At 70.4% G+C, this 56,339-nt stretch carries 53 protein-coding genes and 2 pseudogenes (1 of these 55 running past the window's edge); 33 read left to right on the top strand and 22 right to left on the bottom strand.

The window, feature by feature from the left end; translation table 11 throughout:
• The 4 genes from ACIPEK_RS25795 to ACIPEK_RS25810 form a co-directional block, all read right to left on the bottom strand.
• Positions 1-1,070: WXG100 family type VII secretion target (locus tag ACIPEK_RS25795; RefSeq protein ID WP_402000356.1), on the bottom strand; the 1,070-nt coding region annotated here is incomplete at its 3' end.
• The gene (locus tag ACIPEK_RS25800; RefSeq protein WP_402000359.1) at positions 1,070-1,717 is read right to left on the bottom strand and encodes a hypothetical protein; all 648 of its coding nucleotides are present in this window, start codon (positions 1,715-1,717) and stop codon (positions 1,070-1,072) included. The genes ACIPEK_RS25800 and ACIPEK_RS25795, both read right to left, overlap by 1 nt.
• Positions 1,714-2,223, bottom strand: coding sequence for an SseB family protein (locus ACIPEK_RS25805; RefSeq protein ID WP_402000362.1), 510 nt, complete (start codon positions 2,221-2,223; stop codon positions 1,714-1,716). Before ACIPEK_RS25805 ends, ACIPEK_RS25800 begins: the two co-directional genes overlap by 4 nt.
• 581 nt (positions 2,224-2,804) lie before the next feature.
• Positions 2,805-3,152, bottom strand: a complete 348-nt coding sequence (locus ACIPEK_RS25810; RefSeq protein ID WP_402000365.1) for a LuxR C-terminal-related transcriptional regulator — start codon at positions 3,150-3,152, stop codon at positions 2,805-2,807.
• Positions 3,153-3,386: 234 nt separating this feature from the next.
• Between ACIPEK_RS25810 and ACIPEK_RS25815 the strand changes: the two genes are divergently transcribed.
• Both ACIPEK_RS25815 and ACIPEK_RS25820 read left to right on the top strand, forming a co-directional pair.
• Positions 3,387-4,343, top strand: coding sequence for a TIGR01777 family oxidoreductase (locus tag ACIPEK_RS25815; protein ID WP_402000367.1), 957 nt, complete (start codon positions 3,387-3,389; stop codon positions 4,341-4,343).
• Positions 4,344-4,670: 327 nt separating this feature from the next.
• Positions 4,671-5,213, top strand: a complete 543-nt coding sequence (locus ACIPEK_RS25820; protein WP_402000370.1) for a DUF4232 domain-containing protein — start codon at positions 4,671-4,673, stop codon at positions 5,211-5,213.
• Positions 5,214-5,570: 357 nt separating this feature from the next.
• Here the strand turns inward: ACIPEK_RS25820 and ACIPEK_RS25825 are convergent, their stop codons facing one another.
• The gene (locus ACIPEK_RS25825) at positions 5,571-5,924 is read right to left on the bottom strand and encodes a beta/gamma crystallin domain-containing protein (RefSeq protein ID WP_402000704.1); all 354 of its coding nucleotides are present in this window, start codon (positions 5,922-5,924) and stop codon (positions 5,571-5,573) included.
• 517 nt (positions 5,925-6,441) lie between these two features.
• On the opposite strand from ACIPEK_RS25825, the gene ACIPEK_RS25830 reads away from it, so the two are divergent.
• The 5 genes from ACIPEK_RS25830 (at position 6,442) to ACIPEK_RS25850 (ending at position 10,465) form a co-directional block, all read left to right on the top strand.
• Positions 6,442-7,005 (top strand): RNA polymerase sigma factor, encoded by a 564-nt coding sequence (locus tag ACIPEK_RS25830; RefSeq protein ID WP_402000373.1) that lies wholly within the window; start codon positions 6,442-6,444, stop codon positions 7,003-7,005.
• Positions 7,002-8,150, top strand: coding sequence for a CU044_5270 family protein (locus tag ACIPEK_RS25835; protein WP_402000376.1), 1,149 nt, complete (start codon positions 7,002-7,004; stop codon positions 8,148-8,150). Before ACIPEK_RS25830 ends, ACIPEK_RS25835 begins: the two co-directional genes overlap by 4 nt.
• Complete coding sequence (locus ACIPEK_RS25840) at positions 8,131-8,271, top strand: hypothetical protein (RefSeq protein ID WP_402000379.1); 141 nt, start codon at positions 8,131-8,133, stop codon at positions 8,269-8,271. The genes ACIPEK_RS25835 and ACIPEK_RS25840 overlap by 20 nt, the downstream gene beginning before the upstream one ends.
• A gap of 171 nt (positions 8,272-8,442) precedes the next feature.
• Positions 8,443-9,228: an SAM-dependent methyltransferase gene (locus tag ACIPEK_RS25845; RefSeq protein WP_402000382.1), complete on the top strand. Its 786-nt coding sequence runs from the start codon at positions 8,443-8,445 to the stop codon at positions 9,226-9,228.
• Positions 9,229-9,313: 85 nt separating this feature from the next.
• Positions 9,314-10,465 (top strand): serine hydrolase domain-containing protein, encoded by a 1,152-nt coding sequence (locus ACIPEK_RS25850; protein WP_402000385.1) that lies wholly within the window; start codon positions 9,314-9,316, stop codon positions 10,463-10,465.
• Positions 10,466-10,486: 21 nt separating this feature from the next.
• On the opposite strand, the gene ACIPEK_RS25855 is transcribed toward ACIPEK_RS25850, so the two are convergent.
• Positions 10,487-10,966 (bottom strand): GNAT family N-acetyltransferase, encoded by a 480-nt coding sequence (locus tag ACIPEK_RS25855; protein ID WP_402000388.1) that lies wholly within the window; start codon positions 10,964-10,966, stop codon positions 10,487-10,489.
• Positions 10,967-11,016: 50 nt separating this feature from the next.
• Here ACIPEK_RS25855 and ACIPEK_RS25860 point away from each other — a divergent pair, with 50 nt between their 5' ends.
• Complete coding sequence (locus ACIPEK_RS25860; protein WP_402000391.1) at positions 11,017-11,832, top strand: exodeoxyribonuclease III; 816 nt, start codon at positions 11,017-11,019, stop codon at positions 11,830-11,832.
• Between the two features lie 194 nt (positions 11,833-12,026).
• Here the strand turns inward: ACIPEK_RS25860 and ACIPEK_RS25865 are convergent, their stop codons facing one another.
• The gene (locus ACIPEK_RS25865) at positions 12,027-12,677 is read right to left on the bottom strand and encodes a MerR family transcriptional regulator (RefSeq protein ID WP_402000707.1); all 651 of its coding nucleotides are present in this window, start codon (positions 12,675-12,677) and stop codon (positions 12,027-12,029) included.
• A 168-nt stretch (positions 12,678-12,845) separates the two neighbouring features.
• On the opposite strand from ACIPEK_RS25865, the gene ACIPEK_RS25870 reads away from it, so the two are divergent.
• The 5 genes from ACIPEK_RS25870 to ACIPEK_RS25890 all read left to right on the top strand — a co-directional run bounded on the left by ACIPEK_RS25870 (position 12,846) and on the right by ACIPEK_RS25890 (position 17,675).
• The gene (locus ACIPEK_RS25870) at positions 12,846-14,369 is read left to right on the top strand and encodes a flavin-containing monooxygenase (RefSeq protein ID WP_402000394.1); all 1,524 of its coding nucleotides are present in this window, start codon (positions 12,846-12,848) and stop codon (positions 14,367-14,369) included.
• A complete protein-coding gene (locus ACIPEK_RS25875) occupies positions 14,366-15,316 on the top strand; it encodes an alpha/beta fold hydrolase (protein WP_402000396.1) in 951 nt (316 codons plus the stop codon). Before ACIPEK_RS25870 ends, ACIPEK_RS25875 begins: the two co-directional genes overlap by 4 nt.
• Positions 15,313-16,206 (top strand): SDR family oxidoreductase, encoded by an 894-nt coding sequence (locus tag ACIPEK_RS25880; RefSeq protein WP_402000399.1) that lies wholly within the window; start codon positions 15,313-15,315, stop codon positions 16,204-16,206. The genes ACIPEK_RS25875 and ACIPEK_RS25880 overlap by 4 nt, the downstream gene beginning before the upstream one ends.
• Positions 16,207-16,291: 85 nt before the next feature.
• Positions 16,292-16,546 (top strand): hypothetical protein, encoded by a 255-nt coding sequence (locus ACIPEK_RS25885; RefSeq protein WP_402000402.1) that lies wholly within the window; start codon positions 16,292-16,294, stop codon positions 16,544-16,546.
• Positions 16,547-16,874: 328 nt separating this feature from the next.
• Positions 16,875-17,675, top strand: coding sequence for a hypothetical protein (locus ACIPEK_RS25890; protein ID WP_402000405.1), 801 nt, complete (start codon positions 16,875-16,877; stop codon positions 17,673-17,675).
• 316 nt (positions 17,676-17,991) lie between these two features.
• Here ACIPEK_RS25890 and ACIPEK_RS25895 read toward each other — a convergent pair.
• Together ACIPEK_RS25895 and ACIPEK_RS25900 are read right to left on the bottom strand one after the other, a co-directional pair.
• Positions 17,992-18,186 (bottom strand): annotated as a pseudogene (locus ACIPEK_RS25895) (DUF397 domain-containing protein); the annotation flags it as partial.
• 122 nt (positions 18,187-18,308) lie between these two features.
• Positions 18,309-19,340, bottom strand: a complete 1,032-nt coding sequence (locus ACIPEK_RS25900; protein ID WP_402000407.1) for a threonine/serine dehydratase — start codon at positions 19,338-19,340, stop codon at positions 18,309-18,311.
• Positions 19,341-19,493: 153 nt separating this feature from the next.
• Here ACIPEK_RS25900 and ACIPEK_RS25905 point away from each other — a divergent pair, with 153 nt between their 5' ends.
• Complete coding sequence (locus ACIPEK_RS25905) at positions 19,494-19,661, top strand: hypothetical protein (RefSeq protein WP_402000410.1); 168 nt, start codon at positions 19,494-19,496, stop codon at positions 19,659-19,661.
• A 134-nt stretch (positions 19,662-19,795) separates the two neighbouring features.
• On the opposite strand, the gene ACIPEK_RS25910 is transcribed toward ACIPEK_RS25905, so the two are convergent.
• From ACIPEK_RS25910 to ACIPEK_RS25920, 3 genes are all read right to left on the bottom strand, one after another.
• Positions 19,796-20,692 (bottom strand): RNA polymerase sigma-70 factor, encoded by an 897-nt coding sequence (locus ACIPEK_RS25910; RefSeq protein WP_402000412.1) that lies wholly within the window; start codon positions 20,690-20,692, stop codon positions 19,796-19,798.
• 135 nt (positions 20,693-20,827) lie between these two features.
• The gene (locus tag ACIPEK_RS25915) at positions 20,828-22,027 is read right to left on the bottom strand and encodes an NAD(P)/FAD-dependent oxidoreductase (RefSeq protein ID WP_402000414.1); all 1,200 of its coding nucleotides are present in this window, start codon (positions 22,025-22,027) and stop codon (positions 20,828-20,830) included.
• 148 nt (positions 22,028-22,175) lie between these two features.
• Complete coding sequence (locus tag ACIPEK_RS25920) at positions 22,176-25,469, bottom strand: S41 family peptidase (protein WP_402000417.1); 3,294 nt, start codon at positions 25,467-25,469, stop codon at positions 22,176-22,178.
• A gap of 183 nt (positions 25,470-25,652) precedes the next feature.
• Here ACIPEK_RS25920 and ACIPEK_RS25925 point away from each other — a divergent pair, with 183 nt between their 5' ends.
• Together ACIPEK_RS25925 and ACIPEK_RS25930 are read left to right on the top strand one after the other, a co-directional pair.
• Positions 25,653-26,228 carry a TetR/AcrR family transcriptional regulator gene (locus ACIPEK_RS25925; protein WP_383068267.1) on the top strand — a complete coding sequence of 192 codons (576 nt, stop codon included), beginning with the start codon at positions 25,653-25,655 and terminating at the stop codon, positions 26,226-26,228.
• 145 nt (positions 26,229-26,373) lie between these two features.
• Entirely contained in the window at positions 26,374-28,584 is a 2,211-nt protein-coding gene (locus tag ACIPEK_RS25930) for an MMPL family transporter (protein ID WP_402000420.1), read from the top strand.
• Positions 28,585-29,025: 441 nt separating this feature from the next.
• On the opposite strand, the gene ACIPEK_RS25935 is transcribed toward ACIPEK_RS25930, so the two are convergent.
• The gene (locus tag ACIPEK_RS25935; RefSeq protein ID WP_351084704.1) at positions 29,026-29,391 is read right to left on the bottom strand and encodes an SsgA family sporulation/cell division regulator; all 366 of its coding nucleotides are present in this window, start codon (positions 29,389-29,391) and stop codon (positions 29,026-29,028) included.
• A gap of 180 nt (positions 29,392-29,571) precedes the next feature.
• Here ACIPEK_RS25935 and ACIPEK_RS25940 point away from each other — a divergent pair, with 180 nt between their 5' ends.
• The 5 genes from ACIPEK_RS25940 to ACIPEK_RS25960 all read left to right on the top strand — a co-directional run bounded on the left by ACIPEK_RS25940 (position 29,572) and on the right by ACIPEK_RS25960 (position 34,187).
• The gene (locus tag ACIPEK_RS25940) at positions 29,572-30,630 is read left to right on the top strand and encodes an energy-coupling factor ABC transporter permease (protein ID WP_402000423.1); all 1,059 of its coding nucleotides are present in this window, start codon (positions 29,572-29,574) and stop codon (positions 30,628-30,630) included.
• Position 30,631: 1 nt separating this feature from the next.
• On the top strand, positions 30,632-31,393 hold the full coding sequence (gene cbiQ, locus ACIPEK_RS25945; RefSeq protein ID WP_402000426.1) for a cobalt ECF transporter T component CbiQ: 762 nt from the start codon (positions 30,632-30,634) through the stop codon (positions 31,391-31,393).
• On the top strand, positions 31,390-32,160 hold the full coding sequence (locus ACIPEK_RS25950; protein WP_114244991.1) for an energy-coupling factor ABC transporter ATP-binding protein: 771 nt from the start codon (positions 31,390-31,392) through the stop codon (positions 32,158-32,160). Before cbiQ ends, ACIPEK_RS25950 begins: the two co-directional genes overlap by 4 nt.
• A 66-nt stretch (positions 32,161-32,226) precedes the next feature.
• The gene (locus ACIPEK_RS25955) at positions 32,227-33,390 is read left to right on the top strand and encodes a serine hydrolase domain-containing protein (RefSeq protein ID WP_402000710.1); all 1,164 of its coding nucleotides are present in this window, start codon (positions 32,227-32,229) and stop codon (positions 33,388-33,390) included.
• Positions 33,387-34,187, top strand: a complete 801-nt coding sequence (locus tag ACIPEK_RS25960) for an SDR family NAD(P)-dependent oxidoreductase (RefSeq protein ID WP_402000429.1) — start codon at positions 33,387-33,389, stop codon at positions 34,185-34,187. Before ACIPEK_RS25955 ends, ACIPEK_RS25960 begins: the two co-directional genes overlap by 4 nt.
• A 32-nt stretch (positions 34,188-34,219) precedes the next feature.
• On the opposite strand, the gene ACIPEK_RS25965 is transcribed toward ACIPEK_RS25960, so the two are convergent.
• A complete protein-coding gene (locus ACIPEK_RS25965; RefSeq protein ID WP_402000432.1) occupies positions 34,220-35,212 on the bottom strand; it encodes an Lrp/AsnC family transcriptional regulator in 993 nt (330 codons plus the stop codon).
• A gap of 292 nt (positions 35,213-35,504) precedes the next feature.
• Between ACIPEK_RS25965 and ACIPEK_RS25970 the strand changes: the two genes are divergently transcribed.
• Positions 35,505-37,043: an MFS transporter gene (locus ACIPEK_RS25970; RefSeq protein WP_402000713.1), complete on the top strand. Its 1,539-nt coding sequence runs from the start codon at positions 35,505-35,507 to the stop codon at positions 37,041-37,043.
• 168 nt (positions 37,044-37,211) lie between these two features.
• Here ACIPEK_RS25970 and ACIPEK_RS25975 read toward each other — a convergent pair.
• Positions 37,212-37,391 (bottom strand): annotated as a pseudogene (locus ACIPEK_RS25975) (DUF397 domain-containing protein); the annotation flags it as partial.
• A gap of 174 nt (positions 37,392-37,565) precedes the next feature.
• Between ACIPEK_RS25975 and ACIPEK_RS25980 the strand changes: the two are divergent.
• A complete protein-coding gene (locus ACIPEK_RS25980) occupies positions 37,566-37,919 on the top strand; it encodes a hypothetical protein (protein WP_402000435.1) in 354 nt (117 codons plus the stop codon).
• Between the two features lie 30 nt (positions 37,920-37,949).
• Here ACIPEK_RS25980 and ACIPEK_RS25985 read toward each other — a convergent pair whose 3' ends face one another.
• The 4 genes from ACIPEK_RS25985 to ACIPEK_RS26000 all read right to left on the bottom strand — a co-directional run bounded on the left by ACIPEK_RS25985 (position 37,950) and on the right by ACIPEK_RS26000 (position 41,636).
• Positions 37,950-38,801, bottom strand: coding sequence for an EamA family transporter (locus tag ACIPEK_RS25985; protein WP_402000438.1), 852 nt, complete (start codon positions 38,799-38,801; stop codon positions 37,950-37,952).
• Complete coding sequence (locus ACIPEK_RS25990; protein ID WP_383055574.1) at positions 38,798-39,298, bottom strand: YbaK/EbsC family protein; 501 nt, start codon at positions 39,296-39,298, stop codon at positions 38,798-38,800. The genes ACIPEK_RS25985 and ACIPEK_RS25990 overlap by 4 nt, the downstream gene beginning before the upstream one ends.
• 60 nt (positions 39,299-39,358) lie before the next feature.
• Positions 39,359-40,996: a penicillin-binding transpeptidase domain-containing protein gene (locus ACIPEK_RS25995; protein WP_402000441.1), complete on the bottom strand. Its 1,638-nt coding sequence runs from the start codon at positions 40,994-40,996 to the stop codon at positions 39,359-39,361.
• Positions 40,997-41,381: 385 nt separating this feature from the next.
• Positions 41,382-41,636, bottom strand: coding sequence for a hypothetical protein (locus ACIPEK_RS26000; protein ID WP_402000444.1), 255 nt, complete (start codon positions 41,634-41,636; stop codon positions 41,382-41,384).
• A gap of 388 nt (positions 41,637-42,024) precedes the next feature.
• Between ACIPEK_RS26000 and ACIPEK_RS26005 the strand changes: the two genes are divergently transcribed.
• Both ACIPEK_RS26005 and ACIPEK_RS26010 read left to right on the top strand, forming a co-directional pair.
• Positions 42,025-42,231 (top strand): hypothetical protein, encoded by a 207-nt coding sequence (locus tag ACIPEK_RS26005; protein ID WP_402000447.1) that lies wholly within the window; start codon positions 42,025-42,027, stop codon positions 42,229-42,231.
• A 194-nt stretch (positions 42,232-42,425) separates the two neighbouring features.
• Positions 42,426-43,979 (top strand): alpha/beta hydrolase, encoded by a 1,554-nt coding sequence (locus ACIPEK_RS26010; RefSeq protein ID WP_402000449.1) that lies wholly within the window; start codon positions 42,426-42,428, stop codon positions 43,977-43,979.
• Between the two features lie 104 nt (positions 43,980-44,083).
• Here ACIPEK_RS26010 and ACIPEK_RS26015 read toward each other — a convergent pair whose 3' ends face one another.
• Entirely contained in the window at positions 44,084-44,356 is a 273-nt protein-coding gene (locus ACIPEK_RS26015; protein ID WP_402000452.1) for a hypothetical protein, read from the bottom strand.
• Between the two features lie 224 nt (positions 44,357-44,580).
• A complete protein-coding gene (locus tag ACIPEK_RS26020) occupies positions 44,581-46,347 on the bottom strand; it encodes a dolichyl-phosphate-mannose--protein mannosyltransferase (RefSeq protein ID WP_402000455.1) in 1,767 nt (588 codons plus the stop codon).
• Between the two features lie 53 nt (positions 46,348-46,400).
• Between ACIPEK_RS26020 and rsmI the strand changes: the two genes are divergently transcribed.
• From rsmI to ACIPEK_RS26050, 6 genes are all read left to right on the top strand, one after another.
• On the top strand, positions 46,401-47,297 hold the full coding sequence (rsmI, locus tag ACIPEK_RS26025) for a 16S rRNA (cytidine(1402)-2'-O)-methyltransferase (protein ID WP_402000458.1): 897 nt from the start codon (positions 46,401-46,403) through the stop codon (positions 47,295-47,297).
• Between the two features lie 158 nt (positions 47,298-47,455).
• Entirely contained in the window at positions 47,456-47,845 is a 390-nt protein-coding gene (locus ACIPEK_RS26030; protein WP_402000461.1) for a hypothetical protein, read from the top strand.
• Between the two features lie 237 nt (positions 47,846-48,082).
• The gene (locus ACIPEK_RS26035) at positions 48,083-48,979 is read left to right on the top strand and encodes a TatD family hydrolase (RefSeq protein ID WP_402000464.1); all 897 of its coding nucleotides are present in this window, start codon (positions 48,083-48,085) and stop codon (positions 48,977-48,979) included.
• 131 nt (positions 48,980-49,110) lie between these two features.
• Positions 49,111-49,638, top strand: a complete 528-nt coding sequence (locus tag ACIPEK_RS26040; RefSeq protein ID WP_402000467.1) for a ubiquitin-like domain-containing protein — start codon at positions 49,111-49,113, stop codon at positions 49,636-49,638.
• A gap of 85 nt (positions 49,639-49,723) precedes the next feature.
• Entirely contained in the window at positions 49,724-50,599 is an 876-nt protein-coding gene (gene rsmA, locus ACIPEK_RS26045; protein ID WP_114244970.1) for a 16S rRNA (adenine(1518)-N(6)/adenine(1519)-N(6))-dimethyltransferase RsmA, read from the top strand.
• Positions 50,596-51,489 carry a 4-(cytidine 5'-diphospho)-2-C-methyl-D-erythritol kinase gene (locus ACIPEK_RS26050; RefSeq protein ID WP_402000471.1) on the top strand — a complete coding sequence of 298 codons (894 nt, stop codon included), beginning with the start codon at positions 50,596-50,598 and terminating at the stop codon, positions 51,487-51,489. Before rsmA ends, ACIPEK_RS26050 begins: the two co-directional genes overlap by 4 nt.
• Before the next feature lie 31 nt (positions 51,490-51,520).
• Here ACIPEK_RS26050 and ACIPEK_RS26055 read toward each other — a convergent pair whose 3' ends face one another.
• Positions 51,521-52,153: a lipoprotein gene (locus tag ACIPEK_RS26055; RefSeq protein ID WP_383068232.1), complete on the bottom strand. Its 633-nt coding sequence runs from the start codon at positions 52,151-52,153 to the stop codon at positions 51,521-51,523.
• A 191-nt stretch (positions 52,154-52,344) separates the two neighbouring features.
• On the opposite strand from ACIPEK_RS26055, the gene ACIPEK_RS26060 reads away from it, so the two are divergent.
• Positions 52,345-54,162, top strand: coding sequence for an ABC-F family ATP-binding cassette domain-containing protein (locus ACIPEK_RS26060; RefSeq protein ID WP_402000474.1), 1,818 nt, complete (start codon positions 52,345-52,347; stop codon positions 54,160-54,162).
• A 389-nt stretch (positions 54,163-54,551) separates the two neighbouring features.
• Positions 54,552-56,339, top strand: the 5' portion of a protein-coding gene (locus ACIPEK_RS26065; RefSeq protein WP_402000477.1) for a PQQ-binding-like beta-propeller repeat protein. Its footprint extends 63 nt past the window's final position; the window shows 1,788 of its 1,851 coding nt (coding positions 1-1,788); its start codon is at positions 54,552-54,554; its stop codon lies off the right edge, out of view.

Here is a 56,339-nt window from a genome sequence, read left to right on the forward strand (position 1 = left end):
GTGCCTACCAGTTCGGGTACGAGTCGGCCGATGAATTCGGAGGGGTCGCCCTTGGCGGCGTCCCAGGCGTTCTTGAGGGCGCGGTCGGGGTTGGCTGCGGTGGAGGCGAGGCCGGCGAGCGTCATGTTGACGCCCTTGTAGTACTCGGCGGGGTGCGTCAGGTTGTACGGGTCGGTGGGGTCGACCGAGCGGACGAAGTTCAGCAGTCCCGCGGTGCCCTTGATGATTCCGCCGCCGAAGTGGGCCAGCTCGATGCCCTGGCCCACGCCGTAGTCGAAGAACTCCTGCTTGGCACGGTCCAGGCCGGTGGGTTCCTTCGGGGCGTGCGCCATCGCAGCGGTGATCGCGCCTTTGGCCGCTTCGGCAGCTTCGTTGCGCGCCTGCCGGGCGTGCTCCAGCATCTCGTGAGCATGCTGCCGTTTGGCCACGCTCGGATCGGAGAACGTTCCCGGATGCGGGAGCGGATGATCGGTGTTGCGGACCGCGTTGTACGCCGCCGCCTTCTCCTGGAACGCGGCAGCAGCGGACTCGTAGTCCTGCTTGCTCTCCTTGTAGAGGGCGATCGCCTCACCGGCCTTTCCCTGCGCGCTCGTGACCGTCCCGGCATACGTCTCCAGCGCCGTGGCCGCGTCCTCGAACGCATCCGCCGCACGCAGCCAGTCGGTCGGCAGGGTCTCGAACTTCGCCCGGAAGGCATCGGCGGCCTCCCCCTTCCAGTGACCGGAGTCGAGCTTCTTCATCCCGCCGCCGACGAGATCGAACGCCCTCTGGAAGTCCCGGAGGTTCTTCACCGCCGCGCTGATCTTCTCCGGCCTGCCGTGGATCAGCTCGTTCGCTTCCTCGCTCTGCCCGAGCTGCTGCTCCCCGACCTCCGCGCCCAGCGAGGACGCGGTCTCATCACCCCAGTCCTCGACCGCGTCCGCCCACTCATCAGCGCCGAGCTTCTCCAGACCGGAGCCGACGAAATCGGTGCCCTTGTCGATCCCCTCGCCGACGATCTCCTTGCCCTTGTCGACCAGCTTGCCCGCACCGTCGTAAAGGTCTCCGCCGAGCTTCCTCCAGTCCACCATCAGCGACTCTCCCCCCACCGCGGCTGCTCGGCCTGACGAATCGTCTCCTGCGACGGATCAAGCTGCTCCTTGAGCCGCTCATTCGCCGCTGCCCGCACCGCCGGGTCGACCAGCCCGTTGCGTTCCATGGAGTCGAGCGCGGCGTCCTCCACGTCGTAGGCGGTGTCCTGCCAGTTCTGCTTCACCTCGTCGTGGGCCTCGGCCATCGACTCCCAGCTGTAATCCGGGTTGTCGTACGCGGACTGCTTGCTGATCGTGTCCCAGCTCATCGTCTTGACCTCGTCCTCGGACAGGTGCGGGTTCCCGTTCAGGGAATTCACGCCGATCTTGAACGAGTCCTTGATGTACTGCTCCTGCTCCGCGAAGGAACCCGCCGACAGCCCGACCCCGAGCGCGAAGCCGTTCCCCTTCTGCGTCAGAGCCCGCACACCCCACTCCCAGCGGTTGCAGAACGTCTCGAACTGCGACGTCAGACCGCCGTGCCCCAACTCCAGCCCCGACAACGCAAGATCCGAGAATCCCCGGCCCGTCGACGCCTGCCCGATCATGCCGAGATCCTTCAACTCGGCATGCGCCAGATCGATCCCCTTCGCGATCGCAGCCAACGCCTCAGGCGGCACCTGAAGATCAGAACTCTCCCCGCTCACTGCATCCCCCCGAGATCCACCGCAACCGCGTCCGGCACGATGCCCGACACCGGCGGGAACAACATCCCGCCGTCCTCACTGCCCGCATCCAGCGCCACCCCCGCCGGCCCCGGCAACAACGGCACCATCACATCCAGCAACCGCGCGCCCAACACCGCCTGATACGTCCACTCCCGCCCGGCATCCCCCCGAGCCCGCGCGAACCGGGCCAACGCCTCCTCGTCCGAGAACGCACAGATCCAGCGGACCCCGTTCTGCTCCGCCGACCACAGATCCCCGGCCTCATCCAGCGGCACCAGCACCGCCGTACGCCGGAACTCACCCAGCAACACAGCAAACTCATGCCGAGCCGCCGCCACCGGATCATCCTCCGGCGTCACGGCACGGGCCGGGTCCGGTGCCTCAGGTGGTGCGGAAGTCGCCTCGTCAGCAGGCCAGTCGGCCAAGTCGGCGATCTTTGAACGCCGGGCAGGCGGCCCTGCTATCTCATCCCCGTTATCGAACACGCGTCGAATGCTGTCACAGCACACTTCCCACGAGCAACGAACAAAAATGGCCAGCTGACCGGCATCCGGACCTGCGCCCGCTCCGCGCATGCGGGGAGAGCCGCGCGGCAATCTCCAAGAGGGCACAGCGGATGATGCGCGAGTGCAACATCCACCGCATCACTCGCCGCGAGCGCTGCGGTTCGACCCGGTCGTCCCGTGAGCGGCTTCGTCGCCGGACCCGGTCGGACGCGACTTCACCGACGTCGAGGCATCAAGCTGGTCTCGGACATCACCTACCGAGTCGCGGGGCTGTCTTCGGATCCGGTGGCCATGTCGTGCTCCTCGCTGCGGCGTGTCGGCCTCTCCGACACGCAGGTATCAGATCCCTGCATTTTCATCATGGCACTTCTGGTCGTCCCGGATCCGCACCTCACAGGGAACGCCTATGAGATCAAGCTCACGCGCAGGTGCGTTGCTGTCGGCTTCCCCGATGCCCGCACGTGCCTCGGTCACGGCCGCCCGACGGGCGGTGCCCAACGGGGCATCCGTCCGACAGGCCGCGCCCGGCCCCGGGTCAGAGGGTCGGGCGCGGCCTGCGCTCACGCGGCAGACGCCTTCAGGGTGCCGGGCGGCAGCGCGGAGTGTCGGCACGGACAGGACGGATCGACGCAGAGCGCGCTGTGGGAGAGCGCGGACAGTACTGCAACCTGCAGCCGAGTCTCCTGCCCCAGTTTCTCCGCTATGCGAGCGATATGCGCCTTCACCGTCCGCTCCGCGATGCCGAGCTCACTCGCCAGCTGCCGATTGCCCAACCCTGTGCCCAGTAGGAGAAGGACTTCCCTCTCCCGATCCGTCAGCTCCTTGAGTCGTCCGGTCGCGCCCACCGGGGCGATTCCGGTTCGCCGGTAGGCGCAGGCCGCATCCGCTGCATCGGACCGTTTGGACATGCTGGCCCCTTCTGATGCCGCTGTTCCCAGCAGAGCCCCGTGCCCTGGGTGCGGCGGCAATCGTGCCCCAACCTATCCCCCGCTACCGACAGGAGCACGCCAGTAACGCGGGGCGCGGGACCCTCAAAGGCGGTGTTCCGAAAGGCGATTCAGATCGACCTGGCCACCACTCCCAGGAATTGAACATGTTCGATTTTGAGGTAGGGTCGCCCTCGAGTGGAGTGGGAGGGCTGGATGAAGATCGTGATTCCCGGGGGAACCGGGCAGGTGGGTACTGTCCTGAACCGCGCGCTGACCGCGGCCGGGCACGAGGTCGTCGTGCTGACCAGGCGGCCGGTGAGGCCGGGTGAGGTCCACTGGGACGGCAGGACCCCGGGGCCGTGGGCCGAGGCGATCGATGGCAGCGACGTCGTGGTCAACCTGGCGGGCCGCAGCGTGAGTTGCCGCTATACCGCCGCCAATCTCCAGGCCATGATGGACTCGCGGGTGCTCTCCACCCGCGTCGTGGGCGAGGCGATCGGCGCCGCGGCACACCCTCCGCGGGTCTGGCTCCAGATGAGCACCGCCACCATCTACACCCACCGCTTCGACGCGCCCAACGACGAGGGCACCGGCGTGATCGGCGGAGCGGAACCCACCGTGCCCGGCTACTGGTCCTACAGCGTGGACATCGCCAGGGCCTGGGAGCGGGAACAGGAACAGGCCGGCACTCCGCACACCCGCAAGGTGGCCCTGCGCTCCGCCATGGTGATGAGCCCCGACCGGGGCGGCGTCTTCGACGTCCTGTCGTGGTTGGCCCGCCTCGGTCTCGGCGGCCCGGTCGCGGGCGGCACACAGTACGTGTCGTGGATCCACGACCACGACTTCGCCCGCGCGGTCGAGTTCCTGGTCGACCGGGACGATCTCGCCGGCCCGGTGAACCTGGCCGCCCCCGAGCCCCTTCCGCACCGCGCGTTCATGCGCGCCCTACGTACCGCGTGGCGTGCACCGGTGGGCCTGCCCGCGATGCGATGGATGGCCGAAGTGGGCGCCTTCGCGCTGCGCTCGGACACGGAACTGCTGCTGAAGAGCCGACGTGTCGTCCCCGGCCGGCTGCTCGAGGCGGGCTTCACCTTCGCATACCCGAGGTGGCCGGAGGCGGCCCACGACCTGGCGCGGCGCCGACGGGGCCCGCAGGATCCGTCTGTCTGATCCAGGGCCCCGGCGCCTGTGGCGGCGGTGCGCCCGACGGGCTGCCTCTGTGCGCCCATGTCCGTGGCCGACGTCGCACGCTGCCATCGGTCCCGCTGTGCTGGACCGGACGCCGAGCGAGGTCGCGGGCCGTTGCGGTGTCCTCCCTACGACGCTGCAACGGCCCGCACCGCATGAGTTCTTGTACGCGGCCACAGTTGGGAGCCTGGGTGTCGGAAAAAGGTTCTCCGGCACACCGAACCTCCCCCGGGCCTTGCACATCTTCAGGTGCGTAGGCGCGCACTGACTTCGCGCGCCGATTCGTATGCGAGGGGAACCCGAAACTTCATGAAGAGCAAGCTGACCGCCGTGGCCCTTGCGGCCGTCGTCGTCGCCGGCACTGCCGCTACCGCCATCCCGGCCTCGGCCACCCCCGCCAAGACCGAGCCGACCCGCTGCCACACCGCCGACCTGAAGGCCGGCTTCGCCATGGGGGATGACGCGAAGCCGGAGATGGAGCAGACCGAGAAGCAGACCCAGGCGTACATCTGGTTCACCAACCAGAGCAAGCGCACCTGCACCCTGTCCGGCTTCGCCGGTGTCGACATGATCGGCGCTCAGAAGACCGACGGCACCTGGTCGCTGGCGCGCTCCTCCAAGAAGCCCGAAAAGATGATCCTGAAGCAGGGGGACACGGTGGACTTCAGCATCAACCTGCTCCCGGTGGCCAAGTCCACGCCGCAGAAGGAGAAGTTCGTTCCGGCGAAGTTCCTGGTCACCCCGCCGAACGAGACGGAGCACTTCACCCTGAAGTGGCCGTTTGGCGGCCAGATCCTCAAGCAGGACGGCGCCACCCACCCGGCCACCTACCTCAACCCGGTCGGGCTGTAACCAACTGGACAGCCTCTGAGCTTCCCTTCAGCGTCGCGGTGGCCACCGCAGGACTCCCGGAATGAGTTGAAGCCTCCGGGTGGTGCGGTGGCCACGTCTGACACGCGGCACGCCCGGCCTTCTCGCCGGGGCCTGGAGGTTGTGTTTCCGGCACAAGATCTCCTAAAAGGGCCATCAGCCCGCCGACGGGCCGACAGCGGCAGACCGGCGATACGCCGAAGCTCCGGCGATTCGGGGGTCGCCCCGTTCGGCCGGAGCTTCGTTGCGTCCATGACGGGCCGGCACGGACTTCTCGCCCTGCCACGGCCTGCGGACTCATCGCCCACCGGGACTCCGAAACGTCCCCGGGAGAAGTTCTTACAGGATTTCGATGGCCTTGACCTTCGGCACGTTCCGATACTTGATGTTACTCCACCGGGGGATTTTCACCACATCACCATTGGCGTCGTAGTACTTCACATCGTTGTTCCCCGTCGAGATCTGGTCGACCCACCACCCGCCGAAGTCGGTCTTCCCGCGGTTCGCATAGCAGTCCACGCTGTCACGACCGCTGCCGTTGTGCGACCAGATCTTCAAGAAATTCGCGTCGGGGTCACAGGTGACGTGGTCGATGGCGGACGCCGTTCCGGCCGGCCCGGCCAGGGTGAACGCGACGGCCACGGCAAGCGCCGCTGCCATGGTGCGCGCAACATTCATCGTTCTCGAAATCATATTTTTCCCCTTCGGTCGAAATGCCGAACCGGAAAGCCACTTCGCCATCGCGAGTGCATCGGCATTGAACGAGCATCTTAGGGAACCAGTCATCCATGCCCGGAGATCCCGATGAGGAATCACCTGAACGAGATTCTCCGACCATATGCACCCGGGCTCGACGCGGCCATGAATTGCGATTGCAGGCAAAAACATGCGGTTTTAATACGTCGAACATTCAGCCTCGATCATTCATGAGGGGCCGTCAGCCCGCTGACGGCCCCTTTTGCCCGGCTGGAGCGCGGCCCGGGCCGCGCCTCGGTTGAGCAAGGCCGCGCGTCCGCCGCCGGGGCGAGGGCGCCGAGGCTTCCGGGGTACGTCCAGGGCCCCGGCGCCTGCGGCGGCGGTGCGCCCGAGCCCCCTGATGTGACGTACGCCTCGTTTCTCGGGTGTGTTTTCCGGCATGCCGCTGTAACGAGCCCCCCGTTCGGCCCACTACCCAACGACAGAGCACACCAGGAGGGACAGGAGGTGGGCAGTGCCCGATTACGACGAAGATCGTTTCACCGCCATCTATGACGGCTGTCGGCAACGCGTGTGGGCCTACGTGGTCAGCCGTGCGGGACGACAGGTCGCCGATGAGGTGGTGAACGAGACGTTCACCGTGGCCTGGCGCAGGCTGGACGACGTTCCCGAGCCGCCGCTGCCATGGCTGCTCGGGGTCGCCCGCAACATCCTGCGGGACAGCATCCGGGCGGAGACCAGGCGCGCGTCGTTCGCCGCAGAGCTGCGCTCCTGGGCGGAACCCGCCGAGGCGGACATCGCCGAGGAGGTATCCGAGCGAAGCGCGCTGCTCAAGGCGCTGGCCACGCTGCCGGAGGACGATCGGGAACTGCTGATCCTCTCCGGGTGGCAGGGCCTGACCCCGGCGCAGGCGGCCGCGGTGGTCGGCTGCTCGCCCATCACCCTGCGGGTCCGTCTGCACCGGGCGCGCAAACGTCTCACCCAGGCCGCGTCGGCCTCCCCGCTCATGGAGGAGGCCGCAGCCGTGCGGCGCGTGTCCACCCGAGCCCGGATCGCCGTAGGAAAGGAAGCCCGGTGAAGAACGACATCCTGCACCGTCTGACAGCCGCCCGCCCCGCCCATCTCGACCCCGACCGCCCCACGCCTTCGCCGGTTCGGGAAGAGGAGCTCGCAGGGGTCATGACCCGTCCGCGCGCGACGCGCAGGGCTCGCGCCACCGCCCAGCCGCGGAGGGTGGGCCGTCCTCTCGTCTCGGGTCTCGCCCTGGCCACGGCGATGGCGGTGGCTGCTGTGCTGATCGCTGACACCACGCCGGAGAAGCCAGGACCTGCGCCCTCCGCGACGTCGGGCTCCGGCAGCCAGGTCCTTCTCGCTGCCGCCTCCCACGTCGGGCAACAACCGGCCGGCTCCGGCACCTACTGGTACGTGGAGGAACACCTCGGTTCCCTCCACAAGGTTCCCGGCAGGAACTACAGCGTCGCCGTCCGCACCGAGCAGCGGTACTGGACGGCCGCAGCCAAGAACAAGCAGTGGTCGCAGCTCCTGGACCCGGGGGCCCGCCCGGCCACGAAAGCCGACGAGGCGGCATGGAAGGCGGACGGTTCCCCCACGTCGTGGAACCTGACGGGTGAGACCGTCACCTACGCCGGCAAGGGCGAGATCCAACACGACGCCCCCGGCGGAACCGCGGACATCGTCACGATGGGCGACCTCCCCCTCCGCCTCCTGGTCACGCTCCCCACTGATGAACAGGCCCTCCGCAAGCGCCTTTTCACCCTGGTCGACAAGGACTACAACGCCCCCGAGAAAATCCTCGACCGGATCGTCGTCGACACAGCCGTCCAACTCGCCACGACCCTCCCGTCCACCCCGGCCCTGCGCGCCGCCGCCTACCGCCTCCTCGCCACCGAACCCGGCGTGCGCTCCCTCGGCGACGTCAAGGACCACACAGGCCGCACCGGCTACGCCGTCGCCCTCCCCGGCCCCTACGAGCACGCCCCCGAACTCCGCCTGATCTTCGACAAGTCCACGGGCATGCCGCTCGGCACCGAGACGGTGGCCACCCGGGGCGGTGACGGTGTGAGCAGGGGCGAGCTGCTGAGCTACACGACGATCACATCGATGAAGTGGACCGAGGAAGCACCGCCGTTCGACACCGACACCAAGGACCCGGGCCCGGGTTCCGCTCCGGTCGAAGAGCCGGATGCCGAGGCGGTTCGCTGAGGCTGTTTTCGTCGGCGAGCTCGCCGGTGAACACCCGCCGGGCGCACGCCAGATGGCCGTACGCCTGGTGGTGCTGCCCGACGACGGCCGCAGGGTCGAGCCGCCGGTCGATGACCTGTGATCAGGGTGCGACGCGCGCGTCCGCAGTTCCCGGGCGCCCGGGGCGGGGCGGTGTCGGCGAGGTCAACTACCCTGGCAGCGCTCGCCCGTTCCGTGGGTCCTGCCGGGGGGTGCTCCCATGCCGGGCCGGGTTCTCAGCTGCTCGTGATTTCCCCGTACGGAGGAGTGTCCTGTGACGGCCGGAATGCCCAAGCCCCAGATCGACACCAGCAGGCCCCACCCCGCGCGCGTCTACGACTGGCTGCTGGGCGGCAAGGACAACTATCCGGTCGACCAGCGGGTGGGGGAGACGCTGCCCGAGGAGGCGCGGGGCAACGCGGCGCGGAACCGGGCCTTCATGCACCGGGCCTCCGCCTGGCTGGCGCTGGGCGGGATCGACCAGTTCCTCGACATCGGCACCGGCATCCCCACGGCGCCCAATCTGCACCAGGTCGTCCAGGCCATCAGACCGACCGCCCGGATCGTCTACGCGGACAACGACCCGATAGTCCTGCGCCATGCGGAAGCGTTGCTGATCAGCAGCCCACAGGGTGTCACCGACTACATCCACGCGGATGTACGGCAGCCGAAGGCGATCCTCGAACATGCCCGTGAGCTGCTGGACTTCAGCAGGCCCATCGCGCTGTCCCTGATCGCCCTGATGCACTTCCTGCCCGACGACCAGGACCCGTACGGCATCACCCGCACCCTGGTCGACGCCCTGCCCGCGGGCAGCTTCCTGGTGCTCTCGCACGGCACGGCCGACCAGCATCCCGAGCTCCAGCAGGAGACCGAGACCGCGTACAGGAAGGGGGCGATCCCGCTGCGGATGCGTACCCGAAGCGAGGTCGAGCCCTTCTTCGACGGTCTCGACCTCGTCGAGCCCGGGCTGGTGTTCGCCACGGAGTGGTACCAGGAGGAGCCCGCACCGGTGCGGGAACGCAGCGGCTTCTACGTGGGTGTCGGGCGGGTGCGCTGAGCCTGGGGGAGTGACGTGCGGGACCGATGAGTCCGGGGCGGTGCGGCAGTCCTGATTCTGAGCGCACCAGCGAGAGGGTGGACCGATGAGCAATCTGCACGACCTCCTGGAGAAGCATGTCGGCGGCGGGGCGGCGCCGGGAGCCGTGGGCCTGGTCGCCCATGGCGGCCGGGCCGAGGTGACGGCGGTCGGCTCCGCCGATGCGGACGGCACGGCCCCGATGGCCAGGGACTCGATCTTCCGCATCGCATCCCTCACCAAGCCCGTCATCGCCGCGGCCGTCATGCTGCTGGTCGAGGACGGCCGGATCGCGCTGGACGGCCCGGTCGGGCAGTGGCTGCCGGAACTGGCGGCACCGAAGGTGGTCCGCACCCCGGCCTCCCCGGTCGACGACGTGGTTCCGGCCGCCAGGGCGATCACGGTGGCCGATCTGCTCACCTTCCGGGCCGGGTGCGGATTCCCGTCCGACTTCTCGCTGCCGGTGGTCGGGCTGCTGTTCAGCGAGCTGAAACAAGGACCGCCGCAGCCCCGGCTCATCGAGGCGCCGGACGCGTGGATGGCCACCCTGTCCCGCATTCCGCTGCTGCACCAGCCGGGCGAGGCCTGGCTGTACAACACCTGCTCCGACATCCTGGGTGTGCTGATCGCCCGGGTCTCGGGCCGGCCGTTGCCCGAGTTCCTGGCCGAGCGGCTGTTCGCGCCGCTGGGCATGGCCGACACCGGTTTCGCGGTACCGGCCGACAAGCTCGACCGGTTCACCAGCTACTACCGGACCGACCCGGAGGGCGGCGGTCTCCAACTGGTCGACGCGCCCGACGGGCAGTGGAGCAGCGTGCCGGCGTTTCCGTCCGGTGCCGGCGGGCTGGTCTCGACCGTGGACGACTGGTACTCCTTCGCCCGGATGCTGCTTGCCGAGGGCAGTGCCGACGGGCGCCGGCTGCTGTCGGCCGAGTCGGTGCGGCAGATGACCACCGACCATCTGACGCAGGCGCAGCGCGACGACAGCACGCTGTTCCTGGAGGGGCAGGGCTGGGGCTTCGGCGGCTCGGTCGATGTCGAGGCCATTGACCCCTGGAACGTACCGGGACGCTACGGCTGGGTGGGCGGCACCGGAACGACGGCGCACCTCACTCCGTCCACCGGCACGGTCACCGTCCTGCTCACTCAGCTGGAAATGGCCGGACCGACCCCGCCCACGGTCATGCGGGAGTTCTGGCGGTACGCGGCCGGGGCCTGAGGCCCGGGGCGGCGAGACCTGCTACCGCAGCGGTTTCGCGAAGCAGATGCTGTTCTCGTACGTGCGGTAGTGGCCGAATTTCGCGCACGGAGTGTAACCGCTGGACGTGTACAGCGCGATCGCCTCGGGCTGCTTGTCCCCGGTCTCCAGCACCATGCGACTACGGCCGGCCGCCCGCGCGTCGGCCTCCAGGGCGGCCAGGATGCGGCGCGCCAGCCCGTTGCCGCGGCCCTCGGGTATGACGAACATCCGCTTGATCTCGGCGTCGCCGTCGGAGTAGCCCTCGTCGTTCTGCTCCTGGGAGCGCCAGCCACCGGTGGCGACCGGGCGATGCTGCGCATCGTAGGCGAGGAGATACAGACCGTTCGGCGGCTCGAACATCGACGCGTCGAGCGGTGTGACATCGCCCTCGTCGCCGTATCGCTCGGCGTATTCGAGCTGCACCTGGTCGTTGAGTTTGACGGCATCGGCGTGATCGAAGGGCCGAGAGTGGATATTCATGCGGAATATCGTACAGGTATGCGTCCACTGTCTGTCGGTATCGTGCCGTAATGCTCACTGTCACCAGCGTCAATGTAAATGGGCTCCGAGCCGCCGCCAAGAAGGGCTTCGTCGAGTGGCTGGCCCGGACCGAAGCCGATGTGATCTGCCTGCAGGAGGTGCGGGCCGAGCCGCAGCAGCTGCCCGACGAGGTGCGCGACCCCGAGGGCTGGCACACCGTGCACGCACCGGCCGCCGCCAAGGGGCGGGCCGGTGTCTCCCTCTATACGCGGCGGGCGCCCGAGCGCGTGCAGATCGGGTTCGGCGGCTTCGGGGACGCCGGGAGCGAGGAGTTCGACGCGAGCGGCCGCTACATCGAGGTCGACCTGCCCGGTGTCACGGTCGCGAGCCTGTATCTGCCCTCCGGCGAGGTCGGCACGGAGAAGCAGGACGAGAAGGAACGGTTCATGGCCGCGTTCCTCCCGTATCTGAAGGGCCTCAGGAAGCGGGCGGCGGCCGGCGGCCGTGAGGTCGTGGTGTGCGGTGACTGGAACATCGCCCACCAGGGGGCCGACCTGAAGAACTGGAAGGGCAACAAGAAGAACTCCGGCTTCCTCCCCGAGGAGCGGGAGTGGCTGACCCGGGTCTTCGGCGAGGCCGAGTACGTCGATGTCATACGGGCGCTGCACCCGGAGGAGGAGGGGCCGTACTCGTGGTGGTCCTACCGCGGGCGGGCCTTCGACAACGACACGGGCTGGCGGATCGACCTTATCGTCAGTTCGCCTCGCTTGGCGGAGCGTGCGGTGAAGGCGTACGTGGAGAGGGCCGCGAGCCATGCGGAACGGTGGAGCGATCACGCGCCCGTGACTGCCGTGTTCGATCTGTAGGAAGCGGCAGCGGAAAGCCCCGCCTGGCCGGGCGTGCGGTGAAGGGCTGGGTCGAGCGGGCCGCGGCGCACGGCGAGCGATGGAGCGACCATGCGCCGGTGACGGTGGTCTTCGGCCTGTAGGGCGTGCGGGGGCGGAATGACCGGGGGCCCTCCGCAGGTGTGTTCAGGGGGCGGGGGTCTTGGCCCGTCCTGTCAGCAGGCGGGTCCCCGCGGCGGGCGGCCGGTGTTCTCGCGGCGCAGGCGGCGGTCCAGGGCCATGGAGAGCTCGGCGTCCACCACCGCGCGGGCCAGCGGGCGCAGTTGGGGCGGTTCCTTTTCGTCGCTGTGGGCTTCGAAGGCACTCACGAAGAGTTCGGCGAGCGCGTCCGCGTGCTCGCGGACCCGGCGGCCGGCCGAGAGCACCGTGGCGAGCGGCACCCCTTCCCGTACCAGCTCCGCCGACACCTCCAGGAGGCGTCGGCTGATGTGGACGATCTCGTCGCCGTCGGTGGCCAGATACCCCAGGTCGAGGGCGGCGGCCAGATTCTCCGGGGTGACCTCGCCCTCGAAGTAGTCCGCGAGCTGTTCGGGGGTGAGGCGGACCGGGGTTTCCTCGGTCGGTTCGCCCAGGCCCAGCACCTCGGCGACATCGCGGCCGCTCTCGAAGGTGCGGGCGAGATCGGCGATGCCGGTGAGGGTGTGGCCGCGCTCCAGCAGGCCCGCGATGGTGCGCAGCCGGGCCAGGTGGTGGTCGTCGTACCAGGCGATGCGTCCCTCGCGCCGGGGTGGCGAGATCAGGCCGCGCTCCCGGTAGAAGCGCACGGTCCGTACGGGGATGCCGGCCTCCTTGGCCAGCTCCTCCATCCGGTATTCGCGGTGCTCGCGTCCTTCAGCCACACCCGCACCCTATGTCGTACCGTCGGTAACTTTCCCTTGTCGCATCCCTACCCATCGGTACGGAGCTGTTCTACCCTCCCAACAATGCCAGCGATTGCTGGCAGAGTCGTGTGACGTACCGCGGGAGGCGGCAGCATGGCCGAGCACGAGCACGTACGAGTGGCGGTGATCGGATCCGGATTCGGGGGCCTCGGGGCCGCGGTCCGGCTGCGCCGCGAAGGCATCACGGACTTCGTCGTCCTGGAACGGGCCGACTCCGTCGGCGGCACCTGGCGCGACAACAGCTATCCGGGCTGCGCCTGCGACGTACCGTCCCACCTCTACTCGTTCTCGTTCGCCCCCAACCCCGAGTGGCCGCGCACCTTTTCCGGACAGGAGCACATCCGTGCCTACCTGGAGCATGTCGCGGACACCTTCGGGCTGCGCCCGCACATCAGGCTGGGCCATGAAGTGATGATGATGCGTTGGGAGCGCGACGAGCTCCACTGGGTCATCGAGACCGGGGGCGGGGCCACGTTCACCGCCGATGTGGTCGTCTCCGCGACCGGCCCGCTCTCCGACCCGAAGATACCGGACATACCCGGGCTCGACGGCTTCCCCGGCAAGGTCTTCCACTCGGCCCGCTGGGACCACGACTACGACCTGACCGGCAAGCGCGTCGCGGTGATCGGCACCGGAGCCTCCGCCATCCAGATCGTGCCCTCGATCCAGCCGAAGGCCGCCGAGCTGACGCTCTTCCAGCGCACCCCGCCGTGGGTCATGCCGCGCATGGACCGCAGGATCAGCGGCGCCGAGCGCTGGCTGCACCGCACGCTCCCCTTCACCGGTACCGCGCGCCGCGGACTGCTCTGGGGCATAAGGGAGTTGCAGGTCAGCGCCTTCACCAAGCACCCGAACGAGCTGGGCCCGGTCGAGACGATAGCCAAGTCCAACATGGCGCGGTCCATCAAGGACCCGGCGCTGCGGGCCAAGTTGACCCCCTCGTACCGCATCGGCTGCAAGCGCATCCTGCTCTCCAGCGCCTACTACCCGGCGCTCGCCCAGCCCAATGTGGAGGTGGTCGCCTCCGGTCTGGCCGAGGTCCGCGGCTCCACGGTCGTCGCCTCCGACGGTACGGAGACCGAGGTCGACGCGATCGTCTTCGGCACCGGCTTCCATGTGACTGACATGCCGATCGCCGACCGGGTGGTGGGCGCGGAAGGCACCACGCTCGCAGAGTCCTGGAAGGACGGCATGCAGGCGCTGCGCGGTGCGAGCGCGTCCGGTTTCCCCAACTGGATGACGATCATCGGCCCCAACACGGGGCTCGGGAACTCCTCGATGATCCTCATGATCGAGTCCCAGCTGAACTACATGGCCGACTATCTGCGCCAGCTGAAGGTGCTGGGCGGCCGTGTCGCACTCGACGCGCGGGCCTCGGCGGTCGGGGCCTGGAACCGCCGGGTGCAGGAGCGGATGAAGCGCACCGTGTGGAACACCGGCGGCTGCAACAGCTGGTACCTGGACGCCAACGGCCGCAACACGACGGTCTGGCCGGGCACCACCTCCGAATTCCGCAAGGTGACGCGGTCGGTCCATCTCGCGGAGTACGAGGTCGTCCGGGTACCGAAGCAGGCCGCTGCCCCCGAGCGGTCCGTCGTCGAGGAGATCGCGGGATGAGCCGGCTGCTGCGGCGCGACGACGCCCCGCCGGTCCCCGCGCGCGAACTGACCGCGATCTCCGCCGACGGCGCCCGGATCCATGTCGAGACGCACGGGCAGGACGGCGCCCCCGCGGTGGTCCTGTCGCACGGCTGGACCTGCAACACCCACTTCTGGGCCGCGCAGATCCGGGACCTCGCGGTGGACCACCGGGTCGTCGTCTACGACCAGCGGGGCCACGGACGTTCGCCCGCGGTCGGCCGCGACGGGTACAGCACGGACGCCCTCGCCGACGACCTCGAAGCGGTGCTGGCCGTTGCCCTCGAACCGGGCGAGAAGGCCGTGCTCGCCGGGCACTCCATGGGCGGGATGACGATGATGGCCGCCTCGCGCCGGGCCGGGCTGCGTGAGCACGCGGCCGCCGTACTGCTGTGCAGCACCGGCAGCTCGCGGCTGAGCGCCGAGTCGCTGGTGGTGCCGTTGCGGGCCGGGGCCGTCCGTACCCGGATGACCCGCGCGATTCTCGGGGCGCGTGCCCCGCTCGGGCCGGTCACGCCGGTCTCCAGGCGGATACTCAAGTACGGGACGATGGGAGCGGGTTCGGCACCCGAACGGGTCGAGATCTGCGCCAGGATCGTGCACGCCTGCCCGCGGGCGGCCAGAGTCGCCTGGGGACATGTCCTCGCGGAGCTCGATCTCGACGCGGGGGTACGGGAGTTGCGAGTGCCCACGGCGGTGATCGCGGGCACGGAGGACCGGCTGACGCCGCTCGTGCACGCCCGTGCCATCGCGGCGGCGCTGCCCGACTGCCTGGGGCTCACCGAGCTGGCGGGCATGGGCCACATGACACCGGTGGAGGCGCCGGAGGCGGTCACCGCGGAGATCCGGGAGCTCGTCTCCGCGTACGTCCCGGCGGGCGGCACGGACGGTGTGGACGGTACGGCCGAGAAGGAGGATGTCGCATGAGCGACAGGCGGAGTCTCGAAGGACAGGTCGTCGTCGTCACGGGCGCGGCGCGTGGCGTGGGCGAACTGCTGGCGCGCAAGCTCTCTGCGCGCGGGGCCAAGCTCGCGCTGGTCGGCCTGGAACCGGACGAACTGAAGAAGGTCTCCGAGCGGCTGCACTCGCAGAGCGACCACTGGTTCGCGGATGTCACCGACCACGAGGCGATGGCGCGCGTCGCCGAGCAGGTCAAGGAGCGGTTCGGGAAGGTCGACGTCGTCGTCGCCAACGCCGGAGTCGCGTCGGGCGGTCCGTTCGTCGACTCGGACCCGGAGGCGTGGCGCCGGGTCATCGAGGTCAATCTGATCGGCGGCGCGGTGACGGGGCGGGCCTTCCTGCCGGTGCTCATGGAGAGCCGCGGGTACTTCCTGCAGATCGCCTCGCTCGCGGCGATGACACCGGCGCCGATGATGACCGCGTACTGCGCGTCCAAGTCGGGCGTGGAGGCGTTCGCGCACAGCCTGCGGGCCGAGGTCGGCTACCGCGGGGTAAAGGTCGGGGTCGGCTATCTGTCCTGGACCGACACGGACATGGTGCGGGGCGCCGACCGGGACGACGTGATGCGGGAACTGCGGCAGCGGCTGCCCTGGCCGTCGAACCGTACGTATCCGCTGGGCCCGGCGGTCGACCGGATCGTGACCGGTATCGAGCGGCGGTCGGCGCATGTGTACGCGCAGTGGTGGCTGCGCGGGATGCAGTCCGTGCGGGGCTACCTGCCCTCGGTGATCGGTGTCGTCGGACAGCGCGAGATGCGGCGGTTCGGGGCGCGGCTGGAGGGCGTGAGCAAGGGACTCGTGGGCGCCGGAGGCGCCGCTGACCAGGACGCACGGGCGGTGCGTACGCAGAGTAAGTGATCGAAATGCGATGAATGTCGGGGCGTGTAACTCTGGTCGAGGCCGTTACAGGCCGTCCCCCACGCACCCACTAGGAGTGAAAAGCATGGGTATCGCAGACCAGTTCAAGGACAAGGCGCAGGAGCTCGCCGACCAGGCGAAGAAGAAGGCGAACGAGGGCCGCGAGGGCCGCGAGGGCCACGAGGGCCGCGGCGAGGCTCGGAACCAGGGTCGGGAGCGGGCGCAGGGCGCGTCCGAGCGAGCCTCGAAGACGTCGCAGCAGGGCCGTAACAAGGCCCAGCAGGGCCGTGACAGGGTCCGGGACGCTGCGGACGACACCCGCGAGCGCTTCGACCGCTGACGCGATTCGCGACACTGCGCGTTGTCTGCTTGAGGGCGCGCCCGGATACCGGGCGCGCCCTTTCCGGTTCCCCGTCGGCTTGTTGCGGCCCGAGGAGGGCCTCGTTCCTGCCGGGCCGCCGGGCCGCCGGGCCGTGGCGATTGGCGCCCTGCAGGGGCTTGATCCCGAGAAGGTCATCCGTCTCGGCTTCGCCCGTCACGAGGCTGTCGGGCCGGTGGTTCGAGCCCGGCCCTCTCGAACCGGGCCCCGTTCGGGGGCTGTTAACCTGCGGCGATCCATTCTTCCTTTACCGGACTCATACCAGTCCCTCACCAACAAGAGGTTGCGCATGCGCGCAGGCAGATCCGGCTTCGCGGTCATGGTCGCGGGAACGCTCGCCCTGGGGGCATTCACCGCGCCGTCCGCGCAGGCGGCGGACACCGGCGTCAAGGTGTCGAACCTCGTCCTGAACAAGGGCAAGTCCATCATCGTGGGTACGTCCGCAGAGGTCACCCCCACATTCACGTACCGCGTGTCGTGGCCGTCCGGCCTCAAGCAGTCCGACGTGAACACCTCCCTGTTGCTGTATCACGACACCACCCCCGCCAAGGCCTCGGAGCGCGGGGCCATCTACACGGTGCTCACCGCCTGTGAGGACGGCTCCGTGGCCGCCGACTGCGAGGGCACGCTGTACATCGACCCGCGATACACCCTCGACTCGAACAACGACGCCACGACCTGGAAGAGCGCCGTCTGGGTACGCATCTGGAACGCGAAGGGCGGGCTCAAGAGCGAGGAGTATCTGCCTCTCTCGCCCACCGTGCGGGTCAAGCGTGCGGCGAAGGTCACCGTCGACGCCTCGCCCGAGCCCGTCGCCAAGGGCGGCAAGCTCACCGTCACCGGCAAGATCACCCGCGCGGACTGGGTGAAGCACAGTTACACCGGCTTCGGTGGCAAGGCGGCCAAGCTCCAGTTCCGCAAAGCCGGTACCAGCACGTACAACACGGTCAAGATCGTGAAGGCGAACTCGACCGGCGCCCTGAAGACCACGGTCACCGCCTCCGCCGACGGCTACTGGCGATGGACCTTCGGTGAGACGAACACGACCGGCGGCGCGACCGCGGCCGGCGACTACGTCGACGTCAAGTGACGGTCTCCTTTCCTCGGAACAAGCCGACCCGGTAGCCCCGGGGCGGCGCGCCGGACTCCTGGAGCGCCGGGTGAGACAGCCCTGGCCGTTGACCCGACGGTCAGCCCGGCCGTCCCACCCGGCGCGCAACACCACTGCCCGCAACCCACGGCACGCATCGGGTTGTGATCAATCTGCTGGATTCGGCTTCGTGGCGGGGTCCGAGCGGCGTTCCCACGCTTCGGCTCACCGCTGACGTTCGGCTCACGTCCCGACGGTGCCCACGAACCAGGGCTGCCCGGAGGGTTCTTGACGACGTTGCGGCGGGTCGGGATGGCTTGACGGACTCGACGAACGGGGTCCAGGCGGACGCGGCGATGGCGAGGGCCGGTCCTTCGGGGCGCTTGGAGTCGCGGACGGGGACGATGCCGGTGTGACCGTCGGCGACTTCGAGGCAGTCGCCGACGGAGGAATTGCTGTAGCTGCTCCTACGCCAGGTCGCGGTGCTCAAGTCGATCCGGCTGCGCACCATTTCGGTTCTCCTCTGCCGCTTCCTCGATCACGGAGAGGGACGCCTTCGGTGACAAGGCGGCGGCCCTCAGGAGACCGTATGACCTGCGGGGCTGCCGTCCTGGCCGGGCCGGCCACCGGATATCAGTTCTCGGCCGGGTGCACCAGGTCGCTCGGGTCGGTGTTCGCCCCGCACAGCACGACGGCGACCCGCTCGCCGCTGCCCGGCCGGTAGCCGAGGTTCGGCGCTGTCGGCCCGGCCGGAAGGTCCGGGGCGGTGAGCGCGGCCAGCGCGGTGGCGGCGGCGTGCTCGACGGCGACGCGGCGGTGGTCCCACAACTCCTGGCGGGCGCGGACGATTTCGCCGTCCGGTACCAGGACGGAGCGGACGTCGTCCCGGCGGGCGGCGTCCAGGGCCAGCGCGGTGGCACGGCGGGCGCCGAGGGCGTCGATGGCGACCGAGTCGACGGGGACGTCGACCGGGCGACCGGCCTCGATGGCGGCGTTCAGCGCCCGGCAGTTCTCCGGCTCGACGGCGACCGTGCGGATTCCGTGGTGCTGAGCGGCGGTGGCGACACCGGCGAACAGGCCGCCGCCGCCGACCGAGACCACCACGGTGTCCAGACCGGGGATCCGGGCGTGGATCTCCTCCAGCAGGGTCCCGGCCCCGGCGGCGATCAGCGGGTGGTCGTAGGCGTGCGCGGCGAGCGCGCCGGACGAGGCGGCGAACTCCTCACACGCTTCGAGGGCTTCGGCGTACTCCGCGCCGACCACCCGCACGTCCGCCCCGAAGTCGCGCAGCTTGGCCACCTTCACCGCCGGGGCGACGGTCGGCAGGAACACGGTGGCGCGCACGCCCTGCTGCCGGGCCGCCCATGCGCAGGCGAGCCCGGCGTTGCCGCCGGAGGCGATGGTCACGCCCGCGTCCGGCAGGGTGCCGGCCTCGCGGTGGGCCTGGATGAAGTTCTGCGCGCCGCGCGCCTTGAAGGAGCCGGTGTGCTGCATGAACTCCAGCGCGAACCAGACCTCGCAGGGCTCCTCGGACCGGGCGTCGAGGAGACCGCCCTGAGCTGTGCGGATCGTTCCCGGGTCGACGGGGGCGACGGCGACCGGGCGGACGTGCCCGGCGATCCGGTCGGTGGCGGCCTTGATGTCGTCGTACGTGAGCTGGTGCACGTAGTTGCTCCTGCCGAGAGAGGTTCACGGCCGGGCGACGAGCCAGCCGGTGGAACGGTTCGGGCCTCCGGACCCGGCCAGTACACCATGGCCGCCTTCCCACCGTCCCGCCGCGCCCTCAGCCGATCGTATGCCTTGCGGTACCGCCTCACGATGGACGGATCGTCGATGGTCCGACCGTGGTGGACGGTCTGGTGCGAGCTGCCCGCGCCCTCCGGGTGGGACCGGGTGGTGGGCGGGCCGGTCACCGTCGGCCCCGGTGGTGGACCGGGAACAGCATCCGGCCCGGGTGCGCTGTCCCGGGACGTCGTGGACGGGTGATGCGGGGAGCACTGCCGCAAGGCCGAACCGGACTGCGCCGGCCGGCCCCGCGGCATCCCCGGCACGCACGAGGGCAGTGATCGGAAGGTGTGGATGGCCCCCGGCCCGGCGAGGCCGAGGAGCGCCACCGGTATTCATCGCAGGGTGAGCGGGGTCTCGGATTCCATGCGGGTCAGTTTCTCCGGGTTGCGGACGTAGTAGAGGCCGGTGATGCGCGCGTCCTCGACACGGATCGCCAGGACGCCGTCGATCTCGCCGTCCAGGCGCAGGACGAGTGCGGGGTTGCCGTTGACCACGGTGGGGCCACCGGTGAGCGCGCCTTCGGCCTTGCCGGAGCCGCCGACGATGAAGCGGGCCACCTTGTCGGAGCCGATGACCGGCCGTCGTGCGGCCTGCTTGATGCCGCCGCCGTCGCTCACCAGGACGACGTCGGGAGCGAGCACGTCGAGGAGGCCCTGGAGGTCCCCGGTTTCGAGCGCGCGCCGGAACGATTCCAGAGCCGCCCGGGTCTCGCTCGCGGAGACCGCCGCGCGAGGGCGGCGGGCATCGACGTGCCGGCGGGCGCGGTGCGCGATCTGGCGGACGGCCGCGGGGCTCTTGTCGACGGCGGCCGCGATCTCGTCGTAGCCGACGTCGAAGGCCTCGCGCAGTACGAAGACGGCCCGCTCCGTCGGCGACAGCGTTTCGAGGACGAGCATCAGCGCCATCGACACACTCTCGGCGAGCTCGACGTCCTCGGCCACGTCGGGCGCGGTGAGCACCGGCTCGGGCAGCCAGGGGCCGACATAGGCCTCCTTGCGGCGCGTCATGGTGCGCAGCCGGTTGAGCGACTGCCGGGTTGTGATCCGGACCAGGTAGGCGCGCCGGTCGCGTACCTGCCCCAGGTCGACCTCGACCCACCGCAGCCAGGTTTCCTGGAGGACGTCCTCCGCGTCGGCCGCCGATCCGAGCATCTCGTACGCGACGGTGAAGAGCAGGTTGCGGTGGGCGACGAAAGCCTCGGTCGCCTGATCGGTGGCGTGGTCGCTCATATCCAGGTCCCTCTCCTTCGTGGTCGGCCCCGGTTGCCGCAGGAGTTCACACGTGCGTCCACAGCAAGGTCCTCCTTCCTCCGTCGACGGCCGGCCGGCGACCGGTCCACCGATGCGTGGCTCACGGGACAGCCCTCATGCCGCCCGTTCAGCGGCGACCGGCGCCGTGCCGCCCTTGGCCCGCAGCAGCTGTCTGCGCTTGTCGTCCTTGGCCCACCAGGTGCGCGCACCGGGCTTGCGTGCCTCGTACGACAGCTGCCAGGGGATGCCCTTGCAAATGAGCTCCTTGATCTTCGCGCCCGGGCGGCCGCCGAGGTAGTACCTCTTGGCGGTGTCGTCCCTGCCGGTGAGCTGAAAGACGCCTGCGCGACGCCCCAGGCTGATGCACTGGGCGACGAACCTCACGTCGACGGGCGCGGGCTGCTTGCCCGCGAGCCGGCTGAGTACTGTCTCGGCGGCCTGCGGGCCCAGCTGAACCGCGGCCTGACAGCTCATCCGGAACGGCAGGTCCGACGGTGCCGCCGAATCCCCGGCCGCGACGATGCGCGCGTCGTCCACGCTCGTCAACGTCTCGTCCGTGAGCAGGCGGCCCAGGGCGTCGGTGCTCAGCCCGCTGCGGGCGGCCAGGTCCGGCACGCCGAATCCGGCGGTCCAGATGGTGACCCTGCTCGGGAGCTCGCGGCCGTCGCCGAGCCGCACGGCATCGCGGGTCACGGCGGTCGCCCTCGCCCCCGGGCCTTCGAGCACGGTCACACCGAGCCCGGCGAGGCGCCTGGCGACCGAGCGGCGACTTCGAGGGTGCAGGTCCGGGCCGAGCACCTCGCCGCAGACCAGGGTCACGGTGCGGCCCCCCTCCGCCAGTTCGGCGGCGGTCTCGATGCCGGTCGGGCCGGCGCCGACCACCGTCACCGCGGCCGTCGCGGGCGCGGCGTCGACGACCGGCCGCAGCCGCTGCGCCTCCTCCAGGCCGGCGATCGGGTAGGCGAACTCCGCCGCTCCGGGCACACCGGGGTCGGCGCCGCCACTGCCCACCGCGTAGACCAGGTAGTCGTAGCCGACCGTGCCGCCGGTCGCCAACGTCACGCTGCGCCCGGCCGCGTCGATCCGTGTCACGGTGTCGACCACCAGCCGGATGCCCTTGCCCAGGACGTCTGCGTAGTCGACGACCGCGTCGTGGGACCCGCCCACCAGTTGGTGCAGGCGGATCCGCTCGACGAAGGCCGGGCGCGGGTTGATCAGCGTCACTGTCACGTCGTCGCGCTGCGTCAGACGATTGGCCGCCATGACGCCGGCGTATCCTCCGCCGATCACGACCACATCGGTGTTCTCGCTCACGGTGTCTCCTTCGTTGCCAGGGTTCGGCATCAAGACACCGCGTGATGGATCGCTGTGACACCGCGTGAGACAGATCACTCGTGCGGGTGTGGGGCTCGGAACGGGGAGATCGTGCCGTCGTTGCCGTCCGTTCGGCACAGGGGTCCGCCTACCGTGGCGGCAGGGGCGGACGCCGCCGGTCCGGGACCGACTCGTAGGTCGGAGGGGTCGCCGCCGGATGGGCGGCCAGCAGGTCCAGCGCCACCCGCACCGCGTCGTCCAGCACCGCGTACCGGCCCTCGGCCCAGTCGAGCGGGGTGCGCAGGGCCTCCAGGTCCGGTTCGACGCCGTAGTTCTCGACCGACCAGCCGTACGTGTCGAACCAGGCCGCGTTCATCGGCACCGTGATCACCGTGCCGTCACCCAACCGGTGCCGGCCGGTCATGCCGACCACGCCGCCCCACGTCCGCTGGCCCACCACCGGGCCCAGTTTCAGCAGGCGGAACACGGCGGTGATCATGTCGCCGTCGGAGGACGTCGCCTCGTCGGCCAGGGCGACCACCGGGCCCCGGGGGGCGTTGGAGGCGTAACTGACCGGCTGGGCGTTGCGCGTCAGGTCCCAGCCGAGGATCGTGCGGGTGAGCTTCTCGACCACCAGCTCGCTGATGTGGCCGCCCGCGTTGCCGCGTACGTCGACGATCAGGGCCGGGCGGGAGACCTCCCCGCGCAGGTCCCGGTTGAACTGGGCCCAGCCCGAGCCGCCCATGTCGGGGATGTGCAGATACCCGCACTTGCCGCCGCTCAACTCCCGTACGACTTGACGGCGTTTGGCCACCCAGTCCTGGTAGCGCAGAGGCCGTTCGTCGACCAGGGGGACGATCGCGACCCGGCGGGAGTGGCCCTCGCTGCCGGACGGGCGGAAGGTGAGTTCCACCGTGGTGCCGCCCGCTGCGGAGAGGAGGGGGTACGGGCCCGTCACCGGGTCGACCGGGCGGCCGTCGACATGGGTGAGGACCGCGCCCTCCCGGATGCCCGTACCGGCCAGCGGGGAACGGGCCTTGGAGTCGGAGGAGTCACCGGGCAGGATGCGCCGGACCGTCCAGTCGCCGTCCCGGCACACCAGGTTCGCGCCGAGCATCCCGATCGCCCGCTGGTAGTGCGGCGGGCCCTCGTTGCGGCGGGCCGGTGCCACATACGCGTGCGAGGTGCCCAGTTCGCCCAGGACCTCGCGCATGAGATCGGCGAACTCGTCGGGGGAGGCGACCCGTTCGACCAGCGGGCGGTACTGGTCGAGTACGCCGTCCCAGTCGATGCCGCACATGTCCGGTTCCCAGAAGTACGAGCGGATGATGCGGCCGCCCTCCCCGTACGCCTGCCGCCACTCGGCCCCCGGGTCGACCTCGTGCAGGATGCGGCGCAGATCGATGTAGACCGTCGAGTCGCTGTCGCCGGTCTCGGTGGCGGGGACGGCGCGCAGCTCGCTCTCGTCCATGACGACCAGCCGCGTCGCGTCGCCGCTGACCGCGAACCAGTCCAGATGGCCGACGAGTTCGGTCTTCCTGGCCTTGGAGATGTTGAAGTGTTCGAGCGTGGGGCGGCCCGACATGTCCGCCGGGTTGGCGAATGTCTCGCCGAGCGCTCCCGAGATCGGCCAGCGCAGCCAGACGAGCCCGCCACCACTGACCGGATGAAGGGCCGAGTACTTCGACGCGGAGACCGGGAACGGCGTCACCCGGCTCTCCAGGCCCTCGAACTCGACCGTGACCGTTGACGGCCCCTCGCCCGTACCGGCGTCGACGACGACGTCGTCGGCCGGGTCGAGACCGCCCGCCGCCGGACGCCCCTCCGGGGACAGGGCGAACGGGGAGGGCGTGGCCGAGGAGAGCGGCACCAGGTACGGGCGGCAGCCCAGCGGGAAGGAGAGGTCCCCGGTGTGGACGTCGTACACCGGGTCGAAACCGCGCCAGGAGAGGAAGGCGAGATAGCGTCCGTCGCCCGTGAAGACGGGATTCTCGTCCTCGAAGCGGCCGTTGGTGACATCGACGATCACCGGAGCGCCGGACCCCAGGATGCGCGCCAGTTTGATCTGGCGCAGCGAACGGCCGATTCCGGGGTGCGACCAGACCAGCCAGGCGCCGTCCGGTGAGAACGCCATGTCCCGGACCGGTCCGTTGACGGAGCGGATCAGTTCGGTGGGTTCGCCGGTGGATTCCTCCTCGTCCGTGTCCAGGAGCAGCAGCCGCCCGTCGTTCGTGGCGATCGCAAGGCGCTCGCCGTCCGGGTCGGCGATCAGCTCCTGGACCCTGCCGACCTGTCCGGAGGCCAGCCGTCGCGGCTCGCGGTCGCCGCTGGCGCGCGGCAGGTAGGCGATCTCGATCGCGTCCTCGCCGTCCGCGTCCGTGACGTAGGCGACCTGGCCGCCGCTGCCGAGCATCTCGGGCAGCCGGACCCGGACCCCCGGGGTGTTGGAGATCGTCCGGGCGGGGCCGTCGCGGTGGGTGAGCCAGTACAGGCTGCCGCGTACGGAGACGGCGCTGGCCCGGCCCGTCTCGTCCACGGACAGCGAGTCGACATTGCTGGCGGCCGACACCTGGTACGTACGCCGTCCGGCACGCGGGCCGCCGAGCCGTACCTCCAGCTTCCGCGGCACCGCGTCCGGCGACTCCAGGTCGTCCACCAGCCACACATCGCCGGCGCACTGGTAGACGACCCGGCTGCCGTCGCTGGACGCGTGCCGGGCGTAGAAGGCGTCGTGATCCGTGTGGCGGCGCAGATCGCCGCCGTCGGGCAGGCAGGAGTACAGATTGCCGACGCCCTCGTGGTCGGAGAGGAACGCGATCCGGCCGCCGACGAACATGGGCGAGTCGAGGTGCCCGCCGATGTCCGGGAGCAGCCGCTTGCCGTGCAGCCACAGCCGCCCCATCGCGCCGCCCCGGTACCGCTTCCAGGAGGCCGGTTCGTGCGGAGGTTTGCCGGTCAGCAGCAGGGTGCGCCGCTCGCCGTCGATTTCGGCGACGGCGATGTCGGAGACCGGTCCCCAGGGGAGTTTGCCGCCGGGGCTGCCGTCCGTGGGGACCGTGTAGGCCCAGGAGACATACGAGAACGGCTGGTTGTGCGAGGACACGGCGAGGATCTGCGAGGTGTCCGGGGGGTCGGGTGTCCAGCCGCAGACCCGGGCGTCCGTCGACCCCCAGTAGGTGAGCCGGCGGGCCGGGCCGCCCTCGACCGGCGCGAGATGGATCTCGGGGTCGAGGCTGCGCCAGGTCGTGAAGGCGATACGGCTTCCGTCGGGGGAGAACCGCGGGTGGCTGACTCTGGTCCGGTCGACGGTCAGCCGCCACGCGCGGCCGGGCCGCTGCCCCTCGGCGGCGAGGGGAGCGACCCAGAGATCGTCCTCGGCCGCGAAGCAGAGCAGATCCTCGTGGAGGTGCGGGAAACGGAGATACGCGACGTCGTCACTCACCCTCCAATGCTTTCCGCGCTGGAGGACCCCGGCAACTTGTGGTGCGGAACACAAGCGAAACGATTTCGTTTCGCTGGGCAGGCGGAGTACCGTCGATGTGTACGAAACAGTTTCGTTCGATTGACTGCTGTACGGGAGTCACGAACAGAAGCGCGAACAGAAGCGCGAACAGGAGGTCGACACGTGGCGCGCACCCGGCTCACGCCCGAGCGCGAGAGCGAGCTGTACGCCGCCGTGCTCGACCTGCTCCGCGAGGTCGGCTACGACGCCCTGACCATGGACGCCATCGCCGCCCGCACCCGTTCGAGCAAGGCCACCCTCTACCGCCAGTGGGGGAGCAAGCCCGAGCTGGTCGTCACGGCCCTGCGGCACAACAAGCCGGTGTCCCTCGCCGAGATCGACACCGGATCGCTGCGCGGTGACTTCCACGCCGCGCTGAGCCGCAGCGACGACTGCCAGATGGAGAAGAACTCCGCGCTGATGCGGGGTCTGAGCCATGCCGTCCACGACAATCCCGATCTGCTCCAGGCCCTGCGTGAACTGCTGATCGAGCCGGAGATGACCGGCCTCAACACACTGCTGCGCCGAGCCGTGGACCGGGGTGAACTGCGTCCGGATCATCCGGCGCTGAAATATGTATCGCACATGCTGATCGGTGCCTTCACCGCTCGGCAGCTGGTCGAGGACCGCCCCGTCGACCAGGCGTTCCTCACCGACTACGTCGACTCCGTGATTCTCCCCGCACTCGGAGTCGGCTGAAGATCCCGGCCGGCTCCGGAGTCCGACCCTCCCGTCCCCTTCGCACGGCCCTCTCCCCAAGTCCTACCTGACACGCCGCTCTCGTCGTCGGGCTGGTTCCTCATGCCCTTTTCCACTCACACGACCTGACCGGGAGTACGCCTCCGTGGCCACATTCCTCTACAAGCTCGGACGGCTCGCCTTCCGGCGCCGCCGCTATGTCGCCCTGATCTGGGTGGCGCTGCTGGCACTCGCCGGATTCGGCGCGGCCTCCGCGTCCACCGCCACCTCCAGCTCCTTCTCGATCCCGGGTACGGAGTCGCAGAAGGCCTTCGACCTGCTGGAACAGCGCTTCCCCGACTCCAGCGCCGACGGCGCGACCGCACGTGTCGTCTTCAAGGCCCCGGACGGCCAGAAGATGACGGACCCGGCGAACAAGGCCGGGGTGAACAAGATCGCCGGCGAGCTGAAGTCCGGCTCGGACCAGATCGCCTCGGTCACCGACCCGTACACCGCGGGCGCCGTCAGCAAGGACGGCTCCACGGCGTATGTCTCCGTGTCCTACAAGGTCAACTCGATGGAGCTGACCGACGCGACCCGGGACGCCCTCCAGGACGCGGGCCACACGGCGCAGAAGAGCGGGATGACCGTGGAGATCGGCGGTGACGCGCTCCAGACGATGCCGGAGACCGGGGCCACCGAGATCATCGGTGTCGCGATCGCAGCGGTGGTGCTGGTCATCACCTTCGGCTCGCTGATCGCCGCCGGGCTGCCGCTGCTCACCGCCCTGATCGGGGTCGGCATCGGTGTCTCGACGATCACGGCACTGGCGAACGTACTCGACCTGGGCTCCACCACCTCCACCCTCGCGATGATGATCGGCCTCGCGGTCGGCATCGACTACGCGCTGTTCATCGTCTCCCGTTACCGCGCCGAGCTGGCCGATGGCCGGGAGCGTGAGGAAGCGGCCGGACGGGCCGTCGGCACGGCCGGTTCCGCGGTCGTCTTCGCCGGTCTCACTGTCGTCATCGCCCTGGTCGGCCTCGCCGTCGTCAACATCCCGATGCTGTCGAAGATGGGCTTCGCCGCAGCCGGCACGGTCGCGATCGCCGTCCTCATCGCGCTCACCCTGGTCCCGGCCATGATGGGCTTCGCGGGCAAGCGAATCATGGGACGCAAGGCGCGCAAGGCCGCCGAGGCCGAGAACCGGCCCGAGGCGAAGCCGAACATGGGCACCCGCTGGGCGCGGTTCGTACTGCGCAGGCCGGTGTGGGTGCTGCTGGTCGGAGTCCTCGGCCTCGGTGCGATCGCCGTGCCGGCCGCGTCCCTGGAGATGGGCCTGCCCGACGACGGCTCCCAGCCCACCAGCACCACCCAGCGGCGCGCCTACGACCTGCTCTCCGACGGCTTCGGTCCCGGCTTCAACGGGCCGCTGATGGTCGTCGTCGACACCGCGAACAGCTCCGACGGCAAGACCGCCGCCAAGCAGGTCTCCGACGAGATCTCCGGCATCCCGGGCGTCGTCGCCGTCACCCCGGCCCAGTTCAACAAGGCCGGCGACACCGCGGTGATCACCGTCGTCCCGAAGGACCGGCCGAGCTCCACCGAGACCGAGAACGTGGTCCACGCGATCCGTGACACGGGCAAGGACATCAGGTCCGGCACGGGCGCCGAGGTCCTGGTCACCGGCTCCACGGCGATGAACATCGACTTCTCGCAGAAGATGAACGACGCGCTGCTGCCGTACCTGGCGCTCGTCGTCGGCCTGGCCTTCCTGCTGCTGATGCTGGTCTTCCGCTCGGTGCTGGTGCCGCTGAAGGCGGCCCTCGGCTTCCTGCTCTCGGTCGTCGCGGCCCTGGGCGCGGTCGTCGCGGTCTTCCAGTGGGGCTGGCTCGGCTCGCTCTTCGGCGTGGAACAGACCGGCCCGATCATGTCCATGATGCCGATCTTCATGGTGGGTGTGGTCTTCGGCCTCGCCATGGACTACGAGGTCTTCCTCGTGACCCGGATGCGGGAGGCGTACGTCCACGGCGAGAAGCCCGGCCAGGCGATCGTCACCGGCTTCAAGCACGGTGCCCGGGTCGTCACGGCCGCGGCCGTGATCATGATGGCGGTCTTCGCCGGCTTCATCGGCTCCAGCGAGCAGATGATCAAGATGATCGGCTTCTCGCTCGCCATCGCCGTCTTCTTCGACGCGTTCGTCGTCCGGATGGCGATCGTGCCCGCGGTCCTCGCCCTGCTCGGCAAGCGCGCCTGGTGGCTGCCGCGCTGGCTGGACCGTCTCCTGCCGAACGTGGACGTGGAGGGCGAGGGGCTGCGCGAGCAGCTCGGCGAGAAGCCCGACGCCGAGGGCGAGCGTGAGCCGGCCCTCGTCTGAGAGCCTGTCGGGTGCCCTCCGACCGGGCGGCCACGCCCTGGCGCGCACGCTTCCCGCGTTGTCGTCAGTCACCAACTCCCCCATGGCTGAAGGCATGGGGGACCCCCTTCGCGTCGACTCCCTCCTCCGCCTTGGAATCGCACGCACCAGACCGCGTCCGCTATCCGATCGGAGGTCACCCGACAGGCTCTGAGCCGGGTCCGGCGTCCCGGACGTACGGTCCGGGACGCCGCGGTCGGACCGCGGAGTCTCCGGGGTCCGGGGCCGGTCCGTAGAGCCTCCGAGGTCCGCGTCCGAGCGGAGCGCGGCCCCGGACGCGCCGGTTACCTGTGGGGACGGGGGACCGGGGCAATGACGGAAGCCCCCGTGCGAGCGGCACGGGGGCTGCCATGCGTGTGCGTGAGTGTGTGAACGTCAGACGCGTGTTGCGGCTGCTCCGGGTCACGCGGGTGCGTGGGTGCCGACGCCCTCGTCGTCGACGTTCTCGTCGTGCGTACGGTGCAGGAACCGGATCAGCGGCGCGTTGTCGAACTGCACCACCTCCACGCCCTCCTTCGAGCGGATCTCCACGACCAGCTGGGTCCGTCCGCACGGCCACACCCGGATTCCGCCGCGTTCGGCGGGGGAGAGCAGGCCGCGCTCCAGCAGATCGCGGCTGAACGACCAGTCGATGCCGCCGGGGAAGGCGACATGGACGGTACGCGGATCCTTGTCGGCGTCGTACAGCAGATCGACCGGCACCGCTGGGAGGTCGGGGGTGTCATTGACGAGCCAGGCTTCGGCCTGCTCGTGGATCACGGGGGGCATGGGCCGACTCCTCCTTCTGTCCACCTTCGCCATCCAATGTCGCATATTTTCCGCAAACGGCGCGGCGAGGTCAGCTGTGACGTACCCGCTCTTGCGAAGCGTTTGCAACAAGGTCCTATCATTGAGCGGTTCACGACACCGCCCGCAGCAACGCGGCATCGCAGGAAGCGGAGCCCCTCCATGCATGTACCCGACGGATTCATCAACGCCCCCGTCTCCGCCGCCGCTGGAGTCGTCGCCGCGGGTGCCGTCGCCGTCAGCCTGCGGGGTGCCCGCCGTGAACTCGATGAACGCACCGCTCCGCTCGCCGGCCTGGTCGCCGCGTTCATCTTCGCCGTACAGATGCTGAACTTCCCGGTCGCGGCGGGCACCAGCGGGCACCTGCTGGGCGGTGCGCTCGCCGCGATCCTGGTCGGGCCCTGCACCGGGGTGCTCTGTATCTCCGTCGTACTGCTCATGCAGGGCATCCTCTTCGCCGACGGCGGCCTCACCGCGCTCGGCGTGAACGTGCTCGACATGGGCATCACGACCACCGTCGTCGCGTACGCCCTCTTCCGCGGGCTGGTCGGCGTGCTGCCGCGCACCCGTCGCTCCGTGACGGCCGCGTCCTTCGTCGCCGCCCTGGTCTCCGTACCGGCCGCGGCCTGCGTCTTCACGCTGATCTACTGGATCGGCGGCACCACCGACATACCGATCGGCAAGGTCTTCACCGCCATGGTCGGGGTCCACGTACTGATCGGTATCGGCGAAGCCGTGATCACCGCCCTGACCGTCGGCGCCGTCGTCGCCGTACGTCCCGATCTGGTCCACGGCGCCCGCGGACTCACCGCCCCGCTCAAGCTCCGGGTCGACGGCGAGCTCGTCGACGCCCCCGCCCGGCAGTCCGTCGCCCCCGTCGCCGCCCGCTCCACCCGGGGAATCCGGGCCATCGGCCTGGTCACCGCCCTCGTCCTGGCGGGCTTCGTCTCCTTCTACGCCTCCGCCAGCCCCGACGGCCTGGAGAAGGTCGCCGCCGACCAGGGCATCGACAAGAAGACCGAGGAGCACGCCGCCAAGGACTCCCCGCTCGCCGACTACGGCGTCAAGGACGTCTCCGACGCCCGGATCTCGGGCGGCCTCGCCGGAGTGATCGGTGTCGGCGCCACGATCGTGGTCGGCAGCGGAGTCTTCTACGTGGTCCGCCGCCGTCGCACGCCGGACGCGCCCGCCGGCGCCTCGCGCACCGAGGAGACCGTCTGACATGGGCGCCGGACATGCGCACAGGCTCTATCGGCACGGGCACTCGCCCGTCCACGACCTGCCGCCGCACTGCAAGCTCGCCGCCGCCTTCTGCTTCGTCGTGGTCGTCGTCTCGACGCCGCGCGAGGCAATGTGGGCGTTCGCGCTGTACGCGGCACTGATCGGCGCCGTCACCGCACTGGCCCGCATCCCCGCGGGCTTCCTGCTGAGGCGGTTGCTCATCGAGGTGCCGTTCGTCGCGTTCGCGCTGCTCATGCCGTTCGTGGTGCCCGGCGAGCAGACCCACGTCCTCGGCCTATCCGTGAGTGTCCCCGGCCTCTGGGGCGCCTGGAACGTCCTCGCCAAGGGCACCCTCGGCGTCGCCGCGTCCGTGCTCCTCGCCTCCACCACCGAACTGCGCTCGCTGCTGCTCGGCCTCCAGCGACTCAAGCTGCCGCCGCTGCTCGTCCAGATCGCCTCCTTCATGATCCGGTACGGCGATGTGATCACCGACGAGATGCGCCGGATGTCGATCGCCCGCCGCTCCCGCGGTTTCGAGGCGCGCGGAATACGGCAGTGGGGCGTCCTGGCCAAATCGGCGGGCGCGCTCTTCATCAGGTCCTACGAGCGAGGCGAACGCGTCCACCTCGCGATGGTCAGCCGCGGCTACGCCGGTTCCATGCCGGTCATCGACGAGGTGACAGCCTCCAGGACGCAGTGGGCGCACGCCTCGGCACTCCCCGTACTCGCCCTCATAATCTGTCTGCTGGGATGGACCGTATGAGCATGCCCACCGCCCCCGCGCCGTCCCTGGAGGTCAGCGGCCTCGCCTACGCCTACCCCGACGGCCACCAGGCGCTCTTCGGGGTGAACCTGACGGTCGCCCGAGGCGAACGCGTCGCCCTGCTCGGCCCGAACGGAGCCGGCAAGACCACCCTCGTCCTCCACCTCAACGGCATCCTCGACGCCGGTGCGGGCACCGTCCGGGTCGCCGGTCTCCCGGTCGAGAAGCGCAACCTCGCCGAGATCCGCCGCCGCGTCGGCATCGTCTTCCAGGACCCCGACGACCAGCTCTTCATGCCCACCGTCCGCGAGGACGTCGCCTTCGGTCCCGCCGCCTCCGGGCTGCGCGGCGCCGAACTGGAGGAACGCGTCACCGAAGCCCTGCGGCAGGTCGGCATGGAGGAGTATGCGAACCGGCCGCCGCACCACCTTTCCTTCGGCCAGCGCCGCCGCGTCGCCGTCGCCACCGTCCTCGCCATGCGGCCGGAGATCCTGGTGCTGGACGAGCCGTCCTCCAACCTGGACCCGGCCTCGCGGCGCGAGCTCGCCGACATCCTGCGGTCCCTGGACGTCACGGTGCTCATGGTCACGCACGACCTGCCGTACGCCCTGGAGCTCTGCCCGCGCGCGGTCGTCCTGAGCGAGGGCGTCATCGCCGCCGACGACCGTACCCAGGATCTGCTCTGCGACGAGGAACTGATGCGCACTCACCGTCTGGAGCTGCCCTTCGGCTTCGACCCGCGTTCCGTGACTGTGAACATGGGGTGACCCGCCCCGCATCCGGCCTGCGGCGGGATGCACCATGGGGGGATGAGCGGGAGCGCAGGAGCAGGCGTGGACGTACGAGGCACGGTGGCGGCCGGATTCGAACCGGTCCGGGATGCTTTCATCCGTAACTTCGAGGAGCGCGGCGAACGCGGTGCGGCCGTCGCGGTCTATCGGGACGGGCGCAAGGTCGTCGATCTGTGGGCCGGTACGAGAGACGTCGACGGCGTCGAACCGTGGGCCGTCGACACCGTGCAGATCGTCCGCTCGGCGGGCAAGGGCATCGCAGCCGCCGTACCGCTGATGCTGCACCAGCGCGGCCAGGTCGACCTCGACGCCCCGGTCGGCACGTACTGGCCGGAGTTCAAGGCGGCCGGCAAGGAACGTGTGCTTGTCCGCCACCTCCTCGCCCACCGGGCAGGCATCCCCGCCCTCGACTGCCCGCTTACCCCCTCCGAGGCGGCCGACGGGATCTCCGGGCCACAGGCCGTCGCGGCCCAGCGCCCTCAGTGGGAACCCGGCACCGACCACGGCTACCACGCCCAGACCTACAGCTGGCTCATAGGCGAACTGGTGCGCCGGGTCACCGGCCGCACCGTCGGCCGCTGGGTCGCCGAGGAGATCGCCCGCCCGCTCGGCCTGGACTTCTGGTTCGGCCTCCCGGCGGAAGAGGCGCACCGGGTGGGCCGGATCGGGCCCGTCGAACCCCCGGCCGACGCGGGCAACGGCGGCGCCCTGAGGGTGCGCCCCAAGCGGTCCGTCGTCGAGGCCTACCGCGACCCGGAGTCCCTCACCCGCCGCGCCTTCGGGGCCATCGACCCGCTCCCCGACGAGAACGACCCCGCCTACCGGGTGGCCGAACTCCCCGCCTCCAACGGCATCGCCACCGCCCGCGCGCTGGCCCGCTGCTACGCCGCGATGATCGGCCCGGTCGACGACCACCGACTGTTCGCCCCGGCCACGCTCACCCTCGCCCGCACCGAGGAGTCGGCGGGCCCGGACCGGGTCCTGGTCGTCAGCACCCGCTTCGGCCTCGGCTACATGCTGCACGGCCCGGCGGCCCCGCTGCTGGCCCCCGGCTCGTTCGGCCACCCCGGCCGGGGTGGCTCGCTCGGCTTCGCCGACCCCGAATCCGGCATCGCGCTGGGCTATGTGACGAACGGTCTGCAGAAGGGAGTCACCGCCGATCCCCGTGCCCAGGCCCTGGTCAGGGCAGTACGGTCGGCGCTATGACTCCTCCTCACTCTGCCGGTTCACGGTTCGACGGTCACGGCGTACTCATCACCGGAGCGGGCCAGGGCATCGGTGCGGCCACGGCCCGCCGGCTGGCCTCGGAAGGCGCGCGCGTCCTGGTCACCGACCTGGACGGCGACCGCGCCGCACGCACTGCCGCGGAGATATGCGAGACGGGCGCGACGGCCGAGTCGCTGCCCTGCGACGTGGGCGACCGGGCCGCGGTCGAGGCCGCGGTGGCCCACGCCGTCGCCGCCTTCGGCTCCCTCGATGTGCTGGTGAACAACGCGTACTCCTGTGCCCCCGACGCCCCGTTCTTCGAGGACGAGCCCGACGAGGTCTGGCAGCGCGACCTGGACATCACACTCACCGGACCGTACCGCTGTGCCCGCGCCGCCCTCCCGCACCTGGTGGCCTCCGGCCGGGGCGCGATCGTCAACATCGGCTCGGTCAACGGCGAACAGGACTTCGGCAATCACGCCTACAGCGCGGCCAAGGCGGGCCTGGGCAGCCTGACCCGTACCCTGGCGGGCCATGCGGGTCCGCGCGGCGTACGCGTCAACCTGGTCGCACCCGGCACGATCCGCACCGACGCCTGGACGGGCCGCGACGCGGAACTGTCCCGGGTGAGCGGCCTCTACCCGCTCGGCCGGGTCGGCGAGCCCGACGACATCGCGTCCGCCGTCGCCTTTCTCGCCTCGCGCGACGCGGCCTGGATCACGGGGACGACGCTGCGCGTGGACGGCGGGCTGACCGCGGTGAACTCGGGCTTCCGGCAGGCGGCTTCGGGGGCCTGACCGATGCGGGCCGGGTCCGCCCCGCGCCCGGGTCAGGCGAGCGCGGGGTGGATGAGCCGCCCGTTGAGGATGAGGGAGGCGGCCTGCTTGAGGCGGCGCACGCGCACACTGATCTCGTAGCCCCTGATGCCCTCGGTACGGGCGAAGCGGCCGCTGAGGTAGCGGTAGAAGTCCGGGGTGTCCTTGCAGATGACCACGGCCATGATGTTGTGCTTGCCGCTGATGGCGGCGGCGAAGGCGCACTCGTCGTGCCCGCTGAGCTCCTCGCCGATCTCCTGGAGCCGAGGCAGGTCGACCTGGAGCCAGAGGGTGGCGTTGAGCTCGTAGCCGAGGCGTTCGGGCACGGTGTCGATGTCGTAGACCAGCGAGCCGGTCGCTTCGAGGGCCTCCAGCCGACGGGCCACGCGCGGCTTGGACCAGCCGGTGGCCTCCGCGAGCCGGGTGTGGGAGGCGCGGCCGTCCTCCGCCAGCGCTTCGAGGAGCGGGCGGTCCTCCTCGGTCGGGGTGAGCGGGGGCCCGGCGGGGATGGGGCGCTCCGCGGTCAGCAGCCGCACCTGCTCCTCGGTGAGCGAGCCCTCCCGCCCGGTCCAGCCGGCCGTGTCCGGGGAACCGAAGGCGTGGACGAGGAGATCGACGTTCAGGTCGAGGACCGAGGCCGCCCGGGGAAGCTGCCGCAGCAGCACGTCGTCGCCGACGGTCCCGGCGGGCGAACGGATGATGCAGATGATCTCCGAACCGCCCGACGCGATGCTCGTGTACGCGACCTCCGGCCTGCGGGCCAGGGAATCCGCGAGCGGCCCCACGGCGTCCGGGCGGCAGCGCAGCCGCGCGATCCACTCGGACCGGCCGTGGGCGGCGGGGCTGCTCAGCCCGACGACGCGGACGACGCCACCACGGCGCAGGGCGCTGTAGCGGCGTGCCACGGTCTGTTCGGACACCCCGACGACCTCGCTGAGGCGGCGGAAGGAGACCCGCGGCGAGCAGTTCAGTCCATGGATGATTTTGCGGTCCAGAGCGTCAGGCATGGATGAATGGTCACATGGGCGGCGCTCCATCCGGAGGTTCCATGACGTTCGCCGGGATCGCTTGGGGATTCATCGACGGTCGGGGCGAAGCTGGTCGGCGGCTTTGCGGGTGATCCGGCGGACCGCGCGGAATGCGGTGGTACGCCGGATCACCCGGGAGCGGGCGCACGCCGGACGGCGGTGCTCACATCGCAGCCGGTGCCCGCGCGGCACCCACCCCCGCAGCAGAAGGAACCTCTTCGTGAACTCCGCAACGACACAGGACAGATCAGGGCGGGGCGTCACGCTCGTCATGGCCTGCCTGGGCGTCTTCGTCGCCTACCTCCCCGTGACCACCGTGTCGGTGAGCCTGCCGGCCGTCCAGCGGGCCCTGGGCGCCTCCACGTCCCAGCTGGCCTGGGTCTCGGACGCCTTCGTGCTGCCGATGGCCGCGCTGATCCTGACCACCGGGGTGTGGGGCGACGTCCACGGCCGCAAGCGGGTCTTCCAGGCGGGCATGGCCTTCTGCGCGCTGGGCGCGGCGATCTCACTGTCCTCGGACTCGGTGCAGGCCCTGTGGGCCGGGCAGGCCGTCTCCGGGCTGGGGGCGGCGGCGCTGCTGCCCACGACGCTGGCCCTGATCAGCCACGCGGTCCCCGACCACCGGGAACGGGGCAGGTTCATCGGCCTGTGGGCCATGTCCCTGATGGCCTCGCTCGCCGTGGGCCCGCTGATCGCGGGTGGGCTGCTGGAGCACGTCGCGTGGCGCTGGATCTTCCTCCTGCCCATACCGGTCTCCCTGATCGTGCTGGTCGTCGCCGCGTTCCTGCTGCCCGACTCGCGCGCCCCGCACGGCCGTCGGCTCGACTGGCCCGGACAGATCAGTGCGGCCGTCGCGGTCACCGCGGTCGTCTACGGCGTCATCGAGGGCGGCGCGGACGGCTTCGGCGAGCCCGCCGTGGTGACGGCCCTGGTGCTCGGCGCGGTATCCGCCGCCGTGTTCGTCGCCGTGGAGCGACGCAGCGCGAGCCCGATGCTCGACCTGGCGCTGTTCCGCAGCCCCGCCTTCACCGCCACCGCTCTGGTCGCCATGATCAGCTTCCTCGGGCTGATCGGCTTCTTCTTCGTGCTGAGTCTCTACTTCGGCATGGTCCAGCACCTGACCACGATCGAGGCGGCGCTGCGGATGGTGACGGTGTCCGGAGTGGCCCTCGTCGTCGGCGCGCCCGTGGGACGCCTGATGCACCGGGTCTCCGCCCGGGTCCTGATCACCACGGGCCTGGTCGTCGCGGCGGGCGCGATGCTCTCGCTGACCGGCGTCGACGCCCACACCTCCTACGGCTCGATCGTCTGGCGGCTGGCTCTGCTGGGCCTCGGCATGGGCGCCGTGCTCACCCCGATGACCGCCTCCGCGGTGTCCTCCGTCCCGTACCACCTGGCCGGGATGGCCGCCGCCGGGAACAACGCCTTCCGCCAGGTCGGTGGCGCCCTCGGCCCGGCCGTGCTCGGCGCCCTGCTGACCACCCGGGCCCTCGACGCGCTGCCCGGCCGCCTCGCCGACGCGGGGGTGCCCGCCGAGGCGAGTGCCCGCGCCCTCGACACCGCCCGCGAGCAGGGACTCGGCGCCGTGGCCGGGCTCGACCTGGACGCCGCCACCGGACCGGCCCTGACCGCCCTGGGCGACTCCTTCCTCGACGGCATGCGGCTGTGCCTGACCGTCTCGGCCTCGCTCGCCCTGCTGGCCGCCCTCGCCTGCGCCGTGCTCCTGCGCCCGGCCGCCAGGCCGGCGGCCCCGGCGGTCCCGGCCACCGAGGAACCGCCGGCCCGCCTGGCGGCGGTCCCGGCGAGCTGAGCGCGGCGAGACCCGGAGCATCGGTTTCTGCCGCGTCGGGCCGCGAGCTGCCCGCCGCCGACTCCCGCCCTGCGTTGGCGAACTCCAGCAGGTCGGCCGGCGCGGCGGTCGGACGCCCGACCGCCCCGCCGTGCGTGGCACGGCGGGGCGGTGTGGGGTCGGTCCAGGTCAGACGGCGCCGAACTCCCCGGCCTTGACGCCCGCCACGAAGGCGGCGAAGGAGGCGGGGGAGGCGTGCAGCACGGGGCCGCCCGGGTTCTTGGAGTCGCGGACGGGGACGATGCCGTGCGGGGCGGTGAGGTCGGCGGCAACCTCCACGCAGTCGCCACCGTTGGAGCGGGAGGCGGAGCCCGAGTGGGTCCGGGCGCTGACTCCGGCCGAGCGGCTGAGCGTGGAGAACGCGCTGCGGAATCTGCGGAGCAGCCGGGGTGGGCTGTGAACGGGGCGGCGGTGCCGGGGGGTTACCGGTGCGAGGCGCTGGCCATGGAGTTCTTCGGGGGCACGGGGAAGATGGAAAGGCACGTGCTGGGCACGTTCCGGACCATCTCACCGGTGCTGGCGCTGCGGTGGCTGGGCGGTCAGGCGTTGTGGATCGCGGACCGGATCGACGCCGATCCAGACGCCGATCCCGACGCCGATCCGGACTCCGACTCCGGCTTCGGCCCGCGATCGGACCTGGAGCGTTCGGCGTGGGTGCAGCCCTTGAAACGGCTGCCGGTCGGCTCCACGCCCGACCGCCCCGCCGAACTCCGTGCCTGGTACGAGGACCGGCAAGGCCAGCGCGCGGCCCAGGCACACATCAAGGGCGGCAACCCGTTCCTCGTCGTCGTCCCCGACACCGACTTCACGTACACCCTCTCCGTGCACCCCGATTGAACAAGGGGCGGAGCCGCAGGGTCGTCGTGCTCAACTCGTGTGCAGCATCAGCCCGATGCCGACCACCATCAGCCCCGCCGCCGCGATCCGTGGTGCGCCGAACCGCTCCTTGAAGAACAGCGTCCCGATGGCCGCTCCGACGATGATCGACGACTCCCGCAGGGCCGCGATCGGGGCCAGTGCCGCCCGGGTCTGGGCCCACAGGACGAGGCCGTACGCCGTCACCGACAGGGCCGCGCCCAGCAGCCCGCGTACGGCGAACGGGCGGAGGGCGGCCAGGAGTTCGGCGCGGCGGCGGTACAGCGCGTAGGCCGGGATGGCCAGCCCCTCCAGGATCATCAGCCAGGCGATGTAACCGAGCGAGGTACCCGAGGCCCGCACCCCGACCCCGTCCACCGTCGTGTACCCGGCAATGGCCAGACCGGTCGCGAGGGCGGCCAGCAGGGCCGGCCAGTCCGGGCGCCTGCCGGAGCCCCGGATGCCCCAGAGGGCCAGCCCGACCAGCCCTGCCGAGGCCACCGCGACCCCGGCGGTGGCCCAGCCGTCCGGGCGCTCGCCGACGAAGACCGCGGCGAGGACCGTCACTACCAGCGGCGCCGTACCCCGGGCGATCGGGTACATCTGCCCGAAGTCGCCCAGGGTGAACGAACGCATAAGCAGCAGCATGTACGCCACATGGAGCGCGGCCGAGACCAGCAGGTACGGCCAGGCCGCGGCCGCCGGGAACGGCACGAGGAGGGCGCCCGCCGCGCCGATCAGCAGCCCGCCGCCGGAGATCAGGGTGAAGGAGAGGAGCTGGTCCTTGATCGCGTGCGCGATCGCGTTCCAACTGGCATGCGTGACCGCCGCGACCAGGACCGCGAAGGCGACCAGCGGTGTCACTCCGACTGCTCGCGCACGTCCACCACGGTTCCGCCGGCGTGCCCGATCAGCGTCTTGGGGTCGAGGGGGAAGACGGTGTGCGGGGTGCCCGCCGCCGCCCACACCACGTCGTGGTCCAGCAGACCGCGGTCGGCCAGCACCCGGGTCTTCGTACGGTGCCCGAAGGGCGGCACGCCACCGATCGCGTACCCGGTCGTCTCCCGGACCAGATCGGCCCCGGCCCGCTTGACCTTCCCGGCGCCAAGCTCCGCGCGTACCCGCTCCACATCGACGCGAGAGGAGCCGTCCATCAGGACCAGCACGGGGACCCCGTCGGCCTCGAAGATCAGCGACTTGACGATCTCGCTGAGCTCGCAGCCGATCGCGGCAGCGGCCTCGGCGGCGGTGCGGGTGGCCTCAGGAAACCGACGGACCTCGACGTCGAGGCCCAGTTCCCGCAGGGCCTCGGCGAATCGGGGGTGGGCTTCTGCGGCAGCGGTGGCATCGGAAGTGCTCATGCCCCGCACGCTAGCGAACACCGCGCGGGGCACGCGACGGGGTTCCGTACGCGGGCCGCGTCACGACCCCGCGCGCAGTACCGCCGCCACCACCGGGCCCGCCGCGTCGCCGCCGTGGCCGCCGGACTGGACGACCGCCGCGGCGGCGAGGTCGTTGCTGAAGCCGGTGAACCAGCTGTTGGACGTGGCCTGGCCGTCGACCTCCGCCGAGCCCGTCTTGGCGCCCTTGTCGCCGCCGACCGAGGCCATTGCGGCCTTTCCGGTGCCCCAACTTGCGGTCTGGCGCATCATGTTGGTGACCTGGTGGGAGGCGGACGGGGAGAGCGACCGGGAGGCGGTGGCGATCGGCCGGCCGTCGAGGTCCCGGTCGACGAGGATCGGTTGGCGGAAGGTGCCGTTCTTTACGGTGGCGGTGATGGACGCCATGTTGAGGGCGTTCATCTGGACGGTGCCCTGGCCGATGTACTGGGCGGCCGCCTCGCCACCGGCGGCCTCGGGCACGCTGCCGTCCCAGGACAGGATGCCGGTCTTCCAGTCCAGGCCGATACCGAAGACGTCACGGGCCTCCTTGGCGAGCGCCGCGTCGTCCTTCGTGTCGTCGATCAGCTTGATGAAGGCCGTGTTGCAGGAACGGGCGAAGCTGGTCGTCAGGGTGCCGTCGGGGATCGAGAAGTCGTCCAGGTTCTTGAAGGTACGGCCCATGTACATCGCGGTGGGCGGGCACTCGATCTTCTGGTTCGCCGAGGCGAGGCCCTTCTCGATCAGCATCGCCGCCGTCACGATCTTCATCGTCGATCCGGGTGCCTGCTTGCCCTGCATCGCCGTGTTGAAGCCGGTGGCCGGATTGTTGGCGACCGCGCGGATCGCGCCCGTGGACGGCCGGACCGCGACCACCGACGCCTGGCTGAACTTCTTCACTGCCGTCTCGGCCGCCGCCTGGGCGTTCGCGTCCAGGGTGGTCTGCAGCTTGCCCGGTCTGCCCTTGGTGAGGGTCAGCAGGGTCTTCTCCGGCCCGTCCGCGTTCTCGCTCTCGATCCAGGTCTCGATGCCGGCCGTGCCCCCGGCCTTCTCCCCGTACTTGTCGCGCAGTGCGTCCAGGATCGGGCCCAGGGAGGGGTACTTCTCCTTGGTGAGCGCCCTGCCGTTGTGGTCGACGGCCTCGATCGACGGCGTCGACGCCTCACCCGTCTTGAGTGACGCACCGGCCGTGAGATCCGGGTGGATCACGGTGGGGGCCCAGTCGACCAGCGGCCTGCCGGTGGTCAGGCCGCGCACCACCGTCAGTGCGGAGGAGTAGGACCAGGGCTTGGACTTCCCCTCGAACGACACGGTCGCCTTCACCGTGTACGGCACCTTCGTGCCGACCGCCGGGCCCGGAGTGACCACCGCCTTGGTGACACGGGCGCTCTCGCGGTAGCCGGTCAGGGCCTGTTCGGCCTCGGCCGGGTTGTTGGTGAGCTGGGACGCGGTGGCCGCGTCACCGCTCGCCCAGGCCTCGAGGAACTTCTTCGACGCGTCGTCGATCTCCGCCTTGGTGACCGGCCCCGTCTTCACCTCGGCGGAGGTGGACCTGCTGTCCGTGCCGTCGCCGCCACCGCCGTTCAGGTCGTCCAGGACGTTGTACGCCCCGTAGCCCACCCCGCCGACCACGACCGCGAACACTCCGCCGACTATCGCAACCTTCGCTCCACTGCGCATCCCTGCAGTCCCCTCCCCAGGAGTTCCCCTTGAACATGTTCAAGGGAATGCTGCCGGGCACACTACGGGACGGCGGCGACAGTCGAGATGGTTGTTATAGGAACGCGATACATGCGGCATGAATATGACCGTCAAATCAAAGTGTGCCGGTCAAATCCAGGTATCCAGCCACATTCGGTCCCGCCAGGACCCGTCGGGAATGGGCGTCCCCGTATAAATGGGCCAGAAATAAATGAAGCCTCGCGCATGGCGGCGCAGACGGCCCCGACCAGCGGTTTCCCTGCCGGACGGGGCCGTTCAACGCCTACTGGGCCGTGATCACGGTCCCGAGGGGTGCTGTATGGGGCTTCCACGGCCTTTCGGGTGCGTCCCTCGCTGCTCGGCATCAGGTGGGTGTACGTGCGCAACGTGAAGCCGGGATCCGCGTGACCGAGGTGGGAACGTCGCGAACCTTGCCGCCCTTCGGGAGCGCGAAGACGAACTTCCCGCGGATGCGCTTGAGCTGATGCCCGACAGCGAGCCAGCCGCCTTCGTAGTCCAGCCCGTCTTCGGAGAGCCCGAACACCTCGCCCTGTCGGAGACCACACCCGCTCGCCACGTCCACGGTCGTCCGCAGATGCCTGGGCAGTGCGCCGCGCACACCGAAGACCTGGTGTGCTGGCCATGGAATGACGCGGGTGCGGCTTGGATCTTGCTGGACGCGCGACGCCGGGTATCCCTCCCCTAACCCCTAGGGGGCGGGGGATCCGCGCGCTGATCCGACAAGCCCGGAAGACAGGGAGGCCGCGCCGAGTGGGCCGACGCGCCGGCCTGGCCCGCCACCGCCGCTCCCGGAGCTCGCCGCCGACAAGAACTTGGCCACCGGTCGGGCGCTCGACCCGCGCCGCTCCACCCGTACCACCGCCCGCGACACGGCCGAACTACTGCATGGGCCGATCACACCGGGCCCCTGCTGTCTGCGTGTGGGTGCGGACGATGGCGGGGCGTCAACTGATTGACGCCGCTGTGTCGTTGGCTTCCGTCCGCCGGTGTGGGCGGTCGCGAAGAGCGGCAGCCCGGCCGGCGTGGTGTGCAACAAGGTCGGCGTCGTCACCCACCCCGGCGGATGCCGGAACGCGGCAACCGTGTTCACCCGCTCTTGCCCGGGCGCCGACGACACAGCGATCGGCCGCGCCGTCGGCGCTGCGGCCGCCTGTGCCATCGCCGCGCTGCGGGCCGGGGCGTCCACGGCGTGACGGCCGGCAGGTTGCCGATCGGCCGCCCACCCGGACCGATGAACGACAAGGAGCAGGACTCCAGCAGGACGTCGGTGCGTCGTCGTACGCCACAGGTTGGATCACGAGCCCATCCCCGCGCCGTACGAGGTACGAGTGGGGCGGAACAGAGACTGGAGGCGATCCGAGACACTGATTCTGTACAGAGGACTGGCATGGCTCTACGAGGCGCCCGAACGATTTCCGTGCTGACGGTCGGCGCGGTGACGACCGTGATGGCGGCGCTCACCCCCGTGACGGCGTTCGCCGCGGGGGATCCGCTCCAGCAGTACGCGCAGCAGAAACTCCGTTGGGAACGCTGCGACACGGGCCAGCCGGCGGCCCTGGAGTGCGCGAAGGTCAAGGTGCCGCTGGACTACCGCGCCCCCGGGGGCCGGAAGATCGACCTCGCGATATCGCGGATCAAGGCGGGCAGCACGAAGGAGCGGCGCGGCGTGCTGCTGATGAATCCCGGGGGACCGGGCGTTCAGGGGCTGACCATGCCCGCGGAGATGGAGCCGCTGCTGTCTGCGGAGGTACGGGAGCGGTTCGACCTGATCGGCTTCGACCCGCGCGGGGTCGGGCAGAGTGCGCCGATCGGCTGCGGCCTGACGGACGAGGAACAGGCCTTCCAGCACCCCTACACCGCAGGGACGTTCGCGAAGGACGTGGCCCGGGCCCGGACGGTGGCCGACAAGTGCTGGGCCAAGGCGGGTGACGTGCTGCCGCACATCACCACCCGCAACACGGCACGGGACATGGATGTCGTCCGGGCGGCGCTGGGAGAGAAGAAGATCTCCTACTTCGGGTACTCGTACGGCACCTACCTGGGGTCCGTCTACACGCAGATGTTCCCCCAGCGCTCGGACCGGTTCGTGCTCGACAGCGCGCTCGATCCGACGCTCGCGTGGCGAGGGATGTTCCGGGGATGGTCGGCGGGGGCCGAACTCGCCTTCACCCGGTGGACCGAGTGGGCCGCCGCGCGCAACGCCACGTACGGGCTGGGCTCGACTCCGGCGGAGGTCCGGAAGACGTACTGGGAGCTCATCGCCCGTGCCGACCGCACGCCCGTCCCGACGGAGGGCGGGGCGCTCAGCGGCGGCGCCATCCGTTCCGCGTACAACGCGTTCGTCCACGTCGAGGCCGTCACCCCGTGGATCGTCGGGTTGAAGGCCGCGGCCGAGGGCGGATCGCCCGCGCCGGCCACGCTGACCGCGTCGGCGGTGTCGGCCGGATCGGCCGGAACGACGGCCCCCGCCTCCGCCCCGGTCCGGTCCGCTGATGCGGGGGCCTTCACTGCGGACGTTCCGGCGGATAACCAGTCCGCCGCCGTGTGGGCAGTCTTCTGCGACGACACCCGCAGCTGGCCGCGCAACCCCGAGCAGTACCGCCGGGACGTGATCCGGGACCGAGCCACGTACCCGCTGGCCGGCGACCTGGGGGCCAACATTCAGCCGTGCGCGTTCTGGAAGTCGGCGGCAAGGGAGCCGGCCACCGTGGTGAACAACGACGTCGACGCGCTGATCGTGCAGAACCAGTGGGACCCGCAGGCGACGCTGGCCATGGCGCAGGGCATGCGCCGGGCGCTGCACGGCGCGCGGATGATCACAGTGGCCGGCGGTGAGGGCCACGGCGTGGTGGTGGCCGGCCCGTCCTGTGCGGACGCCGACGTCACGCGGTACCTGACCACGGGCCGGCTGCCCGCGAAGGACCTGACCTGCGGCGGCTAGTGCCGTGACCGCATTGGTTCGCCGGGTCGGTCCTAAGAGGGCGTCCGCCCCAGCGGATGCCCGTCGAACGCTCCAAGCGGCGCGGCAAGCTGCGAGTCGTGCGGCTACTTCTTCTCGGTGCCTTCCGTGCCGTGTTCCAGGAGCTGTTCCACGAGCTGCATAGCGAGAGCCCGCTGTAGCCACGGAGTCTCGTCCACAAGGCGCGTCATCAGCTCGCGCGCCTGCTGTTGGGAGAGTGTGCCAGCCGCAACCGACGTGTCGTCACCGAACTTCGAGCCGCTGTTGCAATCCAGCAAGAATTCGACGCGTCCACGTCCGACTTTCCTGATGTCAATGGTTGCTGCGCCAGTAGCGAACGTTCCCACTCGCAGGGTCAAGGCGGTCTCCCTGTTGGGTGTAGACGAGAGGCCTCGTCTCTGTGCCCTGGGCCTGCTGGAACAAGATGTTGGGGCAGTGGAGGGCTGGTTGGGCAGCGGTTGTGCCATGCCGCTGGCAGGGCCGTCTGCGGGCCGTCCGAGGGTGGCCGATGGGCACCGATGATGACCGACAATCACCAAGAGGCCGCAGTCGATGACTGCGGCCTCTTGGCGCTCCTGCCCAGCTAGATCCAGGTGTCCAGCCACATCCGGTCGCGCCAGGAACCGTCGGGAATCGGAGTCCCCGTGTAGATCGGCCAGAAATAAATGAAATTCCAGATGATCAGCAACACCAGCACGCCCGCCGCGACCGCCCCCAGCGTCCGCCGCCGTTCCCCCGCCGGATCGCCGGTCACCAGGCCGAGTTCCCGTTCGGCCCCGGTCCCCGCCGCCGGACCCAGCATCGCGCCGATCATCATCGTGACCGCCAGGCACAGGAACGGCACGAACACGACCGCGTAGAAGAGGAAGATCGTCCGCTCCTGGTAGAAGAACCAGGGCAGCCAGCCCGCCGCCACACCGCAGGCGATCGCCCCCGCCCGCCAGTCGCGCCGGAAGAACCAGCGCCACAGCACGTACACCAGGGCGAAGCACGCCGCCCACCACAGCAGCGGCGTCCCGATGGCCAGCACCTCGCGGGAGCACTTGCCGGTCGCCGACGCCGCGCAGCCCGGCTGCTCCTCCCAGAAGTACGAGACGGGCCGGCCGAGCACGATCCAGCTCCACGGATTGGACTGGTAGGTGTGGCCGGACGTCAGATTCACATGGAATTCGTAGACCTGGTACTCGTAGTGCCACAGGCTGCGCAGCCAGTCCGGCAACCACGTCCAGTTGCCGCCCCTGCCGTCGGTCTGAGCCCAGTTCCGGTAGTAGCCCTTGTCGGTGACGATCCAGCCGGTCCAGGAGACGAGGTACGTGAGGATCGCGACCGGGACCGTCGAGACGAACGCCGGCAGCAGATCCCGCTTCAGCACCGCCGTGTACGGGCGAACCGCACCCGCGGTCCGGCGCGCGCCCACATCCCACAGCACCGTCATCAGACCGAAGCCGGCCAGGATGTACAGGCCGTTCCACTTGGTGGCGAAGGCCAGCCCCAGCATCAGACCGGCGGTGAGCCGCCACGGGCGCAGGCCGAGGCGCAGATTCTCCGCGACCCCGGCATCGGGGCGCAGCACACCCTCCTCGTCGACCGGCAGCGCGGCGGCGAGGCGGCGCCGCGCCCAGTCGCGGTCGATCAGCAGGGCGCCGAACGCCGCCAGCACGAAGAACATCAGCACCAGGTCGAGCAGCGCGGTGCGGCTCATCACGAAATGCAGACCGTCGACGGCGAGCAGCGTGCCGGCCAGGCACCCCAGGAACGTCGAGCGGAACATCCGCCGCCCGATCCGGCACAGCATCAGCACCGACAGTGTGCCGAGCACCGCCACCATGAACCGCCAGCCGAACGGCGTGAAGCCGAAGATCTGCTCACCGATCCCGATGATCCACTTGCCGACCGGTGGGTGCACCACATAGCCCGGATCCACCGGGATGTGCACCTTCGACGGATCGTCGAGGATCAGCTTGTCGATGTCCTTGGGCCAGTTCCCCTCGTACCCCTGGTTGATCAGTGCCCAGGAATCCTTGGCGTAGTACGTCTCGTCGAATATCAGCGCGTGCGGGCTGCCCAGGTTCCAGAACCGCAGCACCCCGGCGACCAGTGCCACCAGCAGCGGGCCGCCCCAGGCGGACCACCGCACCAGGCGCTCGGCCATGGGCAAAGAGATCCCGAGCACCGCCCACAACTGGGTGCCGGGGCGGGTGTACGGCGGGATCAGCCGTTCACGCAGCCCGATTCCGGGCCGGGGTGAATGGCCGAAGCGGCGCAGCCGCTGCTGCCAGGAGGCCGGTTCTTCGCCGTGCGGTTCCCCGGCGTCTTGGCCCTGTCGGGCTTCGGGCGCAGTACTCGTCACCGCGCCATCGTAGGGAACGCATCTGTGCGAGCGCTGTCGCCCGTGCTGGGAGGATGACTGATGTGACTGGAACGACTGGAACGCTGGTACTCGCAGGAACCCCCATCGGCGATGTGGCGGACGCCCCGCCACGCCTCGCCGCCGAACTGGAGACGGCCGATGTGGTCGCCGCCGAGGACACCCGACGGCTGCGCCGCCTCACGCAGGCGCTCGGCATCCACACCACGGGGCGCGTCGTCTCCTACTTCGAGGGCAATGAGTCGGCCCGTACGCCCGAACTCGTCGAGGCACTGACCGGCGGCGCCCGCGTCCTGCTGGTCACGGACGCGGGGATGCCGTCCGTCTCCGATCCCGGCTACCGGCTCGTGGCCGCAGCCGTGGAGAAGGACATCAAGGTCACCGCGGTCCCCGGCCCGTCCGCGGTGCTCACGGCTCTCGCCCTGTCCGCGCTGCCCGTCGACCGTTTCTGCTTCGAGGGCTTCCTTCCGCGAAAGGCGGGCGAACGGCTCGGCAGACTGCGCGAGGTCGCCGACGAGCGCCGCACCATGGTCTTCTTCGAGGCCCCGCACCGGCTCGACGACACCCTCGCGGCGATGGCCGAGGTCTTCGGCGCCGACCGCCGGGCGGCCGTGTGCCGGGAGCTGACCAAGACGTACGAGGAAGTGAAGCGCGGCCCGCTGGGCGAGCTGGCGGTCTGGGCGGCCGAAGGGGTACGCGGCGAGATCACGGTCGTCGTCGAGGGCGCGGCCGACTCCGGACCCGAAGAGCTGGACGCGGCGGAGCTGGTACGCAGGGTGCAGGTGCGCGAGGAGGCGGGGGAGCGGCGCAAGGAGGCCATTGCCGCTGTTGCCGCAGATGCGGGGCTGCCCAAGCGCGAAGTCTTCGATGCGGTCGTTGCAGCAAAGAATGCGGCGCGAACCGGCCCAGCTGAGGGCAAAGGAGTAGCGTAATTGGCAAAGCTCGAGCCGCGCACCAGGTCTTTCTGCCACGAGAAGGCCAAATCCGCTCCAACACTCGACAGGGCCTGATGCGTTCTTGCCGGTAGCGGCGTCCACTGGACCAGGGACGCATTCTCCGGAGTGCTTGTCCGACGGACGAAGGAGCGAGCATGAGCGAGAGCGCAGCAACCACAGTGCACGAGGCGTATGCATTCGCCTGCATGAGGTGCGGATACGGCTGGGAGCAGGCCTACGAGATAGAGCACCACGTCGACGGTGCCAACAACGATTTCGTCATATACAAGGCGGACGGCGAAAGGGTGCCCTCACCCCTTTCCTGGCCGACCTGCACGAACTGTGGCGGACACGTGGTCCGGATCATGCGGGCCGGCCGGGTCTCGGCCGTCCAGCGGCTGCTCGACAACCCCCAGCCGACGCGGTCGGCGATCGGGGACAGCGGCGCCAGGGAGGACGAGGCCGTGGCCGCCGCCGTCGCACCCGCGGGGGCGGGGCATCACTGGCACCTGTCCGACCTGCTGCACCCCTTCCACCGCAAGTAGGACCGACCGGCACATGGGGGGCGGCGTCGCGGGGCTGGGCACGAACACCTGCGGCGTTGTCGTCAGTCGACAACTCCCCCATAGCCCTGAAGGAGCCCTGAAGGCATGGGGGGACCCGTTTGGCGTTGCCTCCCTCCTCCGCCTTGCAGCTGCACGCACCCAGCCCCGCTCCTTCTCCCACCCCCCAGGTGCCGGTGGGTCCAAGGCCACCGGCGCGGTCCTCGTACGATCGTCGTCATGAGCCGTTCCGAAGCCCCGCCGCTGCCCGAACCCCTCCGGGTGCCGGTCGCCGATTCGCACACCCACCTGGACATGCAGGACGCAACTGTCGAGGAGGGCCTGGCCAGGGCCGCGGCGGTCAATGTGACCACCGTGATCCAGGTGGGCTGCGACGTGGCCGGTTCGCGCTGGGCCGCCGAGACCGCCGCCGCGCATGCGAACGTGCACGCGGCGGTGGCCCTGCACCCCAACGAGGCCCCGCGCATCGTGCACGGCGACCAGGGGGGCACCTCCCAGCCCCCTGGGGCCGGGGGAGGCCGGTCGCGGCAGGGGGCGCGTGCAGGGGGCGGCCAGGCGGCACTGCACGAGGCCCTCGCGCAGATCGACGCGCTGGCCGCACTCGACCACGTACGCGGTGTCGGCGAGACCGGGCTCGACCGCTTCCGTACCGGCCCCGAGGGAATGGCCGCGCAGGAGGAGTCCTTCCGGGCCCACATCGAGATCGCCAAACGGCACGGCAAGGCGCTGGTCATCCACGATCGCGAGGCGCACGCGGATGTGCTCCGCATCCTCGCCGACGCGGGTGCCCCCGAGCGGACCGTGTTCCACTGCTACTCCGGCGACGCCGACATGGCCCGGATCTGCGCGGAGGCCGGGTACTTCATGTCCTTCGCGGGCAATGTCACCTTCAAGAACGCCCAGCCGCTGCGTGACGCACTGGCCGTCGCACCGATGGAACTGGTCCTGGTCGAGACGGACGCACCGTTCCTGACCCCCGCTCCGTACCGCGGACGGCCTAACGCGCCCTACCTCATTCCGGTCACGCTGCGTGCCATGGCGCTGGTGAAGGGCGTGGACGAGGACACTCTGGCGTCGGCCATCTCCGACAACACCGCCCGCGCATTCGACTACTGACCGGTACGGGCCTGTACCGGCCGACCCCTCGGCCACGGTGTGTAGTTGAGCTGTTTTGGAGAGTCATCGATGCTCCGCTATCGTCCCGGGCGCCATCAGGCGAGCCGGCCGATCGGATCCTCTGGAGCGTCGTGAGCAATTCGAAGGGCAGTCACCGTGCAGCACGCGGCAGGGGGCGTACGGCGGCGGTGGCGATGCCGATGCCGCCCGCCCGTCTCCCGGCCGCCGCATCCGTATCCGTACCGCTCCATGAGCAGCTGACGCTCGCCGCCTGGGCGGTGCGCTCCCCGACCGTCGTCGATTCGCCCCTGCTGCCCGGCCGGCCGGCCCTCCCCGGCACCAACGGTGGCCGGGCGGCGGCGCGCCGGGCCGCCCGGCGACGCAAGGTCCCGCTCCGCCCCGAGAGTCTGCGCCGCCTCGTCCCGCAGGCTCTCGTCGTCGCGTTCCTGGCCGGTGGCACCACCGCTTTCGTGGCCTGCGACAAGGCGGTGACGCTCGATGTCGACGGCACGCCCCGCACTCTGCACACCTTCGCGGACGACGTCGACGAACTCCTCGCCGACCAGGGTGTCACCGCCGCCGCCCACGACACCGTCACCCCTGCCCTCGGCAGCCCGCTCGCCGACGGCGACGAGGTCGTCGTGCGGGCGCGGAGGTAGCGGAGACGGCGGAGCGGCGGAGCGGGAGGCCGTACGCGCAACGGGGGGCGAGCCCCCGGCCGCGCCGCGGCCGTAGGCTTACCGGGTGAGCACCACTGAGCCCGATGCCCTCCTGGGCCCCGCAGACATCCGCGAGCTGGCCGCCAAGCTGGGCGTACGCCCGACCAAGCAGCGCGGTCAGAACTTCGTCATCGACGCCAATACGGTCCGCAGGATCGTGCGGACGGCGGAAGTCCGCCCGGACGACGTCGTCGTCGAGGTCGGTCCGGGGCTCGGCTCGTTGACCTTGGCGCTGCTGGAGGCGGCGGACCGGGTCGTCGCCGTCGAGATCGACGACGTGCTGGCAGGCGCCCTGCCGGCCACGGTCGCCGCCCGGATGCCGGGGCGCGCCGACCGGTTCGCCCTGGTGCACTCCGACGCGATGCTGGTCCGGGAGCTGCCGGGCCCGGCGCCGACCGCGCTGGTCGCGAACCTTCCGTACAACGTCGCCGTGCCGGTCCTGCTGACCATGCTGGAGCGCTTCCCGTCCATCGAGCGGACCCTCGTCATGGTCCAGGCCGAGGTCGCCGACCGGCTGGCCGCCAGGCCGGGCAACAAGGTCTACGGCGTGCCGTCGGTGAAGGCCAACTGGTACGCGGACGTCAAGCGTGCCGGGTCCATCGGCCGCAATGTCTTCTGGCCCGCCCCGAACGTCGACTCCGGCCTGGTCTCGCTGGTCCGGCGTACCGAGCCGATCACGACGAGCGCGAGCAGGACCGAGGTCTTCGCGGTCGTCGACGCGGCCTTCGCCCAGCGCCGCAAGACGCTGCGGGCGGCCCTGGCAGGCTGGGCGGGCTCCGCGCCCGCCGCGGAAGCGGCCCTGGTCGCGGCCGGGATCTCGCCGCAGGCCCGCGGCGAGGCGCTGACGGTCGAGGAGTTCGCCGCCATTGCCGAGAACAAGCCTTCCGGGAGTGGCGAGTGAGCGTCACCGTCCGCGTACCCGCCAAGGTCAACGTCCAGCTCGCGGTCGGCGCCGCGCGCCCCGACGGCTTCCACGACCTGGCCAATGTCTTCCTCGCCGTCGGCCTGTACGACGAGGTCACCGTCACCCCCGCCGAGGAACTGCGCATCACCTGCTCGGGCCCGGACGCCGCCGAGGTCCCGCTGGACGCGACGAACCTCGCCGCCCGCGCCGCGATCGCACTGGCCGAGCGGCACGGCCTCGCACCCGATGTGCACATCCACATCGCCAAGGACATCCCCGTCGCGGGCGGCATGGCGGGCGGCAGCGCCGACGGTGCGGCCGCCCTGCTGGCCTGCGACACCCTCTGGTCCACCGGTGCCGGCCGGGAGGAGCTCCTCGCCATCTGCGCGGAGCTGGGCAGTGACGTGCCGTTCAGCCTGGTCGGCGGCGCGGCTCTCGGCGTCGGACGCGGCGAGCAGCTGACCGCGATCGACGTCGGCGGAACCTTCCACTGGGTCTTCGCGGTCGCCGACGGCGGGCTCTCCACCCCGGCCGTCTACGGCGAGTTCGACCGGCTCACGGCCGGTACGGACGTCCCGGATCCCGCCGCGTCCGCCGCGCTCCTGGAAGCGTTGCGGACCGGTGACGCCACGGCTCTCGCGGGCGCCCTGAGCAACGACCTCCAGCCCGCCGCGCTCTCCCTGCGCCCCTCCCTCGCCGACACCATCGCCGCGGGCACCGAGGCCGGCGCCCTGGCCGCCCTGGTCTCGGGCTCCGGGCCGACCACCGCGTTCCTGGTGGCGGATGCGGAGTCGGCGCGGAAGGTGGCCGAGGCGCTGATCACGTCGGGGACGTGCAGGAACGCACGGGCCGCGGTGTCCCCGGCGCCGGGCGCCACGGTCCTGTGAGCCGGGCCGGCCGGGCGGCACCGCCGCCCGGTCAGCCGAGCCGCACGCTCTTCTTCGCCAGCTCGTACGCCGGGAGCATCGCCTCGTGCTCCTCGGAGTCCATCCCGCCCAGATGGACCACGACCGGCCCGTCCGGGGTGGCGACGGCGAAGGCCCGCTCCTTCTTGAGCTCGTCCAGCAGTTCGCTCCTGACCGTGTAGCCGACCTCGGCCGCAGCCAGGTCACCAGCCCTGGTATCGGTGTACGTGACCTTTCCGGCGCCGTCCTCGTCGGCGATGAACGCCTCCAGGACCCGACGCGGGGTGCGGTCGGACTTCTTGCCCTGCCACACCCGCAGATAACCGATGTTCCCCGCCGGCTTCGCGTCGATCTCGCAGACCATGGTGACCTGGCCCTGCACGCCGAGCGCGGCCCCGAGCTCGGAGTCCGGATCGACGTCGACGGCCTTCGGCTTCCACGATGCCGCGAGGTCGAAGGTCACGGGCAGCGGGCAGGCCGAGCCGGAGCCGCCGACCGTGCCTCCCTTGACGGCGGTCTTCCCGGCCGCCCCGGCCTTCTGCGACGGCTTCCCGCCGGCCGGCTTCTCGGCGCCGGCCCCCGCATCCTGCGGCGCCGATGAACAGCCCGCCAGCACAAGCGCCGCCAGCAGTGCCGCCGGAACCATGCCCCGCACCGGCCCACGGACGGCATTCCGCGCGGTGTCACGCACCGTCGAAGTCCCCACTGAAGTCCCCACCCCTGAGATGTTCGAAGATCTTCCGACCGGGCCCCCGCCCCTTGATCGATTGCCGCACGCTATCGCAGCCGCGAGCCGACTACCCTGGGACGTCGATCGATCCCCCAGGCAGGAGTGAAATGGCCGTCAATCTGGTCAATGTCGAGCAGGTCAGCAAGGTGTACGGCACCCGTGCCCTGCTCGATGGTGTGTCCCTCGGTGTGTCCGAGGGGGACCGGATCGGTGTCGTGGGCCGTAACGGCGACGGCAAGACGACCCTCATCCGGATGCTCGCCAGGCTGGAGGAGGCGGACAGCGGCCGCGTCACCCACAGCGGCGGGCTGCGCCTCGGCGTCCTCACCCAGCACGACTCGCTCGACCCCGAGGCGACCATCCGCCACGAGGTGATCGGCGACCTCGCCGACCACGAGTGGGCGGGCAGCGCAAAGATCCGCGATGTGCTCACCGGACTCTTCGGCGGGCTCGCCCTGCCGGGCTTCGAGCACGGCCTGGACACCGTCATCGCCCCGCTCTCCGGCGGCGAGCGGCGCCGGATCGCGCTGGCAAAGCTGCTCATCGCCGAGCAGGACCTGATCGTCCTCGACGAGCCGACCAACCACCTCGACGTCGAAGGCATCTCCTGGCTGGCCGGCCATCTGCGGGCACGCCGCTCGGCGCTCGTCTGCGTCACCCACGACCGCTGGTTCCTCGACCAGGTCTGTACGCGCATGTGGGACGTCCAGCGCGGCACGGTCCATGAGTACGAGGGCGGCTACAGCGACTACGTCTTCGCGCGGGCCGAGCGGGAGCGCATCGCCGCGACCGAGGAGTCCAAGCGGCAGAACCTGATGCGCAAGGAGCTGGCCTGGCTGCGCCGCGGCGCCCCTGCCCGTACCTCCAAGCCGCGCTACCGCATCGAGGCGGCCAATGAACTGATCGCCGATGTGCCGCCGCCGCGCGACACCAGCGAGCTGATGAAGTTCGCCAACGCCCGGCTCGGCAAGACCGTCTTCGACCTGGAGGACGTGACCGTCCAGGCAGGCCCCAAGACGCTGCTCACCCACCTCACCTGGCAGCTCGGCCCCGGCGACCGGATCGGGCTGGTCGGGGTCAACGGCGCGGGCAAGACCTCGCTGCTGCGGGCGCTCGCCGAGGCGGCCCGTACGCAGGGCGACACCCAGCCCGCCGCCGGGAAGGTCGTCGTCGGCAAGACCGTCAGGCTTGCCTACCTCTCCCAGGAGGTCCACGAGCTCAACCCGAACCTGCGGGTCCTCGAAGCGGTGCAGCAGGTACGGGACCGGGTCGACCTGGGCAAGGGCCGGGAGATGACCGCGGGCCAGCTCTGCGAGCAGTTCGGCTTCTCGAAGGAGAAGCAGTGGACCCCGGTCGGTGATCTCTCGGGTGGCGAGCGGCGCCGGCTCCAGATCCTGCGCCTGCTGATGGACGAGCCGAACGTCCTCTTCCTCGACGAGCCCACCAACGACCTCGACATCGAGACCCTGACCCAGCTGGAGGACCTCCTCGACGGCTGGCCCGGGTCGATGATCGTGATCTCTCACGACCGGTTCTTCATCGAGCGGACCACGGACCGGGTGATGGCGCTGCTCGGCGACCGCGCGCTGCGGATGCTGCCGCGCGGGATCGACGAGTACCTGGAGCGCAGGCAGCGGATGGAGGAGGCGGCCACCCCCTCCGCCGCACCCGCGGCGGCGAAGGAGAAGGCCGCGTCGGCCGCGAGCGTCTCTCCGCAGGCTGCACGTGCGGCGAAGAAGGAACTGCAGAAGGTGGAGCGGCAGCTCGACAAGATGTCGACGCGGGAGACCGCGCTGCACGCACAGATCGCGGAAAACGCCACGGACTTCGAGAAGGTGGCGAAGCTGGACGCGGAGCTGCGCGAACTGGTCGCTGAGCGCGATGAGTTGGAGATGCGCTGGCTGGAACTGGCCGAGGACGCCTGATCACTGCGGTGCCTTCGGTGCCTGCGGTGCGACCGGTGAGTCCTGTCAGAACGGGCGTTGCTTCCTCATGCACGCGAGGATCAGCGGGATCGACGACGAGGACGAGAAGTCGATGAAGTCGATGGCGGGCTTCGGCAGCTGACGGACCGAGGCGTAACGAGGGCATCACGGGCCGGTTCTCCCTTGGGAACAGGGGGTGGACCGGCCCGGTGTCCGAGGTGTTGCGGGTGGTACAAAGAAGCCCCGCTCGACTGTCGTAACGCCGCGGGATCCATGCCCGATTCGCTCCTTTCCGGAGAGTTCAGGGGGTCTTGTCGGACTCTTCGAGCCCTGCGGAATCGCGGGGGAGACCGGAACGGGCACCGGACCGCACGAAGGGGGACGTGCTGATGACCCAGCCGCCCAGCCAGCAACCGCCGCAGGGAGGCTTCGGCGCACCGCAGGAGCCGCCGCAGGGGAGTCCTCAGCCGCCGCAGGGTCCGCCGCAGACCCCGCCGCCCGCGCAGCCGCCCCAGGCGCCGCCCGGCAACGGCTACCCGCAGACGCCCGGTCAGGCGCCGGGCCAGGCCCCCGGTTACGGCTACCCCCAGCAGCCCGGCCCGTACAACCAGCAGCCGGGCCCGTATGCCCAGCAGCCCGGTCCGTACAACCAGCAGCCGGGTCCATACGGGCAGCAGCCCGGTCCGTACAACCAGCAGCCCGGTCCGTACGGTCAGCCGGCACAGCCCGGTTACGGCTACCCGCAGCAGCAGTACCCCGGCGCACCGGCCTCCGGCGGCCCCGTTGGCCAGGGCGGCGGCAACTCCCCCAAGCGCAAGCCCGCGTTGATAATCGGCGCCGCGGCCGTCGCGCTCCTGGTGATCGGTAGCGGCATCTACATCGCCACGAGCGGGAGCGACGGCGACAAGAAGCCCGTCGCGGAGAAGAGCGGCGACGCCAAGCCGAGCAGCTCGCCCTCCGTGAACGAGGGCAACGGCAACGGCGACGGCCGCGAGGTCGATGACGACCTCAACGCCGGGCGCAAGGAGGGCGAGGCGAAGGTTCTCTGGCTGCAGAAGAACGACATCGACCTGCCGGGCAACGGCTCGGACGTGTACGGCCCCTGGGTCGTCGGTGACACCGTCGTCAAGGGCATGTACCGTGCCATCTCCGGCTACTCCGTGGCCGACGGCAAGCAGAAGTGGACGCTGAAGCTGCCCGCCGACCTGTGCGCGGCGCCCTCGCAGCCCACCACCGACGGCAAGATCGTCATCGGGGTCGAGAACGGCACCACCGACAAGGCGGACTGCGCGGACCTCCAGATGATCGACCTCAACACCGGCAAGGCCGGCTGGAAGAAGTCGATCAAACAGAACGGCGTCTGGGACCTGATGGCGAACATCTCGCTGGCCATCAGCGGCGACACCGTGGCGGTCGGGCGCACCGGCAACTCCAACGCCTTCCGGGTCAGTGACGGCAAGGAGCTGTTCGGCAACCAGCCCGGCGACTGCCAGCCGTTCGCCTTCGCGGGCGGCCCCAAGCTGATCGCCGCCTCCAGCTGCCACACCGATGACGTCGGCAATCCCCAGCATCAGATCCAGGAGCTCGACCCGGTCACGGGGAAGCCCCGGTGGACGTACCGGCCCAAGCGCGGATGGGAGATCGACCGGGTCTACTCGGTGAGCCCGCTGGTGACCTCCCTGAAGAAGGACAAGGAGTGGAGCGTCCTCTCCCTCAAGGAGAACGGCTCGCTCCGCTCCGGACTCGTCAGTGACAAGGGCGACAAGTTCGCGACGGACTGCGGCAACGTTTTCGCCATCTTCGGCAACTCCCTGGACGGTTGCGCCGGCGTCGCCGCCGACGCCAACACGTTCTACATGTCGACCGCGCCGGACTCCAGCGGCATCACCGATACGAACAAGGTCGTGGCGTTCAACCTGAACACCGGCCGGTCCAAGTGGAAGGCCGCGGCTCCGGCCGGGCGCACGGTGAAGCCACTGCGCATGGAGGGCGGCAATGTGCTGCTCTACGTGAGGGCCGGGTACAACAAGGGCGGCGGGATCGCCACCCTCGCACCGACCGGTGGCACGCCGCAGATGGTGCTGCGGCACCCGGTGTCGACGGCCCAGATCGAGAGCTTCTTCTACAACTCGAAGATCGTCTACGCGGACGGCCGTTCCTTCGTCGCGAGCGGACGG

Origin of the sequence: Streptomyces sp. NPDC088246 (assembly GCF_044741025.1) — a bacterium.
Lineage (GTDB): Bacteria > Actinomycetota > Actinomycetes > Streptomycetales > Streptomycetaceae > Streptomyces.

What these genes read in the sequence shown, in the direction of transcription:
- ACIPEK_RS25810 (WP_402000365.1), bottom strand. Translation starts at nt 3,152, where the DNA reads ATGTCCAAACGGTCCGATGCAGCGGATGCGGCCTGCGCCTACCGGCGA.
- ACIPEK_RS25815 (WP_402000367.1), top strand. Translation starts at nt 3,387, where the DNA reads ATGAAGATCGTGATTCCCGGGGGAACCGGGCAGGTGGGTACTGTCCTG.
- ACIPEK_RS25820 (WP_402000370.1), top strand. Translation starts at nt 4,671, where the DNA reads ATGAAGAGCAAGCTGACCGCCGTGGCCCTTGCGGCCGTCGTCGTCGCC.
- ACIPEK_RS25825 (WP_402000704.1), bottom strand. Translation starts at nt 5,924, where the DNA reads ATGATTTCGAGAACGATGAATGTTGCGCGCACCATGGCAGCGGCGCTT.
- ACIPEK_RS25840 (WP_402000379.1), top strand. Translation starts at nt 8,131, where the DNA reads ATGCCGAGGCGGTTCGCTGAGGCTGTTTTCGTCGGCGAGCTCGCCGGT.
- ACIPEK_RS25850 (WP_402000385.1), top strand. Translation starts at nt 9,314, where the DNA reads ATGAGCAATCTGCACGACCTCCTGGAGAAGCATGTCGGCGGCGGGGCG.
- ACIPEK_RS25855 (WP_402000388.1), bottom strand. Translation starts at nt 10,966, where the DNA reads ATGAATATCCACTCTCGGCCCTTCGATCACGCCGATGCCGTCAAACTC.
- ACIPEK_RS25860 (WP_402000391.1), top strand. Translation starts at nt 11,017, where the DNA reads ATGCTCACTGTCACCAGCGTCAATGTAAATGGGCTCCGAGCCGCCGCC.
- ACIPEK_RS25865 (WP_402000707.1), bottom strand. Translation starts at nt 12,677, where the DNA reads ATGGAGGAGCTGGCCAAGGAGGCCGGCATCCCCGTACGGACCGTGCGC.
- ACIPEK_RS25870 (WP_402000394.1), top strand. Translation starts at nt 12,846, where the DNA reads ATGGCCGAGCACGAGCACGTACGAGTGGCGGTGATCGGATCCGGATTC.
- ACIPEK_RS25875 (WP_402000396.1), top strand. Translation starts at nt 14,366, where the DNA reads ATGAGCCGGCTGCTGCGGCGCGACGACGCCCCGCCGGTCCCCGCGCGC.
- ACIPEK_RS25880 (WP_402000399.1), top strand. Translation starts at nt 15,313, where the DNA reads ATGAGCGACAGGCGGAGTCTCGAAGGACAGGTCGTCGTCGTCACGGGC.
- ACIPEK_RS25885 (WP_402000402.1), top strand. Translation starts at nt 16,292, where the DNA reads ATGGGTATCGCAGACCAGTTCAAGGACAAGGCGCAGGAGCTCGCCGAC.
- ACIPEK_RS25890 (WP_402000405.1), top strand. Translation starts at nt 16,875, where the DNA reads ATGCGCGCAGGCAGATCCGGCTTCGCGGTCATGGTCGCGGGAACGCTC.
- ACIPEK_RS25905 (WP_402000410.1), top strand. Translation starts at nt 19,494, where the DNA reads ATGGACGGATCGTCGATGGTCCGACCGTGGTGGACGGTCTGGTGCGAG.
- ACIPEK_RS25910 (WP_402000412.1), bottom strand. Translation starts at nt 20,692, where the DNA reads ATGAGCGACCACGCCACCGATCAGGCGACCGAGGCTTTCGTCGCCCAC.
- ACIPEK_RS25935 (WP_351084704.1), bottom strand. Translation starts at nt 29,391, where the DNA reads ATGCCCCCCGTGATCCACGAGCAGGCCGAAGCCTGGCTCGTCAATGAC.
- ACIPEK_RS25940 (WP_402000423.1), top strand. Translation starts at nt 29,572, where the DNA reads ATGCATGTACCCGACGGATTCATCAACGCCCCCGTCTCCGCCGCCGCT.
- cbiQ (WP_402000426.1), top strand. Translation starts at nt 30,632, where the DNA reads ATGGGCGCCGGACATGCGCACAGGCTCTATCGGCACGGGCACTCGCCC.
- ACIPEK_RS25950 (WP_114244991.1), top strand. Translation starts at nt 31,390, where the DNA reads ATGAGCATGCCCACCGCCCCCGCGCCGTCCCTGGAGGTCAGCGGCCTC.
- ACIPEK_RS25960 (WP_402000429.1), top strand. Translation starts at nt 33,387, where the DNA reads ATGACTCCTCCTCACTCTGCCGGTTCACGGTTCGACGGTCACGGCGTA.
- ACIPEK_RS25965 (WP_402000432.1), bottom strand. Translation starts at nt 35,212, where the DNA reads ATGCCTGACGCTCTGGACCGCAAAATCATCCATGGACTGAACTGCTCG.
- ACIPEK_RS25970 (WP_402000713.1), top strand. Translation starts at nt 35,505, where the DNA reads ATGGCCTGCCTGGGCGTCTTCGTCGCCTACCTCCCCGTGACCACCGTG.
- ACIPEK_RS25990 (WP_383055574.1), bottom strand. Translation starts at nt 39,298, where the DNA reads ATGAGCACTTCCGATGCCACCGCTGCCGCAGAAGCCCACCCCCGATTC.
- ACIPEK_RS25995 (WP_402000441.1), bottom strand. Translation starts at nt 40,996, where the DNA reads ATGCGCAGTGGAGCGAAGGTTGCGATAGTCGGCGGAGTGTTCGCGGTC.
- ACIPEK_RS26010 (WP_402000449.1), top strand. Translation starts at nt 42,426, where the DNA reads ATGGCTCTACGAGGCGCCCGAACGATTTCCGTGCTGACGGTCGGCGCG.
- rsmI (WP_402000458.1), top strand. Translation starts at nt 46,401, where the DNA reads ATGACTGATGTGACTGGAACGACTGGAACGCTGGTACTCGCAGGAACC.
- ACIPEK_RS26030 (WP_402000461.1), top strand. Translation starts at nt 47,456, where the DNA reads ATGAGCGAGAGCGCAGCAACCACAGTGCACGAGGCGTATGCATTCGCC.
- ACIPEK_RS26035 (WP_402000464.1), top strand. Translation starts at nt 48,083, where the DNA reads ATGAGCCGTTCCGAAGCCCCGCCGCTGCCCGAACCCCTCCGGGTGCCG.
- ACIPEK_RS26055 (WP_383068232.1), bottom strand. Translation starts at nt 52,153, where the DNA reads ATGGTTCCGGCGGCACTGCTGGCGGCGCTTGTGCTGGCGGGCTGTTCA.
- ACIPEK_RS26060 (WP_402000474.1), top strand. Translation starts at nt 52,345, where the DNA reads ATGGCCGTCAATCTGGTCAATGTCGAGCAGGTCAGCAAGGTGTACGGC.